The sequence below is a fragment of the Kribbella sp. NPDC051718 genome, assembly GCF_040681515.1.
GTDB lineage: Bacteria > Actinomycetota > Actinomycetes > Propionibacteriales > Kribbellaceae > Kribbella.
Genome location: NZ_JBFAYZ010000002.1, coordinates 1 through 55727 on the forward strand (window position 1 = coordinate 1; position 55727 = coordinate 55727).

The 55727-nt window shown below is 66.6% G+C and carries 54 protein-coding genes (1 of these 54 running past the window's edge); 25 read left to right on the forward strand and 29 right to left on the reverse strand.

Translation table 11 applies throughout. The annotated features are described in order from the left end of the window. The coding region (locus AB0M15_RS06495) for a hypothetical protein (protein ID WP_363814625.1) at window positions 1–182 on the forward strand (182 nt) is incomplete at its 5' end. Here the strand turns inward: AB0M15_RS06495 and AB0M15_RS06500 are convergent. Next, a complete protein-coding gene (locus tag AB0M15_RS06500) occupies window positions 133–651 on the reverse strand; it encodes a hypothetical protein (RefSeq protein WP_363814627.1) in 519 nt (172 codons plus the stop codon). The two genes, AB0M15_RS06495 and AB0M15_RS06500, sit on opposite strands and share 50 nt — an antisense overlap. Before the next feature lie 1034 nt (window positions 652–1685). Between AB0M15_RS06500 and AB0M15_RS06505 the strand changes: the two genes are divergently transcribed. The 3 genes from AB0M15_RS06505 (at window position 1686) to AB0M15_RS06515 (ending at window position 3213) form a co-directional block, all read left to right on the forward strand. Then, on the forward strand, window positions 1686–2018 hold the full coding sequence (locus tag AB0M15_RS06505; protein WP_363814629.1) for a hypothetical protein: 333 nt from the start codon (window positions 1686–1688) through the stop codon (window positions 2016–2018). 376 nt (window positions 2019–2394) lie between these two features. Further along, a complete protein-coding gene (locus AB0M15_RS06510; protein WP_363814631.1) occupies window positions 2395–2637 on the forward strand; it encodes a hypothetical protein in 243 nt (80 codons plus the stop codon). Between the two features lie 18 nt (window positions 2638–2655). Next, complete coding sequence (locus AB0M15_RS06515; RefSeq protein WP_363814633.1) at window positions 2656–3213, forward strand: LuxR C-terminal-related transcriptional regulator; 558 nt, start codon at window positions 2656–2658, stop codon at window positions 3211–3213. A gap of 15 nt (window positions 3214–3228) precedes the next feature. Here AB0M15_RS06515 and AB0M15_RS06520 read toward each other — a convergent pair whose 3' ends face one another. Continuing rightward, window positions 3229–4035, reverse strand: coding sequence for an SDR family NAD(P)-dependent oxidoreductase (locus tag AB0M15_RS06520; protein ID WP_363814635.1), 807 nt, complete (start codon window positions 4033–4035; stop codon window positions 3229–3231). 304 nt (window positions 4036–4339) lie between these two features. On the opposite strand from AB0M15_RS06520, the gene AB0M15_RS06525 reads away from it, so the two are divergent. Beyond that, window positions 4340–4966 carry an alpha/beta fold hydrolase gene (locus AB0M15_RS06525; protein ID WP_363814637.1) on the forward strand — a complete coding sequence of 209 codons (627 nt, stop codon included), beginning with the start codon at window positions 4340–4342 and terminating at the stop codon, window positions 4964–4966. Between the two features lie 232 nt (window positions 4967–5198). Beyond that, the gene (locus tag AB0M15_RS06530) at window positions 5199–6053 is read left to right on the forward strand and encodes a PmeII family type II restriction endonuclease (protein ID WP_363814639.1); all 855 of its coding nucleotides are present in this window, start codon (window positions 5199–5201) and stop codon (window positions 6051–6053) included. Here the strand turns inward: AB0M15_RS06530 and AB0M15_RS06535 are convergent, their stop codons facing one another. Next, window positions 6054–7259 (reverse strand): DNA cytosine methyltransferase, encoded by a 1206-nt coding sequence (locus tag AB0M15_RS06535; protein WP_363814641.1) that lies wholly within the window; start codon window positions 7257–7259, stop codon window positions 6054–6056. 332 nt (window positions 7260–7591) lie between these two features. Here AB0M15_RS06535 and AB0M15_RS06540 point away from each other — a divergent pair, with 332 nt between their 5' ends. Further along, the gene (locus tag AB0M15_RS06540) at window positions 7592–8425 is read left to right on the forward strand and encodes a metallophosphoesterase (protein ID WP_363814643.1); all 834 of its coding nucleotides are present in this window, start codon (window positions 7592–7594) and stop codon (window positions 8423–8425) included. A gap of 64 nt (window positions 8426–8489) precedes the next feature. Here AB0M15_RS06540 and AB0M15_RS06545 read toward each other — a convergent pair whose 3' ends face one another. The 6 genes from AB0M15_RS06545 to AB0M15_RS06570 form a co-directional block, all read right to left on the reverse strand. Next, window positions 8490–9230, reverse strand: a complete 741-nt coding sequence (locus AB0M15_RS06545) for a thioesterase domain-containing protein (RefSeq protein WP_363814645.1) — start codon at window positions 9228–9230, stop codon at window positions 8490–8492. Beyond that, on the reverse strand, window positions 9227–9976 hold the full coding sequence (locus tag AB0M15_RS06550) for an alpha/beta fold hydrolase (RefSeq protein ID WP_363814647.1): 750 nt from the start codon (window positions 9974–9976) through the stop codon (window positions 9227–9229). The genes AB0M15_RS06545 and AB0M15_RS06550 overlap by 4 nt, the downstream gene beginning before the upstream one ends. A 23-nt stretch (window positions 9977–9999) precedes the next feature. Further along, window positions 10000–11259, reverse strand: coding sequence for a cytochrome P450 (locus AB0M15_RS06555; RefSeq protein WP_363814649.1), 1260 nt, complete (start codon window positions 11257–11259; stop codon window positions 10000–10002). Next, window positions 11256–13265: an amino acid adenylation domain-containing protein gene (locus AB0M15_RS06560; RefSeq protein ID WP_363814651.1), complete on the reverse strand. Its 2010-nt coding sequence runs from the start codon at window positions 13263–13265 to the stop codon at window positions 11256–11258. Before AB0M15_RS06560 ends, AB0M15_RS06555 begins: the two co-directional genes overlap by 4 nt. 48 nt (window positions 13266–13313) lie before the next feature. Continuing rightward, entirely contained in the window at window positions 13314–14447 is a 1134-nt protein-coding gene (locus AB0M15_RS06565) for a branched-chain amino acid aminotransferase (protein ID WP_363814653.1), read from the reverse strand. 69 nt (window positions 14448–14516) lie between these two features. Then, on the reverse strand, window positions 14517–15746 hold the full coding sequence (locus AB0M15_RS06570; protein ID WP_363814655.1) for an aspartate aminotransferase family protein: 1230 nt from the start codon (window positions 15744–15746) through the stop codon (window positions 14517–14519). 88 nt (window positions 15747–15834) lie between these two features. Here AB0M15_RS06570 and AB0M15_RS06575 point away from each other — a divergent pair, with 88 nt between their 5' ends. Both AB0M15_RS06575 and AB0M15_RS06580 read left to right on the forward strand, forming a co-directional pair. After that, complete coding sequence (locus tag AB0M15_RS06575; protein WP_363814657.1) at window positions 15835–16746, forward strand: LysR family transcriptional regulator; 912 nt, start codon at window positions 15835–15837, stop codon at window positions 16744–16746. A 149-nt stretch (window positions 16747–16895) separates the two neighbouring features. Further along, entirely contained in the window at window positions 16896–17552 is a 657-nt protein-coding gene (locus AB0M15_RS06580) for a response regulator transcription factor (RefSeq protein ID WP_363814659.1), read from the forward strand. Window positions 17553–17619: 67 nt separating this feature from the next. Here the strand turns inward: AB0M15_RS06580 and AB0M15_RS06585 are convergent, their stop codons facing one another. Beyond that, window positions 17620–18570: an EamA family transporter gene (locus tag AB0M15_RS06585; RefSeq protein ID WP_363814661.1), complete on the reverse strand. Its 951-nt coding sequence runs from the start codon at window positions 18568–18570 to the stop codon at window positions 17620–17622. Between the two features lie 67 nt (window positions 18571–18637). On the opposite strand from AB0M15_RS06585, the gene AB0M15_RS06590 reads away from it, so the two are divergent. Then, complete coding sequence (locus AB0M15_RS06590; RefSeq protein WP_363814663.1) at window positions 18638–19489, forward strand: LysR family transcriptional regulator; 852 nt, start codon at window positions 18638–18640, stop codon at window positions 19487–19489. Here AB0M15_RS06590 and AB0M15_RS06595 read toward each other — a convergent pair. The 5 genes from AB0M15_RS06595 to AB0M15_RS06615 form a co-directional block, all read right to left on the reverse strand. Continuing rightward, window positions 19486–20007, reverse strand: a complete 522-nt coding sequence (locus AB0M15_RS06595) for a gamma carbonic anhydrase family protein (RefSeq protein ID WP_363814665.1) — start codon at window positions 20005–20007, stop codon at window positions 19486–19488. The genes AB0M15_RS06590 and AB0M15_RS06595 overlap by 4 nt on opposite strands. 10 nt (window positions 20008–20017) lie before the next feature. Beyond that, entirely contained in the window at window positions 20018–21289 is a 1272-nt protein-coding gene (locus tag AB0M15_RS06600; RefSeq protein WP_363814667.1) for an MFS transporter, read from the reverse strand. 277 nt (window positions 21290–21566) lie between these two features. Beyond that, window positions 21567–22934: a GH1 family beta-glucosidase gene (locus AB0M15_RS06605; protein ID WP_363814669.1), complete on the reverse strand. Its 1368-nt coding sequence runs from the start codon at window positions 22932–22934 to the stop codon at window positions 21567–21569. After that, a complete protein-coding gene (locus AB0M15_RS06610; RefSeq protein ID WP_363814671.1) occupies window positions 22924–23328 on the reverse strand; it encodes a heavy metal-binding domain-containing protein in 405 nt (134 codons plus the stop codon). Before AB0M15_RS06610 ends, AB0M15_RS06605 begins: the two co-directional genes overlap by 11 nt. A 7-nt stretch (window positions 23329–23335) precedes the next feature. Continuing rightward, window positions 23336–26485 carry a penicillin acylase family protein gene (locus tag AB0M15_RS06615; protein ID WP_363814673.1) on the reverse strand — a complete coding sequence of 1050 codons (3150 nt, stop codon included), beginning with the start codon at window positions 26483–26485 and terminating at the stop codon, window positions 23336–23338. 158 nt (window positions 26486–26643) lie between these two features. Here AB0M15_RS06615 and AB0M15_RS06620 point away from each other — a divergent pair, with 158 nt between their 5' ends. Beyond that, entirely contained in the window at window positions 26644–27234 is a 591-nt protein-coding gene (locus AB0M15_RS06620; protein ID WP_363814675.1) for a TetR family transcriptional regulator, read from the forward strand. Here the strand turns inward: AB0M15_RS06620 and AB0M15_RS06625 are convergent. Then, window positions 27231–28154, reverse strand: a complete 924-nt coding sequence (locus AB0M15_RS06625; protein WP_363814677.1) for a neutral zinc metallopeptidase — start codon at window positions 28152–28154, stop codon at window positions 27231–27233. The two genes, AB0M15_RS06620 and AB0M15_RS06625, sit on opposite strands and share 4 nt — an antisense overlap. Before the next feature lie 100 nt (window positions 28155–28254). On the opposite strand from AB0M15_RS06625, the gene AB0M15_RS06630 reads away from it, so the two are divergent. Then, complete coding sequence (locus AB0M15_RS06630) at window positions 28255–29370, forward strand: aminotransferase class V-fold PLP-dependent enzyme (RefSeq protein ID WP_363814679.1); 1116 nt, start codon at window positions 28255–28257, stop codon at window positions 29368–29370. Between the two features lie 53 nt (window positions 29371–29423). On the opposite strand, the gene AB0M15_RS06635 is transcribed toward AB0M15_RS06630, so the two are convergent. Together AB0M15_RS06635 and AB0M15_RS06640 are read right to left on the reverse strand one after the other, a co-directional pair. Next, window positions 29424–31499, reverse strand: coding sequence for a DEAD/DEAH box helicase (locus AB0M15_RS06635; protein ID WP_363814681.1), 2076 nt, complete (start codon window positions 31497–31499; stop codon window positions 29424–29426). A gap of 251 nt (window positions 31500–31750) precedes the next feature. Then, window positions 31751–32092: a hypothetical protein gene (locus AB0M15_RS06640; protein WP_363814683.1), complete on the reverse strand. Its 342-nt coding sequence runs from the start codon at window positions 32090–32092 to the stop codon at window positions 31751–31753. Between the two features lie 78 nt (window positions 32093–32170). Between AB0M15_RS06640 and AB0M15_RS06645 the strand changes: the two genes are divergently transcribed. The 3 genes from AB0M15_RS06645 to snpA all read left to right on the forward strand — a co-directional run bounded on the left by AB0M15_RS06645 (window position 32171) and on the right by snpA (window position 34137). Then, the gene (locus tag AB0M15_RS06645; RefSeq protein WP_363814685.1) at window positions 32171–32797 is read left to right on the forward strand and encodes a TetR/AcrR family transcriptional regulator; all 627 of its coding nucleotides are present in this window, start codon (window positions 32171–32173) and stop codon (window positions 32795–32797) included. Window positions 32798–32844: 47 nt separating this feature from the next. Further along, window positions 32845–33321 (forward strand): redox-sensitive transcriptional activator SoxR, encoded by a 477-nt coding sequence (gene soxR / locus AB0M15_RS06650; RefSeq protein WP_363814687.1) that lies wholly within the window; start codon window positions 32845–32847, stop codon window positions 33319–33321. A gap of 153 nt (window positions 33322–33474) precedes the next feature. Further along, complete coding sequence (gene snpA, locus AB0M15_RS06655; protein WP_363814689.1) at window positions 33475–34137, forward strand: snapalysin; 663 nt, start codon at window positions 33475–33477, stop codon at window positions 34135–34137. A 64-nt stretch (window positions 34138–34201) separates the two neighbouring features. Here snpA and AB0M15_RS06660 read toward each other — a convergent pair whose 3' ends face one another. Continuing rightward, window positions 34202–35143 (reverse strand): alpha/beta hydrolase, encoded by a 942-nt coding sequence (locus tag AB0M15_RS06660; protein WP_363814691.1) that lies wholly within the window; start codon window positions 35141–35143, stop codon window positions 34202–34204. A 77-nt stretch (window positions 35144–35220) separates the two neighbouring features. Between AB0M15_RS06660 and AB0M15_RS06665 the strand changes: the two genes are divergently transcribed. Further along, window positions 35221–35814 carry a TetR/AcrR family transcriptional regulator gene (locus AB0M15_RS06665; RefSeq protein WP_363814693.1) on the forward strand — a complete coding sequence of 198 codons (594 nt, stop codon included), beginning with the start codon at window positions 35221–35223 and terminating at the stop codon, window positions 35812–35814. A gap of 4 nt (window positions 35815–35818) precedes the next feature. On the opposite strand, the gene AB0M15_RS06670 is transcribed toward AB0M15_RS06665, so the two are convergent. Next, on the reverse strand, window positions 35819–36841 hold the full coding sequence (locus AB0M15_RS06670; protein WP_363814695.1) for a LacI family DNA-binding transcriptional regulator: 1023 nt from the start codon (window positions 36839–36841) through the stop codon (window positions 35819–35821). A 223-nt stretch (window positions 36842–37064) separates the two neighbouring features. Between AB0M15_RS06670 and ugpC the strand changes: the two genes are divergently transcribed. After that, complete coding sequence (gene ugpC / locus AB0M15_RS06675; protein WP_363814697.1) at window positions 37065–38144, forward strand: sn-glycerol-3-phosphate ABC transporter ATP-binding protein UgpC; 1080 nt, start codon at window positions 37065–37067, stop codon at window positions 38142–38144. A 48-nt stretch (window positions 38145–38192) separates the two neighbouring features. Here the strand turns inward: ugpC and AB0M15_RS06680 are convergent, their stop codons facing one another. After that, complete coding sequence (locus AB0M15_RS06680) at window positions 38193–39203, reverse strand: glycosyltransferase family 2 protein (protein WP_363814699.1); 1011 nt, start codon at window positions 39201–39203, stop codon at window positions 38193–38195. 66 nt (window positions 39204–39269) lie between these two features. Between AB0M15_RS06680 and AB0M15_RS06685 the strand changes: the two genes are divergently transcribed. Next, window positions 39270–41720: a YfhO family protein gene (locus tag AB0M15_RS06685; RefSeq protein ID WP_363814701.1), complete on the forward strand. Its 2451-nt coding sequence runs from the start codon at window positions 39270–39272 to the stop codon at window positions 41718–41720. On the opposite strand, the gene AB0M15_RS06690 is transcribed toward AB0M15_RS06685, so the two are convergent. The 4 genes from AB0M15_RS06690 to AB0M15_RS06705 all read right to left on the reverse strand — a co-directional run bounded on the left by AB0M15_RS06690 (window position 41717) and on the right by AB0M15_RS06705 (window position 45347). Further along, on the reverse strand, window positions 41717–42703 hold the full coding sequence (locus AB0M15_RS06690) for an ABC transporter permease subunit (protein WP_363814703.1): 987 nt from the start codon (window positions 42701–42703) through the stop codon (window positions 41717–41719). The two genes, AB0M15_RS06685 and AB0M15_RS06690, sit on opposite strands and share 4 nt — an antisense overlap. Continuing rightward, window positions 42700–43632 carry an ATP-binding cassette domain-containing protein gene (locus AB0M15_RS06695; RefSeq protein WP_363814705.1) on the reverse strand — a complete coding sequence of 311 codons (933 nt, stop codon included), beginning with the start codon at window positions 43630–43632 and terminating at the stop codon, window positions 42700–42702. Before AB0M15_RS06695 ends, AB0M15_RS06690 begins: the two co-directional genes overlap by 4 nt. Before the next feature lie 94 nt (window positions 43633–43726). Continuing rightward, the gene (locus tag AB0M15_RS06700) at window positions 43727–44764 is read right to left on the reverse strand and encodes a CU044_5270 family protein (RefSeq protein WP_363814707.1); all 1038 of its coding nucleotides are present in this window, start codon (window positions 44762–44764) and stop codon (window positions 43727–43729) included. After that, window positions 44757–45347 (reverse strand): RNA polymerase sigma factor, encoded by a 591-nt coding sequence (locus tag AB0M15_RS06705; RefSeq protein ID WP_363814709.1) that lies wholly within the window; start codon window positions 45345–45347, stop codon window positions 44757–44759. The genes AB0M15_RS06700 and AB0M15_RS06705 overlap by 8 nt, the downstream gene beginning before the upstream one ends. Before the next feature lie 82 nt (window positions 45348–45429). On the opposite strand from AB0M15_RS06705, the gene AB0M15_RS06710 reads away from it, so the two are divergent. From AB0M15_RS06710 to AB0M15_RS06740, 7 genes are all read left to right on the forward strand, one after another. Further along, the gene (locus AB0M15_RS06710) at window positions 45430–45900 is read left to right on the forward strand and encodes a nuclear transport factor 2 family protein (RefSeq protein WP_363814711.1); all 471 of its coding nucleotides are present in this window, start codon (window positions 45430–45432) and stop codon (window positions 45898–45900) included. Between the two features lie 143 nt (window positions 45901–46043). Then, on the forward strand, window positions 46044–46325 hold the full coding sequence (locus AB0M15_RS06715) for a metal-sensitive transcriptional regulator (protein ID WP_328335153.1): 282 nt from the start codon (window positions 46044–46046) through the stop codon (window positions 46323–46325). Between the two features lie 35 nt (window positions 46326–46360). After that, complete coding sequence (locus AB0M15_RS06720) at window positions 46361–46579, forward strand: heavy-metal-associated domain-containing protein (RefSeq protein WP_363814713.1); 219 nt, start codon at window positions 46361–46363, stop codon at window positions 46577–46579. Further along, window positions 46576–47508: a hypothetical protein gene (locus tag AB0M15_RS06725; RefSeq protein WP_363814715.1), complete on the forward strand. Its 933-nt coding sequence runs from the start codon at window positions 46576–46578 to the stop codon at window positions 47506–47508. Before AB0M15_RS06720 ends, AB0M15_RS06725 begins: the two co-directional genes overlap by 4 nt. Window positions 47509–47549: 41 nt before the next feature. Next, window positions 47550–49736 (forward strand): heavy metal translocating P-type ATPase, encoded by a 2187-nt coding sequence (locus AB0M15_RS06730; RefSeq protein WP_363814717.1) that lies wholly within the window; start codon window positions 47550–47552, stop codon window positions 49734–49736. A gap of 123 nt (window positions 49737–49859) precedes the next feature. Further along, window positions 49860–50147, forward strand: coding sequence for a helix-turn-helix domain-containing protein (locus AB0M15_RS06735; RefSeq protein WP_363814719.1), 288 nt, complete (start codon window positions 49860–49862; stop codon window positions 50145–50147). Continuing rightward, a complete protein-coding gene (locus AB0M15_RS06740; protein ID WP_363814721.1) occupies window positions 50140–51450 on the forward strand; it encodes a type II toxin-antitoxin system HipA family toxin in 1311 nt (436 codons plus the stop codon). Before AB0M15_RS06735 ends, AB0M15_RS06740 begins: the two co-directional genes overlap by 8 nt. Before the next feature lie 56 nt (window positions 51451–51506). On the opposite strand, the gene AB0M15_RS06745 is transcribed toward AB0M15_RS06740, so the two are convergent. The 4 genes in view from AB0M15_RS06745 to AB0M15_RS06760 are tightly spaced (at most 28 nt apart) and all read right to left on the reverse strand, a layout consistent with a single transcriptional unit that may run on beyond the window. Beyond that, a complete protein-coding gene (locus AB0M15_RS06745; RefSeq protein WP_363814723.1) occupies window positions 51507–53063 on the reverse strand; it encodes a glycoside hydrolase family 13 protein in 1557 nt (518 codons plus the stop codon). A gap of 28 nt (window positions 53064–53091) precedes the next feature. Further along, the gene (locus AB0M15_RS06750) at window positions 53092–54066 is read right to left on the reverse strand and encodes a carbohydrate ABC transporter permease (RefSeq protein WP_363814725.1); all 975 of its coding nucleotides are present in this window, start codon (window positions 54064–54066) and stop codon (window positions 53092–53094) included. Continuing rightward, window positions 54063–54992, reverse strand: coding sequence for a sugar ABC transporter permease (locus AB0M15_RS06755; protein WP_363814727.1), 930 nt, complete (start codon window positions 54990–54992; stop codon window positions 54063–54065). The genes AB0M15_RS06750 and AB0M15_RS06755 overlap by 4 nt, the downstream gene beginning before the upstream one ends. Then, window positions 54992–55727 carry the 3' portion of an extracellular solute-binding protein gene (locus tag AB0M15_RS06760; RefSeq protein ID WP_363814729.1) on the reverse strand. 647 nt of this gene lie beyond the right edge of the window, so 736 of the gene's 1383 nt are visible here — the last part of the coding sequence; the start codon falls outside the window, past its right edge; it ends in the stop codon at window positions 54992–54994. Before AB0M15_RS06760 ends, AB0M15_RS06755 begins: the two co-directional genes overlap by 1 nt.

A 55727-nucleotide genomic window follows, 5' to 3' on the forward strand; every position in this document is an offset into this window, starting at 1 on the left:
GCCTTGGCTTCTTCTTGCCCATGGACTCCATGATGAACATCCTTCCGGAGCAACTGCTCCTGATCTGGGATGTCCGTCAAAACGGGGCAGGGTCAGGGTTCTTGCTGAGCTGGCTAATATCCGTCTCCAACATCATCGACCTGCTCTCTGCTGAATTCTGCCGTCGTCCGCAAGGCGGCTGATGCGATCGATGCTCGCTACTTGATGGGTGAGCTTTTGCTTGATCGCATGGGCGCGTGACCGCTCCAGTAGGACAAAGGCACTCTCCCGCGTGGCCTTGTCAGCGAGCAGGATGTGCGCGCGGGCGGTGTCGAGCTTAACGCGTTGAAGGGGAGAGTCGTCGCGACCGTTCGCGACGGCTATATCCATATAGCGGTGCGCGGCGTCCGGGTTGCCGGCTGCCAAGTGAGCCAACGCCAGCTTCTGGTGCGCGACACTCCACTCATCGGGTTCATCAAGACTCTCGAACTCCTCGATTGCGCAGCCGATCGCACCGATAGCAACGCCGACCTTCTCCTCGCTCAGTCTGGAAGACTTGGTCACAGCGGTTCCGATCCAAAGCCGAGCACGAGCTCGATCGAGCGGGTTGAGGCGCTGATCGTCCGCGAGCACCTGATACGCCCGCGCGGATTGCTCGATCTCACCTGACATCTCGGAGACAACGGTGAGAAGTAGTTCTACCTGCCCGATCCTCGATACAGCCTTGAGAGCAGCAAACGTCTCAAGGGCTTTCGCGTAGGCAGATCTCGCGGAGCCGGGGCCGATAAGTTCCCCTTGATCGCGCTGCAATTCCCCAGGAGGACCAGGGAACGACCTTCGAGATAGAGGCTGCTCTCATCAAGATCTATCTGAGCCGCACGCCCGAGCCACCGCTCGACCAGGCGTGAGGCGAGGGCGAAGTTCTGCCTATCAGCGTAGAGACGAGCGCGATCTAGGTCATCAATCCAGGATTCGTTCTCCCACCGTGTCAGCGGCTGCGGCCTCGATCTTCCAGGACGCGAGCTCGTCTGCAACTCGTCGAACCGAGCGCGCGCCTGAGAGTCGGCGTTGGCCAGCACCGTGTCCAATGCCGCCTGCATATCGGGTCGGGGCTGGCGCGACGCGCCCGCGGCTTCCCACTTCGACACCGTGCGGATCGCAACTCCGAGGTGCTCAGCGAACGCGCGCACGCTGAAACGCAGGGCTAGTCGCAACGCCTTGGCTTCATGCCCCGTCCACGTGATTACGCTCTGCACCGAACTCCTCTCTGACTGACATCAAAGCAGCAGTTTGGTCCAGGCGCAGCACAAGTGCCACGGAAGTTCCACAGGCGGTCATTGGGCGAAGGCGGCCGGCATCGCAGGCTGGTCCTGCGACTCTGCCAAGCCAACTCGCCACAGGTCTTCGACCAAATACGAAGGCCTCGCCCGAAGGAGTGATCCATGTGGCACCTCCAGATCACGTTCTGCCTGATCACGAAGACTCGCGAATGGCCACGACTACGGGCACTCCCACATGCCAACGGGTTTGTGTGTGGTTCGGCAACCACATCATCGCGGAGCACACCGATAATCCCGAGGCCGCGATTCGGTACCAGGCCGCAATGACACGGCGCTTTGCAAGCCTACGGGTGACCATCGAGCCCGCAATTGCGGTGGTGCCAGATGCTGATCTCTCGTGAAGGGGCAACGTCGGGACGAGGACCGTTGAGCGAGATCGACTACACGCGACCACTCCTCCTCGGCTACATCCTCAAGCATCTCCTCATGACCGACGGCGAGTTGGCCGACATCAAGGACCAATTGGGGCAGTTCGCCCAGGCCGAAGGCTTCGCGATGGGGACGATCTACACCGAGGAAACCGAGACGACACCGGCCGCGTTCGAAGCCCTGATAGCGGCAGTCAACCGCTACGAGGTGACGACGGTGGTCATCCCTAGTCGGCTGCACTTCGCCGCCCTGGCAATCACGTACGACGTCAAGGACACCTTCGAGCGAGCGACCGGCGCTCGGGTTGTCATCGCGAACTCCAACCCATGATCTGGCGGAACCGGTGGGGCGTCGTCCTCATCTCCTCGGTGCAGTTGTGATCGCTGCACCACCCACCGGTTCCGTCATGGCGACGTCCCTGTCTGAGCTCCCCGACCCTGTATCCCCTGATGGCTCAGACAGGGACTTCAAAGACCGGCTGGCGCGGATCAGGGGACGAGGCTGCTCTGCGCCAGCCGCTCCAACCTCCCGACGTCGGACCCCGTTGGGAGTGGCCGCGCGGTCTGGATGACCGGGAGTCCCCTCTCGACAGGAGAGCCCGCCGGCCTGATCCACCGCCGTCCCTCGTCGCCTGGCGAGGATGGCGGGTGGACCTGTTGACCGACCACTCTCGAGAAGTGAGGCAGCTATGTCGCAGGTCGAGCAGATGAAGATGCAGCTCCATGGTCTGGCAGACCAATGCCGCCAAGGAGCTACCAGCCTGGCCGGATTCAAGCAACGATTTCAACAGTCCGGCGAACAGGTACAGGCCCTGATCCGTGGATCGGCCACCGGCGCGGACCGCGACATCTCCGCAGTCCTCGAGGCTGCAGGAAAGTCGGTTGAGCAGGCTGTCCAGGCACTCCAGATCGCCGAGGCCGGTTGTCGCAGCTACGCCGACCAGATCTAGCCGGCCGAGGCGGCAACGGTGCCTTCGGAGCTGCAACGAGTCGCCCAGCAACTACTGGCCATCTTGGACGAGATTCCACGGGTAGTGGCGTACCTGCACGACCGCGCAGGCAAGTATCGCGAGTCAGCCGGCTGGATCGGCAACATGAGCCTGTTCGAGGAGGCGCTGAAGAGACCCGGCATCGAAAGGTGGCCGTTCGATCTGGCCCGTGTGCAACTGGCGTACGGGGAACGGCTGCGACGGGCGCGGGCCAACGCCGACTCCCGAGAGCCGCTGCGTCTGGCGTACGACGCCTTCACGCTGCTCGGCGCCCGGCCCTGGGCGGACCGTGCCGCCAAGGAGCTCCGGGCCACCGGATGGGGTGCACCGAGAACCACCGCGAGCGGAGAAGTGCTCACGCCCCAGGAGCGGGAAATCGCGGATCTCGCGGCTTCCGGCTTGAGCAACAAACAGATCGCCGAGCGGTTGTACCTCTCGCACCGGACCATCGGCGCGCACCTGTACCAGATCTTTCCGAAGCTCGGGATCACCTCCAGAGCTGCACTTCGCGACGCGCTCGCGGCGCTGGAGAGATGACACGCCCGGACCGCACTACCACCTGGCGCGCTGCCCGGATGCGGTGCTGGATCGGCCGGGAGCGAACCTCAGTGGACGGGTGCCCTTGGGGCTGCTGACAGCGGCCGCGATGGCCTGGGCAGCGAGGGCGACCTCCGCGCCGGTGAGCTCGTGCTCGGCCAGCTTCGAATCGACCCGGTGGATCAGGCCGGGGTACAGGCCTTCATAGGCTTGAACCGTCTCAGCATCGTCCGGATGGATGGTACGAACGCGCGGGCCGTTCTCGGGGACCAGGAAACCGGGGACGACGATCGTGGTCTCGACCCCGAACTCGGTCAGCTCCTGGGCGTAGCTCGCCGCGAGGTGGTCGATCATCGTGATCGCTTCGGAGTGCAGCGCGAGGTAGGGCGCGCCCTCTACATCGTGGTTCGCCGGCACCACCCACACCAGCAGACCTTGGCGCCGCTCGCGCATCTGCGGCAGCACGGAACGGTTGACGCGCTGAGTGGACAGCACATGCGCGTCGTAGATCTGCGCCAACTGGTAAGGGGTGAAGGATTCGAGCGGTCCGCGAGGCACCGGGCCGACGGCGTGGACCACCGCGTCGATTCGTCCGCACTGCGCCAAGATGTCGCCGACCGCGGTCGAGACCGAGCGCTGGTCGGCCACGTCCAACGAAATGGGGCGCGGGCCGTGGCCGCTCGGCTCGGCGAGTCGGCCGGCCGGGTTGGCGCCGGCCGGGCTGATCCCTGCGTACACGATGTGGCCTGACTCTGCCAACGCGTTGACTGTGGCAACTCCGAGGTCGCTGGAAGCCCCGGTAACAAGGACGATCTGTGACATGTGCTCCTCGTTACTCTTCGGCAGATCACGGAAGCGGCGTCTCACTCCCGGCTGTCCCATCAGTGTCGGCACGACGGAATCCGGCCGCATCAGTCGAACGACTGTCAGCGAGACCATGACTGCGCTGAGCTGCGCACCCAGCGGTGGTACGGAGGAATGACTGCCTGGTGCGGAGTTTCGCGCGGACCGGCGGTGGTCTTTCGACGGAAGCGGCTCCCCGGTGATCCCGGCCAGGCTGTCGAAGAGCGCCAGCAGGCGGCTTCCCCTCGAAGAGCGCGGAGTTGTCGCGCAAGAAAGGCAAGACATGACAGCGAGTTTCGTGCAAGCACCGGGCGAGACGGTTGACGTCGGCGGAACGCCGTTCGCGTACCGCGAGTTGGGTCCGGCCGGCGGCGTGCCGCTGGTGCTGCTGAACCACATCACTGCGGTGCTGGACGACTGGGATCCCGCCGTGGTCGACGGATTCGCGACTGAGCGACGTGTCATCGTGGTGGATCTCCGGGGCGTCGGCGGCTCCGGCGGCACCACCCCCGACAGCATCGAGGCGATGGCCGCCGACACGGTGGCTTTTCTGGAGGCTCTCGGGCTGGACGTCGCCGACCTGCTGGGCTTTTCCCTGGGTGGCATGGTGGCCCAGGCGGTCGTCCAGCAGCGGCCCGACCTGGTCCGGCGGATCGACGTTCTGGTGCCGACCATCAGCTCGTTCAACCTCGCGCGGCTACTGCCCAACGCCACGTTGAGCATCTACCCCGGACGCGGGCCACGGCGGGATCTTCCAGTACCACGACCTGTTCGTTCAGCAGGTCCTGGAGTTCCTCCGCGACTGACAGGCCGCCACGGTGCCGCCGCGATCGGCACCGTGGCCCTGATCTACCTGGACCACGACGGTCGCAGGTGGTTCACGATCGACCAGCCCGGGATTGCTCGCTGAGCGTCAGCTGTGGGGGCGCCAGCGGTCAATTCGGCTGGCACCGAAGCTGTCGAATCGGGTGCTGTGCGCGCACAGCGTGAGGTTGACTCGACCCAACCGGGATTCGAGTCCCCTCGCCGGCTCTCTGACCAGGGCAAATGCCGCCAAGGCCACACCTTCGGATACCGCATCTTCCCGCTAGCAATCATGGCCGTGCGTTGACACTCAACTGTCATTTCGCCACGATGCGATCATGTCAAACACGATCGGGCAGAACGATCATTCCAGCCTCGCGGACGAAGTCCAGCACGTTCTCGAGGCGGGGGCAGCACCCGCCGCACTCTCACCACCGGAACTCGCCCAGCAAGTAGGCAAGCTCCTGAACGTCTCTTCTCTGCAAGCCGAGCTTCTTGTTGCTGAGGCTGGTCGCCTCTACATAGATCGTATGCGGGAGCGATTCTCAAGGCTTAAGGTTTCGGAACGACTGAAGCGAACCAATCCATTCTTGCTACGTATCCGGGGGGCCAAGACCGTCGAAGACTGGGCGACAATTCAGGTGACGGGCGCGTTGTTTGCATCCGAAGAGGAAGCCGTCGGCCACCTCCTCGAAGCCGTCGCAAAAGCATGCTTCCCGCGAGCCACCGAGCCACTGCACCCCGACGACTTCGACTTTGAAGTCATTATTTCCCCAACCGAAGTAAACGGCTACCAGGTCAAGATGAGCTGGGATTGCATGCCAATGAGTTCACGGAAAAATCTGTCCAATACCATACGAAGAGTAACAGAGGAGTACGCCAAATCAGACATAGTGTTTACCGGCTACTTTGCTCCATGCTATGGACGCGCACGCACTTCGCAAGCACCGGGCCAGGAGTATATTTCTCTCGCCAGCCGGGAATTTTGGTCTCAGGTCGGCTCCGGAACAGATGACTTCGATGTTCGAGTTGGTGAAGTCTGCGCACTGCTTTGCTCGGAGTTCAGGTCCGAGGTCCTAAATACACTTGTGCCGGATCTGATTTCCAAGCTGGCCATAGCCGCGCAAGGCGAGATCGGCGACGACCAAGGAAATTTAGATTTCCGCAAACTATTTCGCCGCGTGAATAAGTGACTAGCTCGCGATCTGCTGCGCCGCCGCCTGTGCCTGCGCCAGGAGAGAAGCATGTAGGTGCTTCGCGACCGCTTCAGCCAAGGCGACAGGGACAGCATTACCGACCAACTTGTACTGATCTCGCCCGCTTCCCGCGAACTCCCAGTCGTCGGGGAATGTCTGAATCCTGGCGCACTCTCTGACACTGAGCGGTCGATCCTCTATCGGATGACACAACGAGGTACTCGCATTTTGCGGTTCGGTGAGGATCGTTGGCGACGGGGCATCCAGGGAGAGGCGTCGCCAATATCCCGATCTCCCCCCCTTGGCATAGAAGGCCTTCCCCATCGACTCTTTTTGGATCGCCTCGGGCAGATCCCGCCAGTTTCCACCCGCGGGCACCATCTTCAAGTACTGCAGCTTACGCTCGCTGAACTGCACGCAGTATGAACGATCGTCTTCGAGCCCGGACAGCGCGTCCCCAAGCGTGCGCCACGGTTGATGTAAGAGTCCACCGCCAGCGGCATGAGTCGCATCAGGGAATGAAACTCTGTGCCCATCGCGATATCCCATCACGAAGACCCGGCGGCGCGCTTGCGGCACACCATAATCGGCGGAGTTGAGCTCTCGGAAATCGATGCTGTAACCAAGGTCTTTCAGTCGCGCCGAAAGCTCGCGGAAGAGCGACCCATGGAGGTCATCGATAATCTTTCCGTTATTATTGTGCGGGAGTTCTCGCCAGCGCGTCGATGCCGACAGGAGACCCTTGACGTTTTCTAGAAGAAACGCTCTGGGCCGGACTTCGTCGATAAGCCGCACGAACTCGAAGAGCAGTGGACCTCGATCGATATCATCCATTCCACGACGCCGGCCAGCCGTACTGAAGCTCTGACAAGGCGGACCACCAGCGAGCAGGTCGACTTCACCTGCCCCCAGGCCTGACAGCTCGTAGATCTTTTTTGCATCGAGCGCCCTGGCATCATCAGCGAAGAATGGCAGATCAGGCCGATTGACGCCTGCGGTCCTAGCAGCAGCATCCATATTGTCTGCGGCCATCCGGATATCAAAACCTGCCGCTTCTAATCCTAGATCGAGCCCCATCGCACCAGAAAAGACGGATACGCAGGCAAGCCTGGTCCCTGCCGTACTTTCAGCCGGTATTTCACGTGAGACTGACGCGCCCCCACGGCGTGACCCCGTGTGAGGTACATCCCCAGCTGTCGCCATGCAACTCTTCCTAACGCAGTCGTATTACACGGATGTAACTACGATGGCCCGTTACTCTACCCTCGCACGTGCAGAGACTCCCTACGCGATAGGCCAAGCGGAGCTGTGGACAACCTGGCACCCCGCTCGGTCTCAGTCTGTCGATGGGACGGGCCGATCCGAGCTACGCTCAGCGGATGGCTCGACGTAGCGTCTCGGTCTCTCAGCGCGGTCACGGTCGCAAGCGTGGAGGGTCTCACCAGGTTCTGGTGTACTCCGGCGTAGATCCGGCGACAGGTAGCGGGTTCCTCGTGGCTCAGGCCGGTCAACGCATCGGGAAGTCCCCGGTCTAGATGGGTGCCTCTCTCTTCGCGGTCAGCGATCTCCACGTGTCGTACCCCGAGAATCGCAGCATCGCGGAAGCGCTCGAGCCGGCGAGCGACGATGACTGGCTGATCATCGCCGGCGACGTCGGGGACGTGTTCGCCGACGTCGAGAGGACGCTGCGCCTGCTGCGCGGACGGTTCCGCGAGGTGATCTGGACCCCCGGCAACCACGAGTTGTGGACCGTTTCGTCGGACCCCGTACAGCTGCGCGGCGACGCCCGGTACCGCGCCTTCGTACGGATGTGCCGCGAGATCGGAGTACGAACACCGGAGGACGAATACGCCCGATGGGAAGGGCCAGACGGTCCGGTCCTCATCGCCCCGGTCTTCCTGCTGTACGACTACACGTTCCGCGCGCCCGGAACCCGGACGAAGGAGGAATCACTGGCCAAGGCGTACGACGCCGGCGTGGTCTGCACCGACGAGAGGATGCTGCATCCCGACCCGTACCCGGACCGGGAGTCGTGGTGCCGGGCCCGCGTGGCAGAGACCGAGCGGAGGCTGGCCGCGACCGACCCGGCGATCCCCACGGTGCTGGTGTCGCACTGGCCGCTGGACCGGCGGCCGACCGAACAACTGTGGTTCCCCGAGTTCGCCCAATGGTGCGGCACCGAGCTGACCGCCGGCTGGCACACCCGGTTCCGCGCCACCGTCGCGGTCTACGGCCATCTGCACATCCCGGGTACCAAGACCTACGAGGGCGTCCGCTTCGAGGAAGTCTCGCTGGGCTATCCGCGAGAGTGGAAACGGCGGGGCGAACAGCGCAGTCCGATGCGCAGCATCTTCCGGGACGACGCGTGATCGACGAACTGCTGCCGTCCGGCGTGGTGGCGGTGGAGGACCACGAAACCGGTTGCCGTCGACGTCAGCGTGGAATGAGGCCCTCGGCGAAAACCTCGAAGAGTTCCGCCGGTCCCCCCATGAAGTGCTGATGCGGGCCTTCGAGCAGCACGGCCTGCGTGGACCCGCAGTCCGTCCAGCCGCCCATCTTCCGATGGTCGACCTCGATGTCGTCACTCCAGCCGATTGTCGTGATCGGGGTCTTCAGCCGCTGCGGGTCCGGCATGACGTAACGCTTGTTGGCGGCGATGTCCTCCTCGAGGACATCCAGGTAGACGTCGCTCAGCTCGGGTATCGGAGTACCACCCGACGCGATGATCAGCTTGCTCAGCTCCTCATTCAGCTCCGGCCTGCTCATCGTGAGCCAGCGGCCTGCCGGCCCGTCCTGCGGTGCCACCTGCGACGAGATGAACACCCGGCCTGCCGTCGTTCGCCGGCGCCGCTCCAGTTCTGCCGTCGCCTCGTACGCCGCCAGCGCGGAACCGCAGTGGCCGAAGAAGGCATAGGGCACGTCGAGGTAGGGCTCGACGACGTCCGCGATCGCGACCGCCATCTCCTGATAGGTAGCGAAGACGGGCTCCCTGAACCGGTTCTCCCGGCCCGGCGGCTGGAGCCGGCAGAAGTCGATACCCCGATAGCTCTCCGGCCACCGCCGGTACATGCTCGCGCCACAGCCGGAGTACGGCAGGAGGAAGAGTCGCGCCGATGCCTCGGCGAGCGGGGCTCGCGAGAACCACTTGTCCGGCGGGGCACTCGAGGTCGTCATCCTGGATCTCCTTGCAGGTCCGCCACCAGGGTCTCGGTCACCTGCCGCACGGCGTACGAGTCGAAGAAGTGCCCACCGTCGACGATGTTCAGCACGAACGGTCCGGTCGTCTCCGCGCCCCAGGGCTCCATCCGGTGCGGCGGCGATTCCTCGTCGGCCGCACCGGCGAAGGCGGTGATCGGGATGTCGAGCGGCACGCTCGGCTGATAGGTGTGGGTGCTCAGCACGGTCAGATCGGCGCGAAGCGTGGCGACCATCTCGGCCAGCATCTCCTGATCCTCGAGGAGCTGGTCCGGAGTACCGCCCAACTCCTTCATGTAACGCACCAGACCCTCGTCCGGCCCGTTCCAGCCACGGATCTGGCGCTCGAGGCTCGGTGCCGCACTGGACGAGACGTACAACGCCCGCGGCATCGGCATCGCTCGCTCGCGGAGTTCGTGCGCGAGCGACCAGCCGACTCGGGCGCCCATACTGGCCCCGAACAAGGCGATTGGCCGATCCATCAGCGGCTCGACCGCCCCGACGAGGTTGTCCACCAGCTCGTCCATCTCGTAGTAGGGCTGCTCGTCGCAACGATCGACCCGACCCGGCAGTTGCACGGCGATCGGGTCGATCGACTGAGGCAGTATCCCTGGCCAGCCGCGGAACATCGCCGCGTTACCACCCGCGTGGTGCAGGCACAACAGCGTCGTCGCCCCGGCTGCCGGGCGGCGGAACCGTTTGAACCAGCGTCGTCCGTCGGACATGAACAGCTGCCTCCTTGGCGCCGTCAACCGACGCGGCGCGCCGTGATGGGCAGGTGCTTGTAGCCGGACACGAAGGTGGATCTCATCCGCTCCGGTGGGCCGGCCGGCTCGAAGCCGGTGTAGGTGGTCAGCAGCTCCTCGAAGAGGATCTTGAGCGTGGCCCGGGCGAGCGTGTGCCCGACGCAGTAGTGCGGGCCCATACCGAAGGCCAGGTGCCGGTTCGGCTTGCGGCGGAGCTGGAACTCGGAGGGGTTCTGGAACACCTCCTCGTCACGATTGGCCGACCCGAACCAGATGACCACGGGGTCGGCTGCCTTGATCATGGTGTTGCGCAGCTGAACATCCCGGGTGGCGTGACGCATGAAGTAGCTCACCGGCGACGCGAGCCGCAGCGCCTCCTCGACCGCGGACGGGGTCACCTTGATGTCGGCGGCCCACTCGTCGAGGAGCCCGTCGCCGAGGTGTTCGGCCATCACGTAGTTGGGTGAGTGGGGAGTCGTCACCGACGCGCCGAGAAGCACGCTGTAGCAGTTCGACATGACCTCACCGGGAGCCATCGGCCGGCCGTCCACCTGGGTGGACAGCAGCACGCTGATCAGGTCGTCGGCCGGCTTGCGCACCCGCTCGCGGTAGATGTCCTGGAAGTATGCGAACAGTTCGCGGTGCGCGCTGTCCACGGTTGCCACGGCACCTTCGCCGCCCAGGTAGTCGAGATCGTTCGCCGCGACCGACGCGTTGAGCAGGTGGCAGAGTCGCGGCCAGTCTTCCCGGGGCAGATCCATCGCAACGCCGGCCACCGCCACCGGCAGCATCAGCATGGCCTGCGCGAAGTCGAACGAACCGCCGTCGCCCAGTGGCTCGAACAGCTCGCGGACCAACCGCCGGATCGCCTCGTGTTCGGCTTCCACCGACTTCGATGTGAGCGCCCTCTGCAACCGCGCTCGCATCGCGGTGTGACGCGGCGGGTCGGTCACCGGAATCTGGCGCCCGCCCGCGGGGTCCTGGCTGCCGAGGGTGTCCAGCATCGTGCCGCGCTCGGACGTGAACGTCTCGTGGTCCCGAAGTACCAGGTCGGCGTCGGCGTACCTGACCACGGACCAGAAGCCCCGCCTGGCGTCCACCTGCTGCCAGGTGAGCCGGTCGAGCCCGCGCAGATGATCCCAGGTCGCTCTGTAGTCACCGTCGCTGAACAACATGGGATCAGCAATGCCGAACGACGCCGTCTGGGTCACCGGGCACTTGCCGACCAGCTGTGCGGGCGACAACTCCGCATCGGTCGTCATCGTCGACCCTCTCTGCTGTCGGCTGCGACGCCGTCCAGTCGCCGCGAGACCTCTTCGGCCAGGATCTCGATCGTGGGATTGAGGAACAGGATGCGGGCCGACATGGCCACGTCGAACCGCTGCTGAAGTGCGGCGAGCAGCTCGGCCGCGAGCAGCGAATGCCCGCCCAGTTCGAAGAAGTCGTCGGTGACGCCGATCGGCTCGACCTGGAGCGCCTCGCCCCAGATCTCCACCAGTTGACGCTCCAGGTCGGTGCGGGGCTCGACGTAGTCGTTCCAGACGTTGCGCGGCATTCGTACGCTCGGTACCGCCGAGCGGTCCACCTTGCCGTTCGGGTTCAACGGAATGTCGGCGACCGGGAAGATCGCCCACGGGACGAGGTGGGCCGGCAACTTGTCGTGCAGGAAGTCGCGTAGCTCGGCGCCCAGCGTCGCCTGCTCCTCCACGCTCAGTTCGCCCACTGCCACGTAGGCGACCAGGCGGGCATCGCCGGCGCCGTCCAGGTGAGCGAGTGCCGCGGCCTGCCGCACCTTGGGGTGGGTCAGCAACTCGAGTTCCACCGTACTGGGCTCGACCCGATAGCCCCGGATCTTCACCTGCCGGTCGGCACGGCCCAGGAAGTCCAGGTCGCCGCTGCTGGTGCACACGACCAGATCGCCGGTCCGGTACATCCGGCTTCCGGGCCGGTCCGCGTCGATGCTGGCGACGAACTTCTCCGCGGTGGCCCAGGGTTTCCGCAGATAGCCCGTGGCCACTCCGGATCCACCGACCCAGAGCTCGCCCTCCTCGCCTTGCTCCACCGGCCGCAGCGAGGCGTCGAGAACCATGACGGTGGTGCCGTCGACGGCCCGTCCGATGGGTACTCGCGGGCCGCTGTCCGGTGTGCGCGTCGTCCAGCAGGTGGTGAACGTCGTGTTCTCGGTCGGGCCGTAACCGTTGGTGAAGATCATCCGCGGGTACGCCGCAAGCAGCCTCCGCACATGCGCCGGCGAGAGGACGTCACCGCCTGCCAGCAGGTGACGAACGCCGCTCAACCCGTCGAGATGGTGATCGACGATCTTGTGGAAGAGTCCGGTGGTGAGCCACAGGACCGTGATGCCTTCGTTCCGCACGGTCGCGATGATCTCGCCGAGGTCGGCATGACCGGTCGGCGCGAGGGCCAACCGGTGGCCCCGTACCAGCGGTGTCCAGATCTCGAAGGTGGAGACGTCGAACCCGACCCGGGTCAGTTGCAGGAAGACGTCGTCCGCGCGGATGTCGATCCACCAGGGATCGTCGATCAGCCGGAAGACCGCTCGGTGCGGAACCACGACGCCCTTGGGCTCGCCCGTGGAGCCGGAGGTGTAACAGACGTACATGGGGGTGTCCGGCGTGATCGGCGTGGTGTCGGCCGGTTCCGGGACGTACCGGTTGGCAGTCTCGTCGTCGATCCGCACGAGCTGTTCGATCTCCGGTACCGCGCCCAGCGTCGTACCGTCTACCACTGCGAACCGGGCCGCGGAGTCCGCCACGATCCGGCGCCGCTGCTCGGCCGGCTCGGCCGGGTCCAGGTAGAGGTATGCCCCGCCAGACTTGAGGACAGCCAGGAGTGCGGTGATGAGCGGAAGCGAGCGGCCCAGAACCACCGCCACGACCGCACCGCCACCCACACCCGCCAGCCGCAGGTGTTCGGCCAGTGCTTCTGCTTGCGTGTCCAGCTCCTTGTAGGTGACGGTCACGCCCGCGTGGCTGACCGCCGGGTCATCGGGCGTGCGCCGCGCCTGTTCGGCTACCAACTCATGGATCAACGGCACCGGGTCATGCTCGGGAGCGGCACCGCGGGCGCTGGCCGGCCGCAGGTCCGACCACGTCGATTCGATGAAGTCCTGGCAGTCCTGGCGGCTGCTCCCAGCTCGCGCCTCCCGCCAGCCGGCGGGGTAAGCGATCTTCGACGGCCACAGCGAGTACTGGTCCTCGTCGTTGACCAGGACGACGAACCTGGCGTCGGGCTCATCGAATGCGTTCAAGAGAGTCGAACCCTTCATCTCGGAACTCAACGGTCAGGAAATCAACAGTCAGCACACCTTGCGCATCCACCGCAGTTCGTCGGTGGTCCGGCCGTACTGGATGCCGAGCAGTTCGTCGCGCAGCCGCAGGGTGACCGGCCCGGGGCTACCGTCGCCGATCGTCCACCCGCCGCCGGCACCGCGGACGTGTCCGACCGGCGCGATGACTGCCGCGGTACCACAGGCGAAGACCTCGGTGATCAGGCCTTCCTCGCAGTGTTTACGCCACTGCGAGACCGAAAGGCGCCCCTCCTCGCAGCCGAGACCGAGCCGGGCGGCCAACTGGAGAAGGGAATCCCGCGTCACACCCGGCAGCAGCGTGCCGGTCAGTGCCGGGGTCATCAGCGTGGCCGGACCGCCTCCGGCCGGCTGCTGGACGAAGCAGAGGTTCATACCACCCATCTCCTCGACCCAGGTGTGCTCGGCCGCATCCAGCCAGACAACCTGGTCGCAACCCTGCTCCACCGCTTGCCGCTGCGCCAGGAAAGCCGCGGCGTAGTTGCCGCCCGCCTTTGCCGCTCCGGTCCCGCCAGGCGCTGCCCGGGCGTACTCCTCGGACAGCCAGACGGTCAGGGCCGGCGGCCCCGTGCGGGTGCTGAAGTAAGCGGACGCCGGGCTCGCGACGACGCAGAACAAGTAGCTGCGCGACGGGAGGGTGAACCCCAGCGTCGGCTGGGTCGCGATCATGAACGGGCGAAGGTACAGGCTGGTACCCGCACCGTCAGGCACCCAGTGCCGCTCCTGCCGGACCAGCAGCTCGACGGCCTGGACGAACGTCTCGACCGGAAGCTCCGGCATCGCGAGCCGCTGCGCGGACGCGTTGAACCGGGCCGCGTTCCGCTCCGGCCTGAACAGCGCGACGGAACCGTCCGGCTGACGATAGGCCTTCATACCTTCGAAGACCTCCTGCCCGTAATGGAACACGGACGCCGTCGGCGGCAGCGAGATGTTCTGGTACTCCTCGAGCCGCCCGTCATGCCACCCGCGTTCGTCGTCCCAGCGCAGGGTGATCATGTGGTCGGTGAATGCCTGACCGAAGACCGGTGCGGCCAGAATCGAGCGTCGCTCCACGTCGGGCATCGGACTTCGGCTCGGTCGAACCTCGAATTCGAGGATGACTACTGCCCTCCCTCTTGCTACCAACAGAGGTCGAGCATGCGGTCGCGCCGCCAGCATCCGGTACTGATGCCTGTCAGTACGTGCACGCCGAAGCTAGCCCGCCAAGGCGCGGTCCAGGATTTCGAGGCCTAGGGAGAGTTCCTCTTCGGTGGCCGTCAGGGGTGGGGCTATGCGGAAGACGCCGCCCATGCCTGGGAGTTGGACGATGTTCATGTGGAGGCCTAGTTCGAGGCAGCGGCGGGTGGTGGCGGCTCCGAGTTGGTCGGCCTCGGGGCCGCCCAGTTCCACGCCTAGCAGGAGGCCGCGGCCGCGGATGTCGGTGATGGCGGGGTGGCGGTCGGCGAGCGCCTCCAGGCCTTGGCGGAGGAAGGTACCGAGTTTGGCGGCTTGTTCGTCGAGGCGCTCTCGGGTCAGTACGTCGAGGACGGTGTTGCCGACGGCTGCTACCAAGGGGTCGGAGACGTGGGTGGTGAAGAAGAGGAAGTCGCGGTCGTGGGCGGCGGCCTCGATCTCGGCGGTGGTGATCACGGCGGCGAGCGGGAGGCCGGCGCCGAGTGTCTTCGACAAGGTGAGGATGTCCGGTACTACGCCGTCGCGCTCGAAGGCGTACCAGTCGCCCGTCCGGCAGAGCCCGGTCTGCGCCTCGTCGAGGATCAGCAGCATCTCCCGCTCGCGACACTTCTGCTGCAGCGCGGCGAGGTACCCGACAGGCGGTTCGAGAACCCCGCCCGAGCTGAGGATCGGCTCCACGATGCAAGCGGCGAGACTCCCCACGGACTGCGCATCAATCAACTCGAACCCGAGATCCAGCTGCCGTTGCCAGTCGAGCGAGTCAGCTTTGCCGACGGGCACCGGAAGGGCGAAGTTGCCCGGCGCGGCAGGTCCGTAGCCCTTGCGGCCAGCGCTGTACGTCGCACCCAACGCCGCCTGCGTCATCCCGTGCCACGACCGCGCGAACGACACGATCTCGTGCTTGCCGGTGACCAGCTTGGCCATCCGGATCGCGGCCTCGTTCGACTCCGCACCTGTCGTCAGCAGCAGTACCTTCGACAGCGGGTCAGGCAGCGACTCGGCCAACCGCCGCGCCAGCTCGACCACCGGCCGGCTCAGCATCCCGCTGAACAGATGGTCGAGCGTCCCGATCTGCCGCCGGACGGTGGCGACGATGTCCGGGTGCGAGTGACCGAGAATCGCGCTCATCTGCCCTGAGGTGAAGTCGAGGATCCGGCGCCCGTCCTCGGTGAACAGGAAGCTGCCGGCCGCACGGTCGATCAGATCCGGGCTGAACGCGCCAGGCCCCAGGTAGCGCACAAGATGATCCATACCCAAGACGCTAAGAGCACGGAAACCATCGCGTCCAGCACACATTCCCGCACTTGCTGTTCGGGAAAACCGCACAACAATGGCCGGTATGACGCTCAACCCCTGGCGGCTCCGGCTGCTCAACCGGCTGGAGACCCACGGCACGATCCGCGCCGTCGCCACGGCTCTCGACCTGTCCCCGTCGAGCGTGTCCCAGCAGCTCGCACTGCTCGAGACCGAGACCCACACCAAACTGCTGGAGCGGACCGGCCGACGCGTCCGCCTCACCCCGGCCGGCCTGATCCTGGCTCGCCGGGCGCAGGCGATCCTCGATCACATGGACGCCGTCGAGGCCGAGCTGCGCAGCTTCGGCACCGAACCGGCCGGCCTGGTCCGCCTCGGCGCGTTCCAGAGCGCGATCCACACCCTGGCCATGCCCGCGGTGAGCCGCCTGGCCACGACCTATCCGCATCTGGAGATCCAGGTTCTCGAGCTCGAGCCACACGAGAGCCTGGCCGCACTCCGAAGCGGCGACGTCGACCTGATCGTCACCACGACGGACTTCGTCGAGGCGCCACTCGGCCCGGACCTCGATCTCCTGCCCCTGACCACCGACCTGATCGTGCTCGTCCTCCCGCCCGACCACCCGACAGCGGGCCGCGGTCCGGCCGACCTCTCCGCGTACGCCGATGAGCCCTGGGCCTTCGACCGCCCGCAGTCGTACATGTCCAACCTGACCACGAGGCTCTGCCGCCAAGCCGGGTTCGAGCCGAGGGTCGTCGGCCGGTTCAGCAACTACTCGACCTTGCTCCGGCACGTCGAGGCCGGGCTGTCGGTCGCGATGCTGCCCAGCCTGGCCGTGGATCCGCGCTATCGGGTCGCCACCCGGCGGCTCGTAGTACCGGTGACGCGGGCGATCACTGCCGTCGTACGCCGGGGTGCGCCGCCGCGGCCCGCGGTGCTCACGGTGCTGGCCGCGCTGCGGCAATTAGAACAAACCACTGTGCACGAGGTCTGCTAATTTCTCTCATTCTTTGATTAATGCGTCAATGATTTCCTGTGTTCTGCGTCACTGTGATTTTGTATACCGCCAGGTGGCGCGCTGAGACGCCACCCCGGGCCGCCGGAATTCAGTGATACTCGGGTTATGGAACTGGGGGAGCATTATCGGTGCGAGTACTGATTGCAGGGGTGGACCAGGCGTTCGTGGCCGCCACCGCTCGTGAACTTCGGCGATTGTCGATGGCGGTCGACGTCTGTCACGAGGGCGGCGGCGCGCTCGAACGCATCGGGCTGCACGACTACGACGTTGTAGTCCTCGACGCCGAGCTGCCGTCCGTTCCCGCCGACGAGTTGGTCCGCAAGGTGGTCGCGTCCGGAGAAGGGCCGCGACTGCTCCTGTTGACCCGTTCGACCGAGGCCTTGGATCGGGTCGAAGGACTCGCCATCGGTGCCGATGACGTGCTGTCGTGGCCGTTCGCGACGATCGAACTCGTGGCCAGGATCCAGGCACTCGGCCGCCGGTCGGTGCGCGCGCTTCCCCCGGTACGCCGATGGCAGGGCGTCGTGCTCGACCTGCCCAGGCACCAGGCCAGCCGCGAGGGCCGCTTCCTCCAGCTGTCGCCGAAGGAGTTCGCCGTACTGGACGTCCTGATGCGGGCGTCGGGGGTCGTGGTCAGCGCCGAGGAGCTGCTCGAGAAGGCCTGGGACGAGAATGCCGATCCGTTCACGAATGCCGTCCGCGTCACGATGATGACGCTGCGCCGAAAACTCGGCCCGCCCAGCCTGATCGAGACCGTTCCGGGCGTCGGATATCGATTGCGCTAATGCGGACCGGAGCTCGAACCTTCCGCCCCCGGAGGTCGATCCCCGGCCCGCTCATGTAGCGACGTCACTACTCCTCAGATTCAACCCGACCAGGCCTATTGCGAGCATCAAGGATTTCCCTTACGCCACCCTTATCCCCGCCCTGAGTCGCAATCGCGACGGCGTTGGCGGTGATGCTCGCGGCGACCGCCAGCCACTCGATCAGGCCGAGGGTCTGGTCGAGAACCATCCAGCCGACCAGCACTGCGAGCAGCGGGTTGGTGCTCATGAAGAGGCCGTAGAAGGACGTGGGGATCCGGCGGAGAGCGAGCAGGTCCACGAGAAACGGGACCGCTGAGGAGAGGACGCCGGCCGCCACCGCGTAGGCGACGTACCGGAGTGACGGCTGGTGGTGGAGGAAGATCCACACGCCGATGGGGAGGTACACCAGAGCCGAGACTGTGGATGCGGCCGCGGCGCCCTGGGCGGATGGGAGGCGAGTGCCGAGGGTGCGGTTGAGGAGGATGTACGCCGCCCAGCAGGCCGCGGCGACCAGGCCGCAGGCGATGCCTAGATAGTCGGTGGTCGGCTGCGGTCGCATGAGTACAGCTACTGCGGCACCGGCGATCAGCGCGCAGAGGAGATCGACCTTGCGGCGGGACGCGGTCAGCGCGATCGCCAGCGGGCCGAGGAATTCCAGGGTGACCGCCAGGCCGAGGCCGATCCGGTCGATTGCCGTGTAGAGGGTCAGGTTCATGACGGCGTAGACAGCGGCCAGCGCCAGTACGGGCAGCCATTCGCGGCGGGTGAAGGCGCGGAAGCGGGGGCGGGTGATGCCCACGAGCAGTACGGCCGCCACCCATTGACGCACCGCGACGACACCGGCCGGTCCCAGCGCGGGGAAGGCGAGCGATCCGGTCGCTGCGCCGACCTGGTTGGACAGGGCGCTGGCCAGCATCATCGCGATCCCACCTACCCGAGGTCGCGCTGCAGCATCGGGCAAGGCGGCGGTGGCGGCTGGCGGAGCTTCCACGGTCATACCGGCAGGATGTGCCTGCCATAGCAATACGCAAAATGCATGAGATGAACATCTATACGATCAGCGTATGGATGTGGAGCTGCGGCAGTTGCGGGTGCTGGTCGCGATCGTCGACGCGGGAAGCTTCACCGACGCGGCGCTGGATCTCGGCGTCTCGCAGGCCGCCGTCTCGCGGACGCTGGCCGCGCTCGAGCAGAGCCTGAAGGTGCGGCTGCTGCATCGGACCAGCCGGACGATCGCGCTCACCCCGACCGGCGCCCAGCTCGTACCCCGCGCTCGCCGCCTGCTGGCGGAGATGGACGAGCTCGTCCGCGAGGCGACCTCGGGCCACGCCCGGCTTCGGGTCGGCCATGCCTGGTCGGCACTCGGCCGGCATACCGCGACCTTCCAGCGCCGTTGGGCCGAGCTCCACCCCGATGTCGACCTCCTGCTGGTCCGCACCAACACCCCGAGCGGCGGCCTGGCCGAAGGCGTCTGCGACCTCGCCGTCGTCCGGACCCCGCCCGACGAGAAGCACTTCGCCGTCACCGAGGTCGGGCTGGAGCGCCGCTTCATCGTGATGGCCGCCGACGATCCGTGGGCCCGCCGCCGCTCGATCAAGCTCGACGAGGTCCGCACCCGCACGGTGATGTCCGACCGCAGGACCGGTACTACGACAGCCGACCTCTGGCCACTCGGCGACCGACCGGAGCTGGAGGACACCGCCGATGTCGACGACTGGCTCGCGCGGATCGCGGCCGGCGGCGTCGTCGGCATCACGCCGGAGAGCACCGCTACGCAGTACGGGCGGGCAGGGGTCGTCTTCCGGCCGCTGAAGGACGCGCCGCCCGTCGCAGTACGGGTGATCTGGCCGCGGCACGATCCGCACCCGGCGACGCAGGACGCGGTCGCCCTGATCACCGAGGTCTACCAGAGCTAGCCGACCTGCTCGACCGACGCCGCGTGCCGTTTGGCGAGATCGTGGTAGATCGTCGCATTGTGGTCGACGAAGAGCTTGGCGGTGCCCTCGAGCGGAATGATCTTCTTCGCCGGACTGCCGAGCGCGACGGACTCACCGGGGATGACCATGCCCGGGGTGACGGTCGCGCCGGCCGCGATCAGCGTGCGGGCGCCGACGACGGCACCGTCCAGAACGATGGCTCCGTTGCCGATCAGGGCCTGCTCGCCGATCGTGCAGTCGTGGACGAGGCACTGGTGGCCGATCGTCACGTTCTTGCCGATCTCGCAGATCCCGGTGTTGTTGTGCAGCACCGAGTTGTCCTGGATGTTGGCGCCCTCGCGGATGATGATCTGGCCGAGGTCGGCGCGGATCACCACGCCGTACCAGATCGACGCGTCCTTCTCGACGATCACGTTGCCGACCAGGGTGGCGGTCGGCGCGATCCAGGCTTCCGGGTGCACGGTCGGGCTGACGCCCTCGAACGAATACAGCGGCATGGTCGCCAGACTAGGCGACGGCCTTGACCTTCCTCACCAGTACTGCGCCCGCCAGCGTCACGACGGAGGCGAGCGTGTAGAGGACCGGGTAGCCACCGAGTACCTTGACGATCGGCGCCGCGATGGCGGGGGCGACCACCTGGGGCAGCGAGTTGGCGATGTTGATGACGCCGAGGTCCTTGGCGCGGTCGCGGGCGTTCGGCAGTACTTCGGTGAGCAGGGCGAAGTCGACGGACAGGTAGACGCCGAAACCGATCCCGATGATGATGGCGCCGATGATCGCGGCGGCCCAGGTCGGCCAGATCGCCAGCACCATGCCGCCGGCCGCCATCACGATGCCGGACCAGGTGACGAAGATCTTCCGGCGGCCGATCCGGTCCGACCAGCTGCCGAACCAGACGGCGGCGAGGACGACGCAGAGGCTGTAGACGGCGGTGAGGATGAGTACGCCGGTGTCGGGGTCGCTGTAGTGGACGGCGTCCTGGAGGTAGTACAGGAGGTAGAGCGTGCCGAGGCCGTTGCCGAGGTTGAGCAGGAAGCGGGTCAGCCAGGCCCAACCGAAGTCCGGGTACTTCCGTGGGCTGAGCCAAAAGCTCTTGGCGAACTCCCGCCAGACGAGCCGCTCCTTCGCCGGCAACCGCTGGTCGCCGCTCCTCACCACGTACGGAATCACCGAGAGCAGCAGGAAGACAGCACAGGCGACGTACCCGACGCCGATCCCTCCGACGATCGTCGCCAGCGCCACTCCGACCAACGCGCCCACCGTTTGCGCTAATGCGACCCACCCACCGACCACACCCCGCTGGACCTTGGGCACCCGATCCGGCACGGCAGCGGTGATCGCCGCCAGCAACGCATTACAAGACGCCTGTACCAGGCACCACCCGACCAGCATCACCGCAACCGCACCGGCGCCGGCCAGAATCAGCAACCCCGCGGCGCCACCCAGCGCCCCACCCAACACCCACGGAACCCGCCGCCCAAACCTCGACCCGGTCCGGTCCGAAAACGCCCCCGCCAACGGATTGGCAACCACCGACACGGCCGCCCCCACCCCGGTCACCAACCCGAACACGAACTCCTTGTTGCTCCCAGCAACCACATCCGCCTGCTTAGCCAGCAATACCTGAATCGGCCCGAGAAACGCCGCGAACACCCCGACATTCGCAAGCACAACCGCAGCCGTCCACCACCCCCGAACCCGAGCCACTGGTTCAGCAAAGGCGGCGGTGGGGGCGGGAGCCAGCGCCCCCGAAGCCATCGGCTCCGCCTCGCCGGTCACCGGCTGCCCACCCTGCCGACAGCCCGCGGCTCCGCCCCGCCCACTGCTGGCCGTCCCACCCCGCCGATGGCTCGTCGCTCCGCCTCGCCCGTTGCTCGTGGCTCCGCCTCGCCGGTCACCGGCTGCCCACCCCGCCGACGGCTCGCGGCGCCGCCGCACCCGTCGCTGGCTGCCCCACGCCGGCGATGGCTCGCGGCTCCGCCTCGCCCGGTTGCTGGCGGCGGCGCCTCGTTGGTTGCTGGTGGACCGGGCTCGTTGGCGGTTGGGGGTTGGTGGGTCATGCGCGGTTCTGGGCGATCAGGTTCTGGTACCAGTGGTACGAGGCTTTGGGGGTGCGTTCCAGGGTTTTGTAGTCGACGTGGATTAGGCCGAAGCGTTGGGAGTAGCCGACGGACCATTCGAAGTTGTCGAGGAGGGACCATTGGAAGTAGCCGCGGACGTCTACGCCGTCGTCGATCGCTGATTTCAGGGAGCGTAGGTAGCTGTCCAGGTAGGCGATCCGGCGTTGGTCGTCGACTACTCCGTCGACCGGGCCGTCGTTGATGGCGCAGCCGTTTTCGGTGATGTAGATGGGTGGTAGGCGGTCGCCGTAGCGAGCCTGAAGAGTGCGGAGGATCTCGCCGAAGGCGTCCGGGACGATGGGCCAGCCGAAGTCTGTCTTCTCGACGCCTTCGATGGCGCGCGGCTCGAACGGAAGGCCCTCGGGGATCGGGATGCCGTCGGTCGCGGCGGTGTCCGGGTTGCCGGTCGGTGCGCCGACCCGCGCCGGCGCGTAGTGGTTGAGGCCGAACCAGTCGATCGGGGTCGAGATGATCTTCAGGTCCTCGGCCACCGGCCCGGGCATCCCGTCGCCGATACCGTTCGGGTACTCCCCCAGCAGGATCGGGTCGACGAACATCCAATTGATCAGGTTGTCGTACAGCCCGGCCGCCTCGACGTCCTCAGCACTAGAGCTGGCCGGATAGGTCGGCGAATGGTTCGACGCGATCCCGATGTTCGACGCGCCACCCGCCCGCAGAGCCTGTACTGCGCGCCCATGCGCCAGCAGCTGATGATGCGCCACCGGCAACGCCTCGAACCCGAGCTGCTTACCCGGCGCATGCCCGCCCACGGCGTACCCGATCAGCGTCAGCACCATCGGCTCGTTGATCGTCATCCACAGCGGCACCCGGTCCGAGAACCGCTCCGCCAGGATCTTCGCGTAGTCGGCGAACCGGTAGGTGATGTCCCGGTTCAGCCAGCCACCCGCATCCTCCAGCTCCTGCGGCGTATCCCAATGAAACAAGGTCGGAGCAGGCTTGATGCCGGCCTCGAGCAACGAGTCGATCAGCCGGTCGTAGAAGTCCAGCCCGTGCCCGTTGGCCAGCCCCTTGCCGGTCGGCTGCACCCGCGGCCAGGAGAACGAGAACCGGTAGACGTCGACCCCGAGCTCCTTCATCAGCCCGACGTCCTCGGCGTACCGGTGGTAGTGGTCGCACGCCACCTCCCCGGTATCACCGTCCTTGATCCGCCCCGGCTCGGCGCAGAAGGTGTCCCAGGTCGAGCGCCCCCGACCGCCCTCGGCCACCGCACCCTCGATCTGGTACGCCGAAGTCGACACGCCCCACAAGAAATCGGGGCCGAAGGCAAGCGGTTCAGCTGTCATTGGCGCCATCCCTGTCGTAGTCCACCGGCCGGACGATGACGGCCGTCCCGTAGGCCGCCACCTCGCTCATCGTCTGGGCGATCTCGTTGCAGTCGAACCGCATCGCCAGGATCGCGTTGGCGCCCATCTGGTGCGCCATCTGGCACATCCGCATCACCGCGACGTGCCGCGACTCGGCCAGCATCTGGGTGTACTCCGGAACCTCACCGCCACCCAGCGAGCGGAAGCTGGCGGTGAAGTTCGACCCGAAGTCGCGGCTCCGCACGGTCAACCCGAACACCTCGCCGAACACCACGTCCGCCCGGTACCCGGGCAGATCGTTCATGGTCGAGACGAGCACGGGATAAGGCGAACCCTGCGGAGCCACATGCGGCGGGGGAATGTATTGATTCATGCGGTCATCATTGCCTGAAAACCTGCAGCTCATAAAGCGAGTAGCCGTACGAGGTCGCCCGGCGAGTCCCGGTCATCCGCACATACCGCGCCGTCACCGGACTGAACCTTGCGACGTCCTCTCCACCGTTGCCGGTGGTGGTCGCATACACCTGCTGCCAGTTCACGTTGTCCCGCGAAACCTCAATCTTGTAAGCCGACCCGTACGCGGCCTCCCACTGGAGCACCACCCGGCCAACCTGCTGGTCAGCCCCGAGATCGACCTTCAACCACTGCGGATCCGACCAGTCACTAGCCCATCTTGTGGATGCATTGCCATCCACAGCGTTGCCCGGCGGCGAGTAGTAGATCCCGCGCTCATAGCTGCTAGCGGTAGCCGTCTTCCCGACCGCCTGGTTGCTGACGTCATCCCCACGCCGCGCCGGGAACTCGATCACCTGCTGGTACGTCGGCCGGTTGACCCAAGCCATCCGGTCCTGCGTGATGCCGCCCATCGGCTGATGCACGATCTGATCCGCACAGAACTGATCCCCTGCGGCGCAGTCCCCAGTAGCCGGGTACGTCGTACCCGCCGGCACCTTCGTTGCTGCCAGCAAGGAATCCGTCAGCACCGACCGGCAGGCAGCCAGCGAACCGCCACCACAGAACGTCACCGGCTGAGCCGTCTTCACCTGATCGCCGAGCACCTTGCGCAGATCCCGCTGAACGAAACCCCACCATCCGTTCTGGAAGGCGGAACCCTGCGCACTCGGCCGCTCGTCGATCCTCTGGGTGTGCACCAACGCGTTGTACAGATCAGGCCCAAGCCCCTGAAACTCGGCCGGCACCAGGATCGGCCACCAAGCGTCGAGGATCCGGATCGCATCGGCGTGGTCATAGACCTTCGACGCTTCACCAGGCGTCTTGCGATGCGCCCCGGCCGCCTTCCACGCCTCCAGCTTCGCCACCGCATCGGCCACCGCCGGATCCGTGATCGGAGCGCTCTTCAGCACCCTGAGCAGATACGGCAGCACCTGGTCGCCACGCAGGTCGACCGTCGCCGCGTCCTCCATCGCCTCGACCAGCTTGCCCCGGGTGAACTTCTGCCCGGACCCGATCACGGCCTTGATCCGGTCATCGAGCGGCTGACTCCGGTACACGGAGTTGTAGCCGAAGTTCCCGTCGGCGGCCGAGAAGCCGGGCGCCTGCTTGTTGTTCCAGCTCGTCAGGTAGTCCTGGTTGACCACCTGCGGATGCTGCGCCGCCGGCGTGTACGTCGCCCGGTTGGTGTCCGGGTTCCAGCCCTGCCACTCGTACGAACTCCAGGTCGGCAGGTTCGGGTCGGCACCGGCCGCGCGGACCGGGTTGTCGCCGGAGTTGAAGTACGCGATGTCGGTCTTGTCGGCGTAGAACCAGTTGAAGGTGTAGCCGATGTTCGCGGCCGCCTTCTTGAAGTCCGCCGACGAGTGGATCTGGTCCGGGTCGTTGAGCAACATGAACCCGAGCGCCGACCCCGCCTCGTTTCCGTACGTCGACCGGTTGCTGGTGAACAGGACGGGCTTGCCCGCCACGGTCCCCCGATGCGTCACGATCCCGTACTTCGTCCGCTGGGCGACCAGCGTGTACGACCCGGCCGGCTCCGACGAGCCCAGACTCGAGTACCACGCGTTGTGCCGCTCCAGTTTCTCGATCGGCGTGCACTGACCCCGGAACATGTAGGCCGTTGAGGTCTTGCTCGGTGTCGAACCATCGAGCTCGCACAGCGGTACGGCGTACGTGTCAGTGATGTCCTGACCGGCCGACGTGGCGCTCCACGAGTAGTCGGCGCCGCGGCCGATCAGCGTGTAGAAGTTGATGCCGGCGAAGGCGACGCCACGCGAGCTGATGCCGGGGCCCTGGAGTTCCTGGCGCATCAGGAGTTGCGGGGCGAAGTACGAGGTCTGCGGGCCGTAGACGGCGACCGGGTTGCCGCTCTGGGTGTACTGGCCGGAGACCATCAGCGCGTTCGACATGCCCTTCGGACCGAAGCCCTCGGGGAACACGCCACCATCGAAGATGCCCTTCAACGCCTGCTTGCCCTGCGCTTTGTTGGGCGGCTTGACGCTGCTCTTCGGCTGCAAGGACTTGGACGCCGCCGAGCCGGTCTGATCCACGACCTCCGGCTCCGGCGTCACCGACCCGCGGTCCGGCATCGCGCGCCCGGCAGGGTTCGCACCGACAACCCCATAGGGGAAGGTGGTTCCGTTGTGCACGGTCGTGTTTGCCTCGGGGTCGTTCTGGGACCGGAAGGACTCCCAGACTCTGGTGCCCTGGGCAACGCCGTACTTCGCTTGCGCCTCCAGCAACGCCAGCGCCGAAGCCATCTCGCCGCCACCACCGGTGCCGAAGATGCCGGCCACGACGGCAGCCGTGGCGACCACGTCGGTCACCTTCCACGGCTGCGGCGTCGGCAGTCCGAGCGCGACGTACTCGCCCGGGTAGGCGATCCCGACCGTGTTGATGTAGTAGTTGACGCCGTCGACCCAGGCCTGGATGTCCTTCTGCATCTTGAGTCCGTCGGCGCCGTACAGGTCGTCGGCGTCGTCGAACTGCTTCTGCAGATCGGCCTCGTTGTACGGCGCGGTCCGCCAGAACTCCTGCTCGAACGCCCGGTTCGCCGCCGCGCCGCCCGCGAACGGGGTCAGCTGGCCGCGACCGAGATGCCGGAACACGTCCATCACGAAGAGCCGGTCCTGCGCACCGGCGTACCCGGCACCGAACATGGTGCCCTCGCGGGTGGTGCCGGTGATGTGCGGGATGCCGCGGGACTTGTCGCGCACGATCGTCACGTCGGCCCGCGGTTTGAAGGTCGACGCGACGTCACCAGGCGCCACGCCGAAGGAGGAGTCGTCGTAGTACGGGTCGAGGCCGTCGTCGGTGATGCCCTGGGAGTTCCAGACCAGTCGCTCGTACGGCTTCACGGTGTCACTGAAATGCGGCGGCCTGGTCCCGAAACCCTTGAAAAGAAGGAGGTCCGTGAAGGTCGCGTTGCCGTTCTGCCCCGGCGGGACGATGTCGGCGCACTGACCGGCGCAGTAGTCGACGGGAGCGGCGGCGGCCGCGGCGGCTGGTTTCGCCTGACTGGTACCGGACAGGCCTGCGGCGAGAACCGCGCTGACAGCGAGCGCAGCGGTCGTCATACGAGCAACACGAGCGAGCGGAGTGGGGCGGGGGCGCGTCACTGGTCCTCCCTGGGGTGGTCGTCAAAAACTGACGATGACTCACTAGTAGCATCAGGTCAAGGGTCTTGGACACTTGACCTACTCCACGTACTGTGAGAGCGATCGAGAGGAGTCCGATGCCCCGGGTACCAGCTGACGAGCGGCGAGCCGACCTTGTCCAGGCGGCGATCCAGGTCGCGACGCGAGAGGGCCTGGCCGCCACGACGACGCGCCGGATCGCCCAGGAGCTCGGCATCTCGGTCGGCATCGTGCACTACTGCTTCCGGTCGAAGGAGGAGTTGCTGCACGAGGTGATCCGGGTGATCGCCGAAGCCCAGGTGGTGGCCGCGCGCGCGGCGATCGTGCCGGGCGGCGACGTGGCCACGAGCGTGCGGAACGCGTTTCTCGGCTTCTGGCAACTGGTCGAGGCGACACCGCAGGCGCAGCTGCTGACCTACGAGCTGACCACCTGGGCGTTGCGCAACGCGGAGACTGAACCGCTGGCGAAGGAGCAGCGCGCGAGCCAACTGGCCGGGATCGAGGCGATCCTGGCCGACATCTCGGCGGCGACGGGCTGCGAGTGGAAGGTCGCCACGGATCAGCTCGCCCGGATGACGCTGGCCATCACCGACGGCGTGACGCTCGGCTGGCTCGCGGACCGGGACACGGCGTCCGCAGTACAGAGCCTTGAGGCTTTCGCCGATCAGCTACTGGCGCTGGCCGTCTAGGAGACGGCGGCCGGCTTGGCCGTGAAGGTGTTGCAGGCTGCGGGGTCGGCGGCGTCGAAGCCGGCCCGGGACCAGCGGCTGTGGTTGGTCTTGTTGCCGTGGGTGCGCTTCGGGTTCCACTCGTCGCCGCGGTTGCGGACGGTCCACTTCCACTTCAGCAGCCAGGAACCGCGAGCCGGGAAGAACTGCTTGTCGGCACCCAGGTACACGCCGCTCAGGCAGGACGCCTGCAGTTCGCGCCGACGACTCTCGAGCAGCTGCATCGAGGCGCTACTGAGGATCACCTCGCGGTTGTGTGACGCCTGCAGGATGCCGGTCATCGCCTGCACGTGATGCCCGTACTCATGCGCGATCAGGAACGCCATCGTCGTCCGGGTCCAGAGCGGGTCGTACGTCGTCTGGTTCTTCAGGTCGTAGTCGGCGCTCATGTAGATCGTGCCGTCGCAGTAGACAGCGGTGCTGGTCAGATCGCAGAAGGTGTTGGCCGAGCGGCCCGTGTACACAACGAGTTTGGGTGCCCAGAACTGGTAGCCCGCCTCGCGGATCGCCGGCGCCCACGCCTTGTTGAGGCAGCCGAGGAACTGCGTGTAGTACTGCTTGATCTTGGCCAGCGAGGTCGCCCTGACCGTCGGCTCCTTGCACTTCGACGCCGGGATCCGGCCGATCTTGTACACCCTGTTCTGCAGGACGATGACGTTGTCCTGGTTCGGCGGCGGCGAGGCGGTCGGCCCGGTCGGCTCAGCAGTCTCCGGTACGCCGGAAGGCGCGGCCGGCGCCAGCGGCGTACTGATCGTCGCGAGCACCCGGCTCGGCCGGTCGTCGCCGTCGCCGGACATCCGCACCGCCGTCACCCCGGCGGCCGCGACGAGACCGAGTGCGGCACAGACCAGAACTGTGTTCCCCCACCGGCTCTCCCCCATCGCCTGACCATAACCTGCAGGTGGCCTGAAGTCAGGTGGCAACTTTTAGTGACGAACCCATGGCAGATCGATGCTGACAGCCACTATGGTGATTCGCACCATGGGCACACATGAGCGGCATCGGTTGACCGAGGTCATCAACGCCAAGGGAACATTCACACCGCTCGGGGTCTCCCGCAGCTCGGCCGGCGTGGCCGCTGCCGTCGCGGAGGCACTTCCCGAGTTCTTCGTGATGGACGAGCTCGCCGAGCGGGCCAGCGAGGCTCTCGCCCACGCGACCGGCGCCCAGGCCGGAGCTGTCACGCACTGCACGTCGGCCGCGATCACCCTGTGCGTCGCGGCCGCGATGGCCGGGACGGATCCCGAGCGGATCGCCGCGCTGCCCGATACGAGCGACATGCACAACCGCGTCGTACTGCCGGCCGGGCACGTGGTCAGCTACGGCCAATCGATCTCGCAGGCCGTTCGCTTGGCCGGCGCCAGCGTCACGATCGCAGGAGACGAAAACCGTTGCAGCATTGACGATCTGGACGATGAGCTGGCCGGAGAAGATGTCGCCTGCCTGTTACTCGTGTCGTCTCGACTCGTCACTGGTGAGCCGATCGATCTGACTGCCGCCGTACGAGCTGCGCATCGTCGGCGCGTGCCCGCGATCATCGATGGAGCGGCGCAGTTCCCCCGGACCGCGGATCTGCTGGCGACGGGGGCGGACGCGGTGCTGATCAGCGCGCAGAAGTATCTGGCTGCGCCGACCGCTGGTCTGGTGGTGGGGTCGCATCGGCTGGTGCGGGCGGTCCGTGCGCAGGAGAACGGGATCGGGCGCGCGATGAAGCCGACGAAGGAAGCGACCGTCGGGGTGCTCGCGGCGCTGGAAGAGTGGCACGCGATGGATCGGGCCAAGTGGGAGGCCGATCAGGCGGCGAAGGTGCTCGCGTTCGTGGCCGCGGCCAACGAGCTGCCCGGGTTGGCTGCCGAAGTACTGGCTGATTCCACCGGTTTGCCCTTGTCCCGCGTGCTTTTGAGCGTATCCGGGGGAATCGATGCCACAACTCTGGCCACCGAGCTTGAGCACGGGACGCCGGCGATCTACGTCAGTACCGCGCAGAGTTTGGAGGGGAAGCTCATCCTGGAGCTGGTCCCGCTCGACTCCGATGAGCTGGAAATCATCCTGACCCGGCTGGCGATGGAGCTGCAGGCAACGGAAAAGGCCGACTAGGCAACAAAAACCCCGGCGACCTTTCGGTCACCGGGGTTCTTAATTGCTCTGGATCAGCGCTGGAAGGAGCGTCCGCTGCCGGAGCGCTCCGGACGACGGCTTCCGCCACCGTTGCCGCCGCGGCCCTGGTAGCCACCGCCACCGAAGCGCTTGCCGCCCCGGTTGAAGCCGCCGCCGCTTCCGCGGGTCGGCTTCGGAGCGGGGAGCTTGACCGGGAAGCCCGACGGCTTGGTGCCACCGGTCAGCTCGGTCATCAGACCGTCACCCGGACGGGCGCGGACCGGCTCGGCCTGGACACCGGCCGACTCGGCCATCCGCATCATGCCCCGACGCTGGTGCGGCAGGAGCAGGGTGACGACGGCACCCTTGCCACCGGCGCGCGCCGTACGACCGGCGCGGTGCAGGTAGTCCTTGTGCTCGGCCGGCGGGTCAGCCTGGACGACCAGGCCGACGTCGTCGACGTGGATACCGCGGGCGGCGACGTCGGTTGCCACCAGCACCGGTACCGAACCGTCCTTGAACTGGTCCAGCGTGCGGTTGCGCGCACCCTGGGTCAGGCCGCCGTGCAGCGCCGCGGCCATCACGCCACGGTCGCGCAGCTGGGTGGCGACGCGGTCGGCGCCCAGCTTGGTCCGGACGAAGACGATGGTACGGCCGTCGCGGCTGGCCAGCTCGGCCGTCAGCGACTGCTTGTGGCCCGGCTCGATGACGAGCAGGTGGTGCTCCATCGTGGAGACCGTGGCCTGGCCGGACTCGGTCGAGTGCGTGACCGGGTCCTTCAGGTAGGTCTTCACGATCTTGTCGACGTCGTTGTCCAGCGTCGCCGAGAACAGCAGCCGCTGGCCTTCCTTCGGGGTCATGTCCAGCAGCGTGGTGACGGCCGGCATGAAGCCCATGTCGCACATGTGGTCGGCCTCGTCGAGGACGGCCACCTCGACCGCGCCCAGGTCGGCAGCGCCCTGCTCACACAGGTCGATCAGCCGGCCGGGGGTGGCGATCAGCAGGTCGACGCCGCGACGCAGCGACTCGATCTGCTTCGGGTAGGGCAGGCCGCCCGCGATCAGCTTGATCGTTACGCCCATCACGTGGGCAAGCGGCTCGAGCGCGTCGTGGACCTGCATGGCGAGCTCGCGGGTCGGCACCAGCACCATGCCGCGCGGACGGCGCGACTCGGTGTGGCCACCGGCCAGCCGCATCAGCGTCGGCAGGCCGAACCCGAGGGTCTTGCCGGAGCCGGTCTGACCGCGACCGAGCACATCCTTGCCGGCCAGCGCGTCCGGGATGGTCGCTTCCTGGATCGGGAACGGCTGGGTGATGCCGTCCTTCGCCATCCGCTGCACCAGCCGCGGCGCGAGCCCGAGGGCCGCGAAGCCATTGCCCTCGGCAACCTCGCCGAGGTCCTCCATCGGGTCGAACTTGCGCTCGGGCCGGTCGTACGCCCGGTCCTTGCGGTCGTAGCTGCGGGCCGGACGCTCGCGGTCGAAACCACGGTTGTCCCGCTCGCCCCGGTCGAAGGTCCGGGCAGGACGCTCGTCGGTGTTGTAGCTCCGCGCGGGACGGTCGTCGTTGTAGCTGCGCGCCGGGCGATCGTCGTTGAAGCTACGCGCCGGACGGTCGTCGGGGTTGAAGCTACGCGCGGGACGCTCGTCGGTGCGCGCCGGACGGTCGTCACGGTTGAACGTGCGGGCCGGCCGGTCGTCGGTACGCGCCGGACGGTCGCGGTCGAAGCCGCGGCTGTCCCGGTCGCCACTGCGGAAGGCCGGCTTGTCGGAGGAGCCCTGGTAGCTGCTCTTCGGGTACGACGAGGTCGGCTGGGTGCTCTTCGGGTAGGAAGAACGGTTGTCGGTGCTCCGGTTCGGGGTGCGCTCGGCGGCGCGGTAGCCCTTCACCGGGGCGTCACGACGCTCGCCGCGGCTGCCGCGGTCGGAGTACTGGGAGGGGCCGCCGCGACGCTCGGGGGCAGGGGCGACCTTCTCGACCCGGGCTGAGCTGCGCTCGGTGCCGGGGGTGGTGGGTGCGTCCAGCTCAGCGGCCATCCGCTCGCCGTACGACTGGGTCTGGAACTTCTTGTGCCTTGGCTTCTTGGCGCCGTCGGCGGGTACGAACTGGTCCTGGTCGTGCTGGGACACGCAATCTCTCTCTCAACGTCACGGACTGATGCCGGATCGGACCCGCACGCGAGCGCCGGCCAAAATCATTTGGCCGGACTGAACCGTGCTGGGCAGGAGATAGGCATCGACCTGCGGGTGCTATCGCGGATTGCACCCATGTCGCCGGTGGTCCATCAGCGGGATGCTGAAACCGACGGGTCGGAGCGCCTGGGAAATGCTCTGGTGACGCGACTCGCGCACCGACGCCTCTAAGCATACCCGAAATCAGCTCAGCCCTTGACCACGGCCGGTGACCGCCGCCGTTGCGCGACCAGGGCAACGATCACGGCGACGGCCGCGACGGAGATCAGCGGGACGAAAACCGGGGCCATGTCCTTCGACAGGCTCGGCTCGCGATCGGGTCCGATCGCCCACAGGGCCAGGGGAATCGCGTAGACGACGGTGAGGAGAGCCGCCCAGGGGCGTAGCGATCGCAGGGCGGTACTGCGCAGGGTGCCGGCGAGGACGAGTGCGACGGGGACGATGGCGAGCATCGCGAACTGGCCGATCACCAGGACGGGGACGGCGACGGCGGAGATGAGGACGGACTTCGGCGTGCGGGCGGTGGTCATGGCTGCTCCTTGGGTTAACTTGCGTAATCTTACAGGCGTAACCTTACGGGTTGAGTAAACGGATGTAAAGTGATGCGTATGACAACTTCCAAGGGGCGCGAACGGAACAAGCGGGGCGAGGGCGCTCAATTGCGGGAGGAGATCGTCGCGGCGGCCACGCGGCTGCTGGACGGTGGTACGGAGCAGAGCGTGACGTTGCGGGCGGTGGCCCGGGAGGCGGGGATCACGGCGCCGTCCATCTACTCGCATTTTGCGGATCGGGAGTCGATCCTGCTGGCGGTCGCGCAGCACGGGTTCGCCGAGCTGGAAGGTTTGCTGCGGGAGGCTTCGGCCGGCTCGGGCGATGCGGTCGAGCAGTTGCGGGCGGTCTGTGCGGCGTACCTGGACTTCGCCGAGCGTTGGCCGGGGCGGTACCGGACCTTGTTCGGGGCCGCGTGGGATGCGCCCAAGTCGGTCGAGCGGGTGCCGGAGTTGGCGGCGGAGGTCGACTTACTGGGGATGGGGGCGTTCGGCGTACTGGTCGAGGCTGTTGCCGATTGCGCTGCCGCGGGCCAGTCGGCCAGTAAGGATCCCGCGGCCGATGCGGCGGCGCTCTGGGTCGGGCTGCATGGGTTCGCCCAGCTGCGGACGGCCGCGTCGTTGTTCCCCTGGCCGGACGGGCTGTTCGCGACGATCGTCGATCGCCTGGCACTGTTGCAGGACTGAGGCTCAAGTGTCCTTCAGCTCTTGTGTGGGCGATCTACTGTGAAGGTATGGCGGAGGAGACCATTCCCAGCAAGGACCAGTGGCTGTCGATCGGTGAGATCGCCCATCGATCCGGTGTCGCCGCGTCGGCCTTGCGGTTCTACGAGGACCAGGGGCTGATCGCCTCCCGGCGTACCGCTGGGAACCAGCGACAGTACTTGCGCAGTACGTTGCGGCGGATCGCCTTCATCCAGGCCGCGCAACGGGTCGGCCTCGCCTTGGCCGAGATCAAGTCCGCACTGGATTCGTTGCCTGACGACCGTACTCCGACCCGCGCCGACTGGAGCAAGTTGTCGAAGTCCTGGCGCAGCCGGCTGGACGACCGGATCGCCGAGCTCGAGCGGCTGCGTGACGATCTGGACGGGTGCATCGGCTGTGGCTGCCTGAGCCTCCAGCGCTGCAACCTCTACAACAAGGCCGACCGGCTGGCCGAGCGTGGACCGGGCGCCCGGATTCTGAACGTCGGCATACCCGGCGAGTTATGACTGTCATACCGCCGGCCTCGGCGAACGAGGGTTAACCCCTTCCTTTCCGCCGATCCGGTGTGGAATTCCTGGATGCTTGGCAAGCTCCCGATCTGTAGCGATCAGTAATCCGCCGGTCGCTTTCCGCCACAGATCACGGAGTGAGGCCCTCCCATGTCGCATCGCCGTATCCTGACCTCCCTGGCCGGGCTGGCCGCAGCCGCCCTCGCCATCCCTGCGTACGCCGCTGCTGCACCAGCCCCAGAGCCGGCCGCCCAGGCAAGCCACGTCTCGACGTACATCGGATCACCCCAGGACGAGGCCGCCACCAAGGCGTTCTACGACGCGGTGATGAAGTCCGCACGGGCCAAGCAGGCCAAGGCCGGCAACAAGCTCGCGGCCGTCACCGTCACCTACGCGGTCGACGCCCCGACCTTCGCCTCCCAGATCGCTTCCAGCACATCGATCTGGAACTCCTCGGTCAGCAACGTCACCTTGGTCGAAGGCAGCAACTACGACTTCTACTACACCGAAGGCAACGACCCGCAAGGCTCATACGCCTCAACCGACGGCCACGGCAGCGGCTACATCTTCCTGGACTACGCCCAGGCCCAGCAGTACGACCCGCTCCGAATCACCGCCCACGAAACCGGCCACGTCCTAGGCCTCCCCGACCACTACTCCGGCCCCTGCAGCGAGTTGATGTCCGGCGGCGGCCCCGGCCCCTCCTGCACCAACCCCTACCCGGACTCCACCGAACGCTCAACGGTCAACTCCCTCTGGGCCAACGGCCTCACGTCCCTAGGCAAGACAGCCGCCTTCCACACCTCCAAGTGAACTAACCCTTAGCCTCCGGCTCGGACCCGCCCGGCAGGGGACGGCTCCGAGCCGGAGTCCTTCCTCAGCCTTTCCTGCTGCCGAGGAAGTCGACCAGCGCCTCGTTCACGATCTCCGGCGCCTCGAGCTGTGGCCAGTGGCCCACGCCATCGATCGGCAGGAAACCCTTGAGGTTCGGCACGATCGCGGCGAGATCTCCCTCCTTCAGCGCTCGCATCCGAGCCATGCCGTCCGCCGTGCCGAACCCGTAGAACGCAGGCTGCCGGATCTTCGCCCCGGCGAAGGCGCCCGCCTCGTCGAAGTACGGTTGCATGGCGCGGTAGATGTTGAGCGGGCCATGGAAGCCGTCACGTTCGAAGCCTGCGATCGCCGCCTCGACGTCCGCCCGGTTGGCGAAGGGCGGGATGCCGATCGGCGATGGCCGGTTGAGGCTCTTGCTCGGGTCCATCGGGTCCCAAGCCTCGGAAGCGTCGGGCAGCCCCGACGTCCAATAGAGCATGCCGGGCAGGGTCGTGGCGGCATCGGCCCACTCCTGGTCGGCCTCCGGCCGCATCTGCCGGAACATGTAGAAGTCGTCCTCCTTGCCCGCGGACTTCAGCCGCTCGAGCAGGCTCGGCCCACCCGGCAGCATCGGCGGGACGCTGAGGCAGAAGACCGCGTCGAAGAGATCCGGCCGCATCATCGCCGCGCTCCAGCTCACCGTCGCCCCGAAGTCGTGGCCGACGAGGGTGGCGCGGTCGATCCCGAGTTCCGCGAGGACGCCCACGAGGTCTCCGACGGAGTAGAAGACCGTGTAGAGCGCGGAGTCTTCGGGCTTGGAGCTGTCGCCGTAGCCGCGCATGTCGAGCGAGATCGCGCGGTACCCCGCGGCCGCGACGGCCGCCATCTGCCCTCGCCAGCCCCGCCAGCCGTCGGGGAAGCCGTGCACGAACAGCACTGCCGGACCATCGCCTTCCTCGACCACGTTCAGCGTCACCCCGTTGGTCTCGATGTACGCCTGCTTCATTGCGATACTCCATTCTGTATCCGTGACTACAGAAGTACGCTAGCAGAGATCTGTAGTCGCTGTTATAGAATGGGTTCATGACAGCACTAGGGCGACCCCGTGGCTTCGATCGCACTGTCGCGCTCGACGGAGCGCTTCAGGCGTTCTGGGAACAGGGTTTCGAGTCGACCTCGATCACCGATCTGACCCGCCGTCTGGGCATCGGACCACCGAGCCTGTACGCGGCATTCGGGGACAAACGCGCCCTCTTCCTCGAGGTGCTGGACCTGTACTACGCCCGCTTCGTTGAGTTCCTCGACCAGACGCTCGCGGCGCCAAGCCCCAGGCGGGACGCGATCGCAGCGATGCTGCTGGGCATCGCGCGCTTCTACTCGACGCCAGGCCTGCCGAAAGGCTGCATGATCAACACCATGACGGCGCCGGCCGGGGAGCCGATCCTGCAAGCGCGCCTCGCCGAGCTGCGCTCGTCCGTGCAAGCCCGCCTGCAACGCGAGATGCGCACGGCAGCCGATGCCGGCGAACTCCCGCAAGATCTACAGCCGGACACCTTGGCCGCAGTCATCTGGACCACCGTCCTGGGCCTGTCCATGCGCTCCCGCGACGGCGCCAACCGAGCCGAACTGGAGTCAACCGCCCGCTCGATCATGACAATCTGGCCACCCACCCGCTGACCGTTTACTGGTGGTGGGGACCGGTGGTGTTGCGGACTACCAGTTCTGGGCGGAAGAGGAATTCTGTGTGGGGGGTTGTGTGGCCGCGGACTTCTTCCAGGAGGGCTTGTACTGCGGCTAGGCCCATTGCCTGGACGGGTTGGCGGACCGTCGTCATGGGTGGGTCGGTGAATTCCATCATGGGGGCGTCGTCGTAGCCGACTACTGAGATGTCGGTGGGGACTGAGAGGCCGCGTTGGCGGGCGGCTCGGATTGTGCCTAGGGCCATCATGTCGGAGCCGCAGACTATGGCGCTGACACCAACGTCCAAGAGGCGTTGGGCTGCTGCCTGGCCGCCTTCTACGCCGAACATGCTTAGTTGGACGAGGTCGGAGAGGTCGGCATCCGTCAGGCCTAGTTGGGCCTTCATGGCGGTGCGGTAGCCGGCGAGTTTGCGTTGGACGACGATGAAGCGTTCGGGGCCGGAGGCGAAGCCGATTCGGCGGTGGCCTAGGGCAACCAAGTGGGAGACGGCCAGTTCCATCGCTGCGTACTCGTCGGAGGAGACGAAGGGGGCTTCGACGCCGGGGAGCCAGCCGTTGACGAAGACGACTGGGAGGTTGCGGTCGACCAGGGACTGGTAGCGGGCGTGGTCGGCGCCGGTATCGGCGTGCAGGCCGGAGACGAAGATGATGCCGGAGACGCCGCGTTCGAGCAGCATCTCGACGTACTCCTCCTCGGTCGCGCCCGACGGGGACTGGGTGCACAGGACCGGGGTGAAGCCGCGTTGCGACAGGGCGGACTCGATCACCTGGGCGAAGGCGGGGAAGATCGGGTTGATCAGTTCCGGCATCACCAGCCCGATCAGGCCGGCCGAGCGGCGACGCAGCCGGGTCGGGCGTTCGAAGCCGAGGACGTCGAGGGCGGTCAGTACCGCCTGTCTGGTCTCCTCCGCGACACCCGGTTTGCCGTTCAGGACCCGGGACACCGTCGCCTCGCTGACGCCGGCCTTGACCGCGATGTCCGCCAGCCTCGCTCTACTGCTCACGGCGGCACCTTACCCACCGGTCACTGAACTTGCAGCAAGATGTTGCAAGAAATTGCAGACCGATCCTGCGCAGAAGTGTCCACCACGTGAACAAACCGGACACGTCACACGCCGTACACCTTGTCAGGAGCTGCCGCTCAGGTCAGGATGGGCGCACCCCCGCCTGGGGGCCTTTACTCGGATCGTCCGGCACGTTCCTGCCGGTGAAGGAAGGTACACAGTCATGGCTACTGTCTCGTTCAAGGCGGCATCCCGGGTCTACCCCGGTTCTGAGAAGCCCGCCGTCGACAAGCTCAACCTCGAGATCGAGGACGGCGAGTTCATGGTCCTCGTCGGCCCGTCCGGTTGCGGCAAGTCCACCTCGCTGCGGATGCTCGCGGGCCTCGAAGAGGTCAACGAGGGCTCCATCTACATCGGCGACCGCGACGTCACCCACCGCCCGCCGAAAGAGCGGGACATCGCGATGGTGTTCCAGAACTACGCTCTGTACCCGCACATGTCGGTCGCCGACAACATGGGCTTCGCGCTGAAGATGCAGGGTGTCTCCAAGGAGGACCGCGCCAAGCGGGTCCAGGAGGCCGCCAAGCTGCTCGGCCTCGAGGAGTACCTCGACCGCAAGCCGAAGGCCCTGTCCGGTGGTCAGCGTCAGCGCGTCGCCATGGGCCGCGCCATCGTGCGTAACCCGCAGGTCTTCCTGATGGACGAGCCGCTGTCGAACCTCGACGCCAAGCTCCGGGTCCAGACCCGCACCCAGATCGCCGAGCTGCAGCAGCGTCTCGGCGTCACCACCGTCTACGTCACCCACGACCAGGTCGAGGCCATGACGATGGGCGACCGGGTCGCGGTGCTGAAGGACGGTCTGCTCCAGCAGGTCGACACCCCGCTGAACCTGTACGACAACCCGAAGAACCTGTTCGTGGCCGGCTTCATCGGCTCGCCCGCGATGAACCTGCTGACCGCCGACCTGGTCGACGGTGGCGCCAAGCTCGGCGACTACACCATCCCGGTCTCCCGCGACATCCTGGCCAAGGCCGGTAGCGACAAGACCGTGTCGATCGGCGTCCGTCCGGAGGCCTTCAAGGTCTCCGACACCGGCCTGCCGGTGAAGGTGGCCGTGATCGAGGAGCTCGGCGCGGACGCGTTCCTCTACGGCACCGCCGAGCACGACGGCAACCACCAGCAGATCGTGGCCAAGATCGGCGCCCGGATGAACGTCGAGAAGGGCTCGCTGATCCACCTCGAGGCGCAGACCGACAAGCTGCACCTGTTCTCGGCTTCGACCGAAGAGCGTCTCACCGCCTGACCAGCAGCACAGTAGAACGGCTCCGGGGTTCAACCCCGGGGCCGTTTTTCAATCCGCTCGATCGAGTCGTACTTCGTCGGTATGGCTGTGCAGCTTGTACGTCGAAGTGACCGCCCCACCCAGTACGACGCCCGGCGGGGTCAGGTTGCTCTCCTTGACCAGGTAGTGCGGCCGGTGCTTCGACTCGTAGTAGATCCGCCCGATGTACTCGCCGATCACCCCGAGCATCACCATCTGCAACCCGCCGAGCCCGGTGATCGCCGCGATCAGCGTGACGTACCCCGGCATCTCCACGCCCTGCGTCGCCGCCACCACGATCACCCAGATCGCGTAGAGCACCGCGACCGTGGTGAGCAGCATGCCGACGTAGATCGCGGCCCGCAGCGGCTTGTTGTTGAACGACAGCAACCCGTCCAGCCCGTACTCGAAGAGCTTGCGGAACGACCACCGGCTCCGCCCGCCGCCCTCACGCTGGACGTTCTCGTACTCGAAGATGATCGAGTCGAACCCGATCCAGGCGAACAGCCCCTTGGAGAACCGGTTGTTCTCCTCCAGCTTCAGCAACCCGTCGACCGCGCGCCGCGAGATCAGCCGGAAGTCGCCGACGCCGTCCATCAGCTCGACATCGGCCCAGCGATTGATCAGCCAGTAATACGTCCGGGCGAGCAGCGTCCTGGTCGCGGGGTCGCCGGCCCTGGTACGCCGCGCGATCACCTGGTCGAAACCCTTGGTGTGCAGCTCGAGCATCCGGCCGATCAGCTCCGGCGGGTGCTGCAGATCCGCGTCCATCAGGATCACCGCGTCGCCGCCGGCATGCCGCAGCCCGGCCAGCATGGCGGCCTCTTTGCCGAAGTTCCGGCTGAAGGACAGGTACCGGACGGCCGGGTCCGCCGTCGCGATCTCGATCACCGCGTCGAGGGTGCCGTCCTTGCTGCCGTCGTCGACGTAGATGATCTCGTACGGTTCGTGGGTTCCCGTCAGCTCCCGGCTGACGGCCTCGTGGAACCGGGCGATCACGTCGGCCTCGTTGAAACAGGGAACCACCAGCGTCAACCGCATTGCACTCCAGGAGAGATCCACGACCTGGCCAGGAGTGTAGCCTGGCGCGCGGTAGAGGGGAGCGCGATGCCGAAGGCAAGAATCCCGGCACCCGAGGCGTGGGTGGCCGGTGCGGTGGCCGCTGTCGGCTTCATGGTCGCCGGTATGTTCCGCGGCACTTTCCCTTTCGGGCACGCTTCCCGGAGTACGAACGACCTCGGCGTTCAGTACGTCCCCTTCTTCGCGCACTTCTGGGACGTGCTGACGGGCAACGCCCAGGGCGACATGTTATTCAACTGGCAGAGCGGATTCGGGGTCGGGTTCCTCGCCGACTACGGGGTCGATCTCGGCAGTCCGCTGTCGTTACTGGTGGTGCTGTTCCCGCGCGACGACATCGATCTCGCCGTCTTCGTCATCACCACACTGAAGCTTGCATTGGCGGCCGCTGCAATGGCGGCCCTGCTCCGGCGGATGCGGCCCGGTCCGTGGTGGCTCGCGGCCGTGCTCGGCGCGTCGTACGGGCTGTGTGGCTGGGCGATCGACGACGCGGCGTACGTGCCGATGTGGCTGGACGGGCTGATCGCGCTGCCGATGCTGTGTCTGGTCGGCGAGTGGTCGCTCAAGCGCAAGCACCGGATCCTGAGCGTGCTCGTGGTCGGCGTGTTCTGGGTGTCCAACTTCTACACCGCTTACATGGCAACGATCGCGGCCAGCCTGATCCTGATCGTCCGCGTGCTGACCAGCGAGCTCGCCTGGGCCGATCGGCTGCGCGGCCTGCTCCGGCACGCGCTCACGATGATTCTCGGCCTGGCCCTGTCGACCCCGGTCCTGATCCCGGTCTTCAAGGCCAACGCCCTCGCGGCCCCCTCGCCGTCCGGCCATTTCGTCCCCGTCTCGCTGGAAAGCTTCTTCTCGCGGCTCCTGCCACTGACCGAAGGCGTCTCCCGCAGCGCCGGCCTGTACGTCGGTACTGCGGCCCTGCTGCTCGCCGCGACGCTGCCGTTCAACGGATCGGTCCGAGCCGTCACCCGGATCGCCTGGACCCTGCTGGCGGTACTCGTCGGCGCCTCGTTCCTGTGGAAGCCGACGCACGACGTCTGGCACGGCTTCGACACCCCGAACGGCAGCCAGTACCGGGAGGGCTTCGTGCTCTGCGCGATCCTCGTGATGGCCGCCTGGCTGTCCGTCGCCGACCGCACCCCGAGCTGGATCGCGTTGCTCGGCGGCACAGCGCTCGTCGTCACGCTGGCGATCTGCACGCAACACAGCCCCCTGCTGACCAACGGCAGCATCATCGTGCTGAGCTGCTCGGGCGGCCTCCTCCTCGCTGTCATGCTCGCCGTCCGGTACTTCGGGCAGGCACGCCTGGTCGCCCCCATCGCCGCCGTGCTGGTGATCGGCGCGATCGGCGTCGAGCTGGCGTGGACGGCGATCGTGGTCGATCACGAACGCAACAAGGTGCTCACCGCCTCCGCGGAGCCGTGGGGAGCGCAGCAGACCGACCTGGCCGACAAGGTGCGCACGGCGGGCGGCTGGCCGAAGTACCGGACTGATCCTGGCACGTCGCTGACGCCGAACGATCCGGTGCTGCTGGGCGGGCAGGGGCCGGGGTACTACAGCAGCCTGCTGCCCGCGAGTCTGAACCACACGCTGACCAACCTCGGCTTCGGCTGGCAGGGGTACGGGCGGGCATCGCTCGAACTCGACAACCCGGTCACGGACGCGATCTTCTCGATCGGCGCCCGGCTCGACGACGGCACGATCAAGCGCGCCGACGTGCCGCCGCTCGTCAGAGTGCAGCCGAAGCCGGCTGATGGGGCGCCGGAGCCGGACAGCGTTTTCGCTTATCAGGAACGGCTTCTGGGCGCTCAGGTCTATGAGGTGCCGAAGTATCGAGGTCGCCGGATCGCGCCCGGGCTGGTCACGTTGACGGCGACGTGCCAACCCGGATCGACCGTGTACCTGAGCCTGCCGCGCACCGGTGGGCAGGCGCGGATCGGCGCCGACAGCGAGTGGCAGAACCTGATCGCCACCAGGCGACCGGGCAGCAACACAAGCAGCGCGGTGCTGGACGTAGGCAAGACACCGGCCAACGGAGTGGCCGTCATCGAGCTCAAGATCCTCGTATCGCCGTATCCGCTCCCGGTGACCGGGGCGATCGGCTGCCTCGACCAAGCCAAGCTGACCAAGGCTGTCGCCGCTCTGCGGGCGGCCGGTGCGACCGACGTGAAGGCCGGCGGCCACTCGATCGACGCCACGCTGAAGCCCGGGAGTACAGGGCTTGCGGTGGTCGCGGTGCCGCGGACCGAAGGCTGGCGTTGCTCGGTCGACGGCGGCAAGGCGCAGGACGCGGGCGAGTTCGGCGGACTGATCGCCGTGCAACTGCCTGGGCCGAGCCAGAAGATCCACTGTGGCTTCCGGCCGCCAGGCCTCGATGTCGGCCTGGCGGCCGCCGGTGGGTCCATCTTGATCACCGGTGGTCTTGCGCTGCTCTCCCTGCTGCGACGGCGGCGGCAGGGCGCTGGTTCAGGCCGCTAGTTGACGTCGCGGCGGCGGAAGACCAGCGCGCCGATCGCGATCACGATGACGGCCCCGATGCTCAGGTACCAGGCGCCGTGCTCGAAGGACAGGTGCTTCTCGACCGAGTTGCAGCTGTAGCTGCCGTCCTGGCCGGTGGTGCACTTCTCCACGTAGTACGTCGTCCCGTGCAGCACGAAGGCGTCGAAGTTGAGCCGGATCAACCAAGGCTGCACCTGGGTCAGGAACCCGCCGAACACGCCTTCGACCAGTACTACATACGCCATCACGACCCCGATCGCGGCCGCCGTATGCCGCAGCAACAGCCCGACGGCACCGCCGATCGCCGCGCCGACCGCCGTCATCAGCACGACCCGGCCGGACGTCTCCGCCAGGTTGCCCCAGACCTTGCCCGTCGTACCGGCCGTGATGCCGAGCTTGTCGATGATCAGGTACGTGCCGAACACCAGGATCGCGGTCAGCACCACCGCCACCGGGGCCAGCCCGATCGCGGCGCCGGCCAGCTTGCTGGCATAGACGCGCATCCGGCGTGGCTCGAAGGTGAGCCAGTTGCCGATCGCTCCGCTGCTGAACTCGGCGCCGAGGAAGCTGGCCGCGATCAGGAACGCCATCGCCACCAGTAGGTACGACAGTCCCTGCAACATGGTCGGCATCAGCTCGGAGAACACGTTCTTCGGCTTGCCGTACTGCTCGATCGTCGGCGGTCCCGGGCAGAAGTCCTTCAACGCGGGCTTCGGGTCGGGCGTCGAGGCGTACGAAGCCTCGCAGTCCTTCTGGTACTGCTCGCCGTGCAGCTCCCAGTCCTTCTGGGCCTGCTCGAAGTACACCTGGTTCTGCTGCTGCTCGGCCGCCGACAACGGCCGGGAATCCCGCCAGGTGGCGAACAACAGGAACGCGGTGATGATCAGCACGGCGGCGACGCCGATGATCGCGAGCCGGCGCGAGGCCAGCCGGCGGAGCTCGACTCCGGTGAGGCGGATCACTGGTCGCCTCCCAGTCCCTCGTCGGCGGTCAGCTCGAGGAAGACGGACTCCAGGTCGGCGCGGACCAGGACCAGCTCGGACACGTACAACTCCTGTTGGGCCAGCCTTCTGGTCACTTCGGCCGAGTGGTCGGCGCCGTCGACGAAGAGATAGTTGCCTTCGGCCCGCACTGTCATGCCGGCCGCGGTCAGGATGGTGGCGGCCCGGTCCAGCTGGTCCACGGCGATCTTCACCGTGGACTTGCCGCTGCCGCCGATCACCTCGGCGACGGTGCCGGAGGCAAGCAACCGGCCGTGGCCGATGATCGAGACGGTGTCCGCGACCTGCTCGACCTCGGCCAGGATGTGGCTGCTGACCAGGACCGTGCGACCCTGCTCCCCCAGCGCGCGCATCGTCTCGCGGATCTCCCGGATACCGGCCGGGTCGAGGCCGTTGGTCGGCTCGTCGAAGATCAGCAGGTCGGGTTGTTTGAGCAGCGTCGCGGCGATCGCCAGCCGCTGCTTCATCCCGAGCGAGTAGGTCTTGAACCGGTCCTTGCCGCGCTCGTTCAGCGAGGTCTCCTCGAGCACTTCGCCGACCCGCTTGCGCGGCGCGCCGATCGCGTCGGCGAGCAGTTCGAGGTTCTTCCGGCCGCTGAACGCGGGAAAGAACTTCGGCGACTCGACGATCGCGCCGACCCGGCCGACCACGTCGGGCAGCCGGTCCGGTACCACCTGGTCGAACACGGTCATCGTGCCGGCGTCGGCCCGGACCAGCCCGAGCAGCATCCGGATCGAGGTCGTCTTGCCCGAACCGTTCGGCCCGAGGAAACCGTGCACCCCGCCGATCGGCACCTCCAGATCGAGCCCCTGCACCGCGACCACCCGCTTGCCCCGCCTGGTCCGGTACGTCTTCCGCAGCGCCTGCGTGCGAATAGCCAGCTCAGGCATGCCGCCCCTCTCCCTCAGAACCCCCTCGGCGAGGGGGACGCTCATCCTTGCAGAGGATGACGTCCACCTCGCCGGGTTTGTTGCTCGGTTGCAGCTACCGACTCTCGCCCATCCCGTCGACGATGCGGCTGGTGACCGAGCTGAAGCCGATCACCTGTCCACGCTGCTCGCCTTTGGTGACCACCTGGCGTTCACCGATGTAGTCGCCGGTGCGCGGATCGATGATGATCTCCTGCCGTTCCTTGCCGTCGTCGCTGCCGTAGGCGATGCCGACCTTCCCGTCCAGGTTGACCGCGCGGTCCGAGACCTCGAGGTGATCGAGGTTGCCCAGGGCCCGGTAGAGCGTTGACCGGACGTTGGCCGGCACCTGGCCGGTCCGGAGGGCGTCCGCGGCATAGACGAGCAGCTCGGTCTCGCCTCGGCTGTTGCGGGGCGCATCCTTCTTCAGTCGCTTGTACAGCGCCTTCGGGTCGGTCGGCAGGCCGGCGGCCCACTCGGGCGTCGGGTCCTGCCAGCCACCGGCCCGCGTGCAGGGCTGCTGTCCCGCGTCGAGGTAGAAGTCACCGCACCTGGCTCGCAACACTTCCGGCCGCGAGTTGTCGTTCATCTTGTTCACCGCATCCAGCTCTTCCTGGGTGCCCTGCAGCAGTTTCCGCTTGCCGGTGGAGCTGCTGCGCTGCATCCATTCCTGGGTCCGGTCGGCCGGGATCCAGGTCTCGGTGAGTTGCTCCTCGAGATAGGTGACGCCCTTGTTCGGAGCCGTCTCGGTGAAGCCCCAGACCCAGGCGTGGCTGGCCCGGTAGCGGTACTTGCCGGGTGGGATGACCGGGTCCTTGGCGACCACGTGGTCGGCGGCGGAGTTGAGCTCGGCCTTCGCCTCGGCGGTACCACCGGGCGAGTTGGTGGTGACCAGGAAGCCTCCGACTACGAGGGTGGTGACGGCGGCGGCCGCTGTCAGCGCATAGGTCCAGCGTCGGCGCTTGCGGCGTACGGGACGATCGATGGTCGCCAGAAACGTGGCGCGGGATGCCTCGAGCCGGGCCGGGTCGGTCGGTACGTCGTCGTGCAGGGCGCCGAGGGCATGATTCAGCTCATCCTCGGACCACAGGTCGATCAGCTTGTCGTCAGTCATGGTGGATCGCCTCCGGGGTGGCAGTCAGGTGAGCGATGGCGGCGTGCGTGCGCAGTTGCCGCCGGATGCGATGCAGGCGGGATCGGACGGTCCCGACCGGGATGCCGAGGGCTTCGGCGACCTCCACGGTGGTCAGCTCGGACCAGGAAGTCAGTAGGAGCACGTCGCGGTCGCCATCGGACAGCTCGGCTATCGCTGGAGCGATCTGGCGGGCCATTGCCTGGGCATCCACCCGGTCAGCGACCATGCCGTCGTGCGAGGGCTGGTACGGCGTGTTGTCGGCGCGGCTTGTCGCTCGGAGGCCCCGGACCTCCTGGCGGACGTGGCGGCGGGCCAGGTTGGTCGCGATGCCGTAGAGCCAGCTGCGGACGGCCGCGATATCGGGGTTGTAGGTCTCGCGTTGCTTGAAGGCCGCGAGGAAGGTCTCGCTGACGAGGTCGTGGGCATGGTCCGGGCCGACCCGGCGAGCGAGATACCGGTGCAGCGGCGCGGCATAGGCATCGAAGAGTCGGCCGAACTCCAGCTCAGGTCCTCCCCCTGTACCGATGTCAGCCTCCGGGCTGTCGTAACGGATCGCTTTCATGATTCTGGTTGCCCGGAGGGTCCTTCGACGTTCACGCTGGTACAAGGTTGAATGGATACAGTCCACCATCGAGGAGACGCTTGTGAATGCTCGACCACCGCTGCCCCCGTTCACCGAGGAGACGGCGATCCAGAAGGTCCGGGCCGCGGAGAACGCCTGGAACAAACAGGATCCGGCGGCCGTCTCGCTCGCCTACACACCGGACACCTACTGGCGGAACCGGGACACCTTCGTCAACGGCCGGGACGAGGTGGTCGAGTTCCTGACCCAGAAGTGGGCGCGCGAGCTGGACTACCGGCTGATCAAGGAGCTGTGGGCGTTCACCCGCGACCGGATCGCGGTCCGGTTCGTCTACGAGTGCCACGACGCGGCCGGCCAGTGGTACCGGTCGCACGGCAACGAGAACTGGGAGTTCGACCAGAACGGGCTGATGCGGGTGCGCCGGGCGAGCATCAACGACCAGGCGATCGCCGAGAGCGACCGACTGTTCCACTGGGATGCGCCGGGCGCGCGGCCCGATGACCACCCTGGGCTGACCGAGCTGGGGCTCTAGTTTTCAGTTACCCCCTATGGGTATCCGCTGCGGACTTGCATCGGATACCCATAGGGGGTACTTTTTTGCCTGTCGACATACCCCGCAGGGGTAGCAGTTGGGAGAAGAGGACCGCCATGACCACCGAAGAGAACGCCGAGCACGTGCACGGATACACCTCCGAGAAGACCAGCCACCTGAAGCGGCTGCGCCGGATCGAGGGCCAGGTGCGTGGCCTGCAGCGGATGGTCGAGGAGGACAAGTACTGCATCGACATCCTCACCCAGGTGTCGGCGGCCACCAAGGCGCTGCAGTCCTTCTCCCTCGAGCTGCTCGACGAGCACCTGTCGCACTGCGTGGTCGAGGCCGCGCAGCGGGGTGGCGTGGAGGCGGAGGAGAAGGTCCGCGAGGCCTCCGACGCGATCGCCCGGCTCGTCCGCAGCTGACAACTCTGTAGATCTTTCAAGCTAGGAGCACCGCTATGACCACCACCACGTACTCCGTCAACGGGATGACCTGCGGCCACTGCAGCGCCGCCGTCACCGAGGAGCTCGGCAAGCTGCCGGGCGTCCAGGAGGTCACCATCGACCTCAACGCGGGCGGTACTTCCGCAGTGCACGTGACGAGCGAGGCCGCACTGGACGACGCCGCCGTGCGCGAGGCCGTCGACGAGGCGGGCTACGAGCTCGCAGGCGCATGACCAGGGCTGTCGCGGTCCGGCTCGGCGCGTTCGCCGGCGCACTGGCGCTGGCCTTCGCCGCCGCCTTCGCGCTCGGCTCCGCGGTCGACCCGGTCGCGGCAGCCGACCCGGCACCCGCCGCTGACTCACATGGCGACGGTGGCGACGGGATGAGCGGGATGCCCTCGGAGGAGCCGGCCGGTGCGCATGGCGCCGGGCACTCCGAGGCGAGCGCTCAGCCGCCTGGTCTCGCGGTCTCCCAGTCGGGCTACACGTTGGTACCTCAGAAGACCTTCTTCCAGCCCGGCAAGGCGCAGACTCTCGCCTTCACCATCCAGGGGCCTGACGGGAAGGCTTTGCAGCAGTACACGAAGACGCATGAGAAGGATCTGCATCTGATCCTCGTGCGGCGGGATCTGTCCGGGTTCCGTCACGTACATCCGACGCGTTCTGCCGATGGTGTCTGGAGCATTCCGTTCACGTTCACCGCGGGTGGGCAGTGGCGGATGTTCACCGACTTCCAGCCGAGCGCGCTCGGCAAGACACTGACGCTCGGCGCAGATCTGAACGTCTCCGGGCTCTACACGCCCGTGCCGCTGAGCGAGCCGGCCAAGGTCTACTCGGTCGACGGGTACGACGTCACGCTGGCCGGTACGCCGGAGGCCGGCCACGAGTCGGAGCTGACGTTCAGCATCAGCAAGGGCGGCAAGGCGGTCACCGATCTGCAGCCGTATCTCGGGGCGTTCGGACACCTGGTGTCGTTGCGTGGTGGCGATCTGGCCTATCTGCACACGCATCCGTCGATCGAGGCCAAGGCCGGCATGAAGGGCGGGCCGGAGATCGAGTTCGGGACCACCTTCCCGACGGCTGGGACGTACAGCCTGTTCCTCGACTTCCAGCACGCGGGCAAGGTGCGTACCGCCGAGTTCACTGTGGAGGTTCACCAGTGAGTACCTCATCGGACAACTCCGTCGAACTTCTCATCGGTGGCATGACATGTGCCTCCTGCGCCAACCGGGTCGAGAAGAAGCTCAACCGGATGGAAGGCGTCACGGCGACCGTCAACTACGCCACCGAGAAGGCGAAAGTGACGTTTGCCGAAGGCATCAGTACTGACGATCTCGTCGCGACCGTCGAAGCGACCGGCTACACCGCTTCGTTGCCCACTCCCCCGGTCGCCGACGGCCCTGAGCCGGTCGACGAGCTGCGGCCGTTGCGGGAGCGATTGATCGCGAGCATCGCGCTCGCCGTACCGGTGATTGCCTTGGGCATGATTCCGGCGCTGCAGTTCGACTTCTGGCAGTGGGCTTCGCTGACGCTGGCCGCGCCGGTGGTGACGTGGGCGGCATGGCCGTTCCACAAGGCTGCTTGGACGAATCTGCGGCACGGGGCCGCGACGATGGACACGTTGATCTCGGTCGGGGTGCTGAGTTCTTTCCTCTGGTCGCTGTATGCGCTGTTCCTCGGCGAGGCAGGGGCGCCGGGGATGAAGATGCCGTTCACGTTGATCCCGTCGCGGGGTAGCGGAGCTGAGGAGATCTATCTCGAGGTCGCGGCCGGGGTGACGACGTTCATCCTGGCGGGGCGGTACTTCGAGGCTCGCGCCAAGCGGTCTTCTGGTGCTGCGCTGAAGGCTCTCCTGGAGTTGGGGGCGAAGGATGTCGCTGTACTTCGGGGTGGGGTCGAAGTACGGGTTCCAGCCGAGCAGCTTGCTGTGGGCAACGAGTTTGTGGTGCGGCCGGGCGAGAAGATCGCTACCGATGGCGTGATCGTCACGGGGTCGAGCGCGGTGGACGCGTCGATGCTGACTGGTGAGTCGGTGCCGGTGGAGGTCGGTGAGGGCGATGCTGTGGTCGGGGCGACGGTCAACGCCGGCGGGCGGCTCGTAGTACGGGCTACTCGGGTGGGGGCTGATACGCAGCTGGCGCAGATGGCGCGGTTGGTGGAGGACGCTCAGAACGGGAAGGCGGCTGTTCAGCGGTTGGCCGACCGGATCTCCGGGGTGTTCGTGCCGATCGTGATCGGGCTTTCGCTGGCCACGTTGGGGTTCTGGCTGGGGAACGGGTCGCCGACCGAGGTGGCGTTCACGGCGGCGGTCGCGGTGCTGATCATTGCTTGCCCTTGTGCGCTGGGGCTGGCGACGCCGACCGCCTTGATGGTCGGTACGGGGCGTGGGGCTCAGCTGGGCATCCTGATCAAGGGGCCTGAGGTGCTGGAGTCGACGCATCGGGTCGACACCGTCGTACTGGACAAGACGGGGACCGTGACGACCGGGCGGATGGCGCTGGTCGACGTACTGCTGGCGGATGGCGAGGAGCGGGCGGAGGTACTGCGGTTGGCGGGGGCGCTCGAGCATTCGAGTGAGCACCCGATTGCGCAGGCGATCGCGCGCGGGGCTGCCGATGAGGTGGGCAAGCTCGCTGCTGTTGAGGACTTCGGGAATGTGGCGGGGCTCGGCGTACAGGGAATCGTCGACGGGCACGCGGTGCTGGTCGGTCGGACCCGTCTGCTGGAGGAGTGGAGCCAACATCTCCCGTCTTCACTTGCCCACGCGAAGGAGCACGCCGAGGCCGAGGGCAGTACTGCGGTCGCAGTCGGCTGGGACGGCAAGGCACGCGCTGTCCTCGTAGTCGCCGACACCGTAAAACCCAGCTCAGCCGAAGCAATCCGCCAACTGAAAGCACTCGGCCTGCGCCCGGTCCTCTTAACTGGCGACAACGAAGCAGTAGCCCAGAAGGTGGCCGCCGAGGTAGGCATCGACGAGGTAATCGCCGAAGTCCTCCCCGCCGGCAAGGTAGACGCCGTCAAGCAACTCCAATCCGAAGGCCGCTCGGTCGCGATGGTAGGAGACGGCGTAAACGACGCCGCCGCCCTGGCCCAAGCCGACCTGGGCCTCTCCATGGGCACCGGCACCGACGTAGCAATCGAAGCCAGCGACCTAACCCTCGTCCGAGGCGACCTCCGCTCAGCCGCCGACGCCATCCGCCTCTCCCGAACCACCCTCCGCACCATCAAAGGCAACCTCTTCTGGGCCTTCGCCTACAACGTGGCCGGACTCCCCCTAGCAGCAGCAGGCCTCCTAAACCCAATGCTCGCAGGCGCCGCAATGGCCTTCAGCTCAGTCTTCGTAGTAACCAACAGCCTCAGACTCCGCCGCTTCCAACCCCTCACACCTTAGAATTGACCTTTGATGCACTGGCGCAATGTCGCCGTACGACGACATTGCATATTGTGGTAGTACGGCGACATTTGATAATGTTGCCGTACTGCGACATTGCACCAGCGGCTCAAGGAGATGGCCATGCAGGTCCACACAGTCAGAGACCTTGGAGCCGCCGTCCGCGAGGCCCGGTCGCACCAAGGCCTGACCCAAGCTGAGCTGGCCCGCCGGGCAGGGGTCTCGCGCGACTGGCTGGTTCGCCTCGAGCAAGGCCACCCCCGGCTGGAGGTTCAGTTGGTGCTCGATGTCCTGGCCGCTGCAGGTCTTGCGCTGGCTACCGGGCCCCAACCTCCCGAAACCGCCGATCAGACCGAGGCAACCTGGGACGAGCTTTTCTCCCATCTCACTGGCGAATCCGACAATGGCTGAGGATCGCTTGGTCGTCTACCTCGATGGCGTGATGACCGGAATACTCCAGCAGAACGCCCAGGGCCGCCTGTCCTTTGGCTACGACGGCCGGTACCAACAAGACCCAACGACGACTCCCCTGTCGCTGTCGATGCCTAAAGCAACGAAGAGTCACTCGCACAAGCAGGTACACGCGTTCATCTCAGGTCTGTTGCCGGACAGCGAGGCAGCCCTTCAGCGGCTCGGCCGGAAGTACGGGGTATCGCCCAACAATCCCTTCGCACTCTTACGGCAGATCGGAAGGGATGCTGCCGGAGCAGTACAGGTACTTCCGGAGGAGATCGCATCCAGCGACGCGGCCAACCAGCAGGGCGACATCGATTGGCTCAGCGCCGACGCGATGGAGGAGACGCTGACCGACTTGGCGCAGAATCCTGAGAGCTGGGATCCCGGAAGGCATGCGGGCCGCTGGAGCCTGGCCGGCGCACAGAGCAAGATCGCCCTGTACCGATCGCCCGATGGACGATGGGGAGTTCCCTGCGACTCGACGCCGACGACCCACATCCTCAAGCCGTCGATGCCGAACTATCAGGGGCATCATCTCAACGAGCACCTCTGTCTGAGGGCAGCGCAACTGTGCGGTCTACCAGCAGCCGCCACCGAGCTCCTCGCCGGAGACAGGTACGAGGTGCTCATCTCACAGCGGTACGACCGGCACCTCAACCCTGACGGTCGGTGGCGACGGTTGCACCAGGAGGACTTTTGTCAGGCGCTCTCGATCTCACCGCGCAAGAAGTACCAGTCCGACGGCGGACCAGGCCCCGACCAACTCGGCGATCTCCTCGCTAGCCGCAGCCTCGGCACGCATCGCCGGGACAACCTGCAAACACTGTTCGACTATCTGGTGTTCAATGTCGCGATTGCGGCGACAGACGCCCACGCGAAGAACTTCTCGCTCCTGTTGAGTTCACGAAGCGTCCGACTCGCGCCGTTGTACGACGTCGCCTCCTACCTGCCGTACGAACACGGCCGCGGTCTGAGATCCGCCATGAAGATCGGTACGACGTGGGAGATGGCGGCCGTCTCCGAAGAAGATTGGTTCGCCGTAGGCAAGCGGCTCGGCCTGGCGCGTGATGAGTCCATCGCCCGGATGGGATCGATCCGCTCGCAGGTTCCCGCGGCCTTCCACCAAGCAGCGGCCGAGCCGGGCGTCCCGGCGCCGCTGAAGAGCCGGGCCAGCTGGATCGCGGAGCTGGTCACGGCTCAGGTGGAAGGACGTCGTGACCGCTGGGGGCAACTGGACGTCGCGCCGCTCGGCCACTGAATCTGAGAACCCCGCGGAGCGCCTGGTCTGTGGCCCTGGCGCTCACGCGGGGCGGGTCAGCGGAACCAGGCTGTGGTGTCTGAGGGCAGCTTGCCCTCCTCCAACGGGTTGCTGGTGAGGAGTAACTCGGTGTGGGTGGGGAGGTCGATGGGGTCTGCGGTGAGGTTGACGATGCAGGTGAGGGACTCGCGGGTGAAGGTTAGGACGCCTGGGGCTGAGTCGAGCCAGGTTAGGGTGCCGTCGCCTAGGGTGGTGCGGCGGAGTTCTAGGCCGTTGCGGTAGAGGGCGAGCATGGAGTTCTGGTCGGCTTGCTGGGATTCGACTGTGAGGTTTTTCCAGTCGGCGGGTTGGGGGAGCCAGGGGGTGCCGGCGCCGAAGCCGAAGGGGGGTTCTTTGCCGGACCACGGGATGGGGACTCGGCAGCCGTCCCGGCCTCGGTCGGTGCCGTTGGAGCGTTCCCAGAGGGGGTCTTGGAGGAGGTGGTCGGGGAGGTCTTCTACCTCGGGGAGGCCTAGTTCTTCGCCTTGGTAGACGTACAGGCTGCCGGGGAGGGCCATCGCCAACAAGGCCGCGGCTCGGGCTCGGCGTTCGCCTAGGACGGGGTCTGTTTCCATGCCGTGTTTGCGGTCTTGGTGGGAGAAGGACGTGTCGGGGCGGCCGTACTTGGTGACGGGGCGGGTTACGTCGTGATTCGAGAGCACCCAGGTGGGGGGAGCTCCGATCGGGACGTGGGTGGTGAGGGTCAGGTCGATGGAGGCGCGCAGTTCGGCTGCATCCCAGGGGCGGGAGAGGAAGTCGAAGTTGAAGGCGGTCTGCATCTCGTCGGGCCGGAGGTACAGGGCGAACCGCTCCTGATCCGGCATCCACATCTCGCCGACCAGGAAACGGCCCTCGTACTCGTCGGTGATCTGTCGCCAGCCGCGGTACACGTCGTGCACCTCGTCGTGATCGGTGTACGACTCCTCGACGCTGTCCAGGTCCTTGAAGAGCACCGCCGCGCTGTCGATCCGGATCCCGTCCACGCCACGATCCAGCCAGAACCGCAGGATCGCATGGAACTCCTCCACCACCGCCGGATTGCGCCAGTTGAAGTCCGGCTGCTCGGGCGCGAACAGATGCAGGTACCACTGCCCGTCCGCGACCTGCGTCCAGGCGGGTCCGTTGAAGATCGACTGCCAGTCGTTCGGCGGCAAGCCACCCTCACGCCCGTCCCGGAACAGGAAGCGCTCCCGCTCGACCGACCCCGGCCCGGCCGCCAGCGCCTGGACGAACCAGTCCTGCTGGTCCGAGCCATGGTTCGGCACGATGTCGATGATGGTCCGCATCCCCAGCGCGTGCGCCTCGTCGATGTACGCCTCGGCCTCGGTCAGCGTGCCGAAGCTCGGGTCGATCGCGCGGTAGTCGGCGACGTCGTAGCCACCGTCGGCCATCGGCGACGGGTACCACGGGTTCAGCCAGATCGCGTCGACACCGAGCTCCGCCAGGTACGGCAGCTTGGCCCGCAGTCCGGCGAGATCGCCGATCCCGTCACCGTTGCCGTCGGCAAAGCTGCGCAGGTAGACCTGGTAGATCGCGGCTCCGCGCCACCATGTGCCGCCGTCTGTAAGAGGCATTGCTTCTCCTTGGAGGGTTGGAGGGGGATCAGCCTTTGAGGCTTCCGGCGGTGAGACCCGCCATGATGCTGCGCTGGAACACGAAGAAGACCAGGATCGTCGGCAGCGACGCGATCACCAGGGACGCGATCAGCACGTTCTGCGGCATCTGCGCCGACAGCGACGCGATGCCGACACTGATCGACATCTTGTCCGTCTCCGGCAGGACCAGCAGCGGCCAGACGAAGTCCTTCCAGACCGTCACCACCGACAGGATCGAGACGACGCCGAGGATCGGGCGCGACACCGGCAGCACGATCGACCACAGGATCCGCATCGGCGACGCGCCGTCGATCTCGGCCGCCTCGAGCAGTTCGCGCGGGATCGAGTCGAAGAACCGCTTGAGCAGGAAGATGAAGAACCCGTTCGCCGCGGCCGGCAACCAGATCGCCCAGGGTGTGTTGAGCAGGCTGACGTGGAAGAGCGGCACGTCCTTGGCGACCAGGTACGTCGGCAGCAGCAGCACCATCGGCGGGATCATCAAGGTGGCCAGCATCAACGCCAGGATCAGCTTGCCGAAGAACGGCCGCAGCTTCGACAACGCGTACGCCGCGGTGACGTCGACCGCCAAGGTGAACAGCCATGCGCCACCGGCGTACAGGGCGGTGTTCTTGAGGAAGACGCCGAGCTGGAGCTGGTTCCAGGCGTCGGCGTAGACATGCCAGTCGAAGTGCTTCGGGAAGAAGCTCGGCGGGATCTGGGCGATCTCCTCCGGTGACTTCAGCGCGCCGGTCACCATCCAGTAGAGCGGGAAGACGAAGGCCAGCGTGAAGCCGATCACCACGACCACCAGCACGGTCCAGTACGTCACCTTGCCGCGCCAGGATCGCAGGGCCAGCGGCGACACGAGGCTCCTGGTCTCGTACCCGCCGCCCTTGTTCTTCTTCTTTTTCCTCGTACCCCGCGGAGCCGGCGCCGGCGTCGTTGCCTCCAGCACCTGTTGCGGTTGCAGCGTCGTCGTCATCGGGCACCCTCGTTGTCGCGCGAGACGCGCAGGTAGATCGTCGAGAAGACCATCAGGACCACCATCAGCATCAGGCCGAGCGCGCCACCGCCACCGAAGTCGCCGAAGTTGAAGGCGTACTGGTACATCAGGTAGGCCACCGTCACGGTCGCGTTCTCGGGGCCGCCGCCGGTCAGCAGGTAGGGCTCGATGAAGACCTGCATGGTCGCCACCACCTGGAGCAGCAGCATCACCAGCAGGATGAGTTTGGTCTGCGGGATCGTCACGTGCCAGACCCGCTTGAACAGCCCAGCGCCATCGAGCTCCGCGGACTCGTACAACTCACCGGGAATGCTCTGCAGCGCGGCCAGGTAGATCAGCGTGCCGGTACCGAGGTTCATCCAGGTCGAGACCAGGACCAGCGAGATCAGCGCGGTGCTCGAGGAATCGAGCCAGCTCAGCGGCGGGATGCCGAAGACGTCGAGGATTTGGTTGAACAGACCCGAGCCCGGATCGTAGAACCACTTGAACAGCAGCACGCCGACCGCCGGCGGCAGCATCACCGGCAGGTAGACGACGAACCGCAGATAGGCCCTGGCGTGCTTGAGCTCGTTCAGCACCACCGCGAGCAGGAACGGGATCGCGTAGCCGACGATCAGCGCGAGACCGCTGAAAGCGGCCGTGTTCAGCCACGCGGACCGGAAGGCCGGATCCTCGATCACGGTCCGGAAGTTGTCGAAGCCGACCCATTTGGCGGGATCGACGAAGTTGTTCTCCTGGAAGCTCAGGATGACCTCGCGGATCATCGGGTACCAGGAGAAGAAGGCGAAACAGATCAGTGCCCCGCAGAGGAACCCGTACGCCGTGAGGTTCCTGCCCACCGCGCGGCGCGCCGCTCCCTGGGGAAGGGAACGGCGCACCGGCGGCTTCGCGGTCAGTACTGCCATCAGGTGTTCTTGGCGAGGATCTTGTTGGCCTTGCCCTCGGCGTCCGAGAGCAGCTTGCTGATGTCGGCGTCCTTACGAGTCAGCACCGCGGACATCGCGACATCCAGTACGGCGTACAGCTCCTGCGCCTTCGGCGGCTCGAGCTTGTTGGTGATGTTGGCCTGCGCGTCGACGTACGGGGTGAAGTGGTCGACCGGCACGGTGGCGAACTGCTTGCGGAGGGCAACGATCTCCTTGCCCGGCGCGGTGTTGCCGTACAGGTCCGGGATCGGCAGGCCGACCGGGCGGCCCTGGGCCTTGGCCCGCTCGTAGTTGAACTGGCCCTGACCCGGCGTCAGCTCGTGGAACTGCAGCCACAGCAGGCCGGCCTTGATCTTCTCCGGCGTCGCCTTCGGGTTGAACATGTAGCCGTCGCCACCGCTCAGCGACGAGTGCCCGTCGGACTCCGGTACCGCCGTCACGCCGTAGTCGTCGAACTTGCCCTGGAAGTCGTTGTTGACCGACTGGACCACGTCCGGTGCGCCGATCATCATGCCGAGCTTGCCGGAGCCCATCATCCGCATCAGGTCTTCCCACTGCAGGAGCTGCTTGGTGCCCATGCTGTTGTCGTCCCAGCGCATCTTCTTCAGGTTCTCCAGGACGGCCTTGCCCTCGTCGCTGTTGAACGCGGCGGTCTTGCCGTCGTCGCTCACCATCGAACCGCCACGGGCGTACAGCGAGGCGGCGAAGTGCCAA

Excerpts from the sequence above, each read along its gene's own strand:
- AB0M15_RS06500 (WP_363814627.1), bottom strand. The coding sequence starts at position 651 with ATGTCAGGTGAGATCGAGCAATCCGCGCGGGCGTATCAGGTGCTCGCG.
- AB0M15_RS06510 (WP_363814631.1), top strand. The coding sequence starts at position 2,395 with ATGAAGATGCAGCTCCATGGTCTGGCAGACCAATGCCGCCAAGGAGCT.
- AB0M15_RS06520 (WP_363814635.1), bottom strand. The coding sequence starts at position 4,035 with ATGTCACAGATCGTCCTTGTTACCGGGGCTTCCAGCGACCTCGGAGTT.
- AB0M15_RS06525 (WP_363814637.1), top strand. The coding sequence starts at position 4,340 with ATGACAGCGAGTTTCGTGCAAGCACCGGGCGAGACGGTTGACGTCGGC.
- AB0M15_RS06530 (WP_363814639.1), top strand. The coding sequence starts at position 5,199 with ATGTCAAACACGATCGGGCAGAACGATCATTCCAGCCTCGCGGACGAA.
- AB0M15_RS06535 (WP_363814641.1), bottom strand. The coding sequence starts at position 7,259 with ATGGCGACAGCTGGGGATGTACCTCACACGGGGTCACGCCGTGGGGGC.
- AB0M15_RS06540 (WP_363814643.1), top strand. The coding sequence starts at position 7,592 with ATGGGTGCCTCTCTCTTCGCGGTCAGCGATCTCCACGTGTCGTACCCC.
- AB0M15_RS06545 (WP_363814645.1), bottom strand. The coding sequence starts at position 9,230 with ATGACGACCTCGAGTGCCCCGCCGGACAAGTGGTTCTCGCGAGCCCCG.
- AB0M15_RS06550 (WP_363814647.1), bottom strand. The coding sequence starts at position 9,976 with ATGTCCGACGGACGACGCTGGTTCAAACGGTTCCGCCGCCCGGCAGCC.
- AB0M15_RS06555 (WP_363814649.1), bottom strand. The coding sequence starts at position 11,259 with ATGACGACCGATGCGGAGTTGTCGCCCGCACAGCTGGTCGGCAAGTGC.
- AB0M15_RS06570 (WP_363814655.1), bottom strand. The coding sequence starts at position 15,746 with ATGGATCATCTTGTGCGCTACCTGGGGCCTGGCGCGTTCAGCCCGGAT.
- AB0M15_RS06575 (WP_363814657.1), top strand. The coding sequence starts at position 15,835 with ATGACGCTCAACCCCTGGCGGCTCCGGCTGCTCAACCGGCTGGAGACC.
- AB0M15_RS06585 (WP_363814661.1), bottom strand. The coding sequence starts at position 18,570 with ATGACCGTGGAAGCTCCGCCAGCCGCCACCGCCGCCTTGCCCGATGCT.
- AB0M15_RS06590 (WP_363814663.1), top strand. The coding sequence starts at position 18,638 with ATGGATGTGGAGCTGCGGCAGTTGCGGGTGCTGGTCGCGATCGTCGAC.
- AB0M15_RS06595 (WP_363814665.1), bottom strand. The coding sequence starts at position 20,007 with ATGCCGCTGTATTCGTTCGAGGGCGTCAGCCCGACCGTGCACCCGGAA.
- AB0M15_RS06605 (WP_363814669.1), bottom strand. The coding sequence starts at position 22,934 with ATGACAGCTGAACCGCTTGCCTTCGGCCCCGATTTCTTGTGGGGCGTG.
- AB0M15_RS06610 (WP_363814671.1), bottom strand. The coding sequence starts at position 23,328 with ATGAATCAATACATTCCCCCGCCGCATGTGGCTCCGCAGGGTTCGCCT.
- AB0M15_RS06615 (WP_363814673.1), bottom strand. The coding sequence starts at position 26,485 with ATGACGACCGCTGCGCTCGCTGTCAGCGCGGTTCTCGCCGCAGGCCTG.
- AB0M15_RS06620 (WP_363814675.1), top strand. The coding sequence starts at position 26,644 with ATGCCCCGGGTACCAGCTGACGAGCGGCGAGCCGACCTTGTCCAGGCG.
- AB0M15_RS06625 (WP_363814677.1), bottom strand. The coding sequence starts at position 28,154 with ATGGGGGAGAGCCGGTGGGGGAACACAGTTCTGGTCTGTGCCGCACTC.
- AB0M15_RS06630 (WP_363814679.1), top strand. The coding sequence starts at position 28,255 with ATGGGCACACATGAGCGGCATCGGTTGACCGAGGTCATCAACGCCAAG.
- AB0M15_RS06640 (WP_363814683.1), bottom strand. The coding sequence starts at position 32,092 with ATGACCACCGCCCGCACGCCGAAGTCCGTCCTCATCTCCGCCGTCGCC.
- AB0M15_RS06645 (WP_363814685.1), top strand. The coding sequence starts at position 32,171 with ATGACAACTTCCAAGGGGCGCGAACGGAACAAGCGGGGCGAGGGCGCT.
- soxR (WP_363814687.1), top strand. The coding sequence starts at position 32,845 with ATGGCGGAGGAGACCATTCCCAGCAAGGACCAGTGGCTGTCGATCGGT.
- snpA (WP_363814689.1), top strand. The coding sequence starts at position 33,475 with ATGTCGCATCGCCGTATCCTGACCTCCCTGGCCGGGCTGGCCGCAGCC.
- AB0M15_RS06660 (WP_363814691.1), bottom strand. The coding sequence starts at position 35,143 with ATGAAGCAGGCGTACATCGAGACCAACGGGGTGACGCTGAACGTGGTC.
- AB0M15_RS06665 (WP_363814693.1), top strand. The coding sequence starts at position 35,221 with ATGACAGCACTAGGGCGACCCCGTGGCTTCGATCGCACTGTCGCGCTC.
- ugpC (WP_363814697.1), top strand. The coding sequence starts at position 37,065 with ATGGCTACTGTCTCGTTCAAGGCGGCATCCCGGGTCTACCCCGGTTCT.
- AB0M15_RS06680 (WP_363814699.1), bottom strand. The coding sequence starts at position 39,203 with ATGCGGTTGACGCTGGTGGTTCCCTGTTTCAACGAGGCCGACGTGATC.
- AB0M15_RS06685 (WP_363814701.1), top strand. The coding sequence starts at position 39,270 with ATGCCGAAGGCAAGAATCCCGGCACCCGAGGCGTGGGTGGCCGGTGCG.
- AB0M15_RS06695 (WP_363814705.1), bottom strand. The coding sequence starts at position 43,632 with ATGCCTGAGCTGGCTATTCGCACGCAGGCGCTGCGGAAGACGTACCGG.
- AB0M15_RS06700 (WP_363814707.1), bottom strand. The coding sequence starts at position 44,764 with ATGACTGACGACAAGCTGATCGACCTGTGGTCCGAGGATGAGCTGAAT.
- AB0M15_RS06705 (WP_363814709.1), bottom strand. The coding sequence starts at position 45,347 with ATGAAAGCGATCCGTTACGACAGCCCGGAGGCTGACATCGGTACAGGG.
- AB0M15_RS06720 (WP_363814713.1), top strand. The coding sequence starts at position 46,361 with ATGACCACCACCACGTACTCCGTCAACGGGATGACCTGCGGCCACTGC.
- AB0M15_RS06725 (WP_363814715.1), top strand. The coding sequence starts at position 46,576 with ATGACCAGGGCTGTCGCGGTCCGGCTCGGCGCGTTCGCCGGCGCACTG.
- AB0M15_RS06730 (WP_363814717.1), top strand. The coding sequence starts at position 47,550 with ATGACATGTGCCTCCTGCGCCAACCGGGTCGAGAAGAAGCTCAACCGG.
- AB0M15_RS06735 (WP_363814719.1), top strand. The coding sequence starts at position 49,860 with ATGCAGGTCCACACAGTCAGAGACCTTGGAGCCGCCGTCCGCGAGGCC.
- AB0M15_RS06740 (WP_363814721.1), top strand. The coding sequence starts at position 50,140 with ATGGCTGAGGATCGCTTGGTCGTCTACCTCGATGGCGTGATGACCGGA.
- AB0M15_RS06745 (WP_363814723.1), bottom strand. The coding sequence starts at position 53,063 with ATGCCTCTTACAGACGGCGGCACATGGTGGCGCGGAGCCGCGATCTAC.
- AB0M15_RS06750 (WP_363814725.1), bottom strand. The coding sequence starts at position 54,066 with ATGACGACGACGCTGCAACCGCAACAGGTGCTGGAGGCAACGACGCCG.
- AB0M15_RS06755 (WP_363814727.1), bottom strand. The coding sequence starts at position 54,992 with ATGGCAGTACTGACCGCGAAGCCGCCGGTGCGCCGTTCCCTTCCCCAG.